General features: G+C 63.7%; 48 protein-coding genes and 1 pseudogene (2 of these 49 cut by a window edge). 21 read left to right on the forward strand and 28 right to left on the reverse strand.

Features of this window, described 5'->3' with window-relative positions:
• Both waaA and E5221_RS25600 read right to left on the reverse strand, forming a co-directional pair.
• On the reverse strand, positions 1-78 hold the beginning of the coding sequence (gene waaA, locus E5221_RS25595) for a lipid IV(A) 3-deoxy-D-manno-octulosonic acid transferase (RefSeq protein WP_247846631.1). It extends 1,194 nt beyond the left edge of the window; 78 of the gene's 1,272 nt are visible here — the first part of the coding sequence; the start codon lies at positions 76-78; its stop codon lies beyond the left edge, outside the window.
• An 11-nt stretch (positions 79-89) separates the two neighbouring features.
• The gene (locus E5221_RS25600; protein ID WP_247846632.1) at positions 90-980 is read right to left on the reverse strand and encodes a LysR family transcriptional regulator; all 891 of its coding nucleotides are present in this window, start codon (positions 978-980) and stop codon (positions 90-92) included.
• Between the two features lie 87 nt (positions 981-1,067).
• Between E5221_RS25600 and E5221_RS25605 the strand changes: the two genes are divergently transcribed.
• The 4 genes from E5221_RS25605 (at position 1,068) to E5221_RS25620 (ending at position 4,564) form a co-directional block, all read left to right on the forward strand.
• On the forward strand, positions 1,068-1,400 hold the full coding sequence (locus tag E5221_RS25605) for a multidrug efflux SMR transporter (protein ID WP_013974468.1): 333 nt from the start codon (positions 1,068-1,070) through the stop codon (positions 1,398-1,400).
• A 160-nt stretch (positions 1,401-1,560) separates the two neighbouring features.
• Positions 1,561-2,736 (forward strand): FAD-dependent oxidoreductase, encoded by a 1,176-nt coding sequence (locus E5221_RS25610; RefSeq protein ID WP_061550407.1) that lies wholly within the window; start codon positions 1,561-1,563, stop codon positions 2,734-2,736.
• Positions 2,733-3,545: an aldo/keto reductase gene (locus E5221_RS25615; RefSeq protein ID WP_247846633.1), complete on the forward strand. Its 813-nt coding sequence runs from the start codon at positions 2,733-2,735 to the stop codon at positions 3,543-3,545. Before E5221_RS25610 ends, E5221_RS25615 begins: the two co-directional genes overlap by 4 nt.
• A 50-nt stretch (positions 3,546-3,595) precedes the next feature.
• Positions 3,596-4,564 carry a metal ABC transporter ATPase gene (locus E5221_RS25620; protein WP_247846634.1) on the forward strand — a complete coding sequence of 323 codons (969 nt, stop codon included), beginning with the start codon at positions 3,596-3,598 and terminating at the stop codon, positions 4,562-4,564.
• 135 nt (positions 4,565-4,699) lie between these two features.
• On the opposite strand, the gene hldE is transcribed toward E5221_RS25620, so the two are convergent.
• The 3 genes from hldE to E5221_RS25635 form a co-directional block, all read right to left on the reverse strand.
• Positions 4,700-6,121, reverse strand: coding sequence for a bifunctional D-glycero-beta-D-manno-heptose-7-phosphate kinase/D-glycero-beta-D-manno-heptose 1-phosphate adenylyltransferase HldE (gene hldE / locus E5221_RS25625; protein ID WP_247846635.1), 1,422 nt, complete (start codon positions 6,119-6,121; stop codon positions 4,700-4,702).
• Between the two features lie 130 nt (positions 6,122-6,251).
• Positions 6,252-8,060 (reverse strand): lipid A export permease/ATP-binding protein MsbA, encoded by a 1,809-nt coding sequence (gene msbA / locus E5221_RS25630; RefSeq protein WP_061550411.1) that lies wholly within the window; start codon positions 8,058-8,060, stop codon positions 6,252-6,254.
• A 15-nt stretch (positions 8,061-8,075) separates the two neighbouring features.
• A complete protein-coding gene (locus tag E5221_RS25635) occupies positions 8,076-9,251 on the reverse strand; it encodes an O-antigen ligase family protein (protein WP_247846636.1) in 1,176 nt (391 codons plus the stop codon).
• A 101-nt stretch (positions 9,252-9,352) separates the two neighbouring features.
• Between E5221_RS25635 and E5221_RS25640 the strand changes: the two genes are divergently transcribed.
• Complete coding sequence (locus E5221_RS25640; protein ID WP_015272032.1) at positions 9,353-9,958, forward strand: toluene tolerance protein Ttg8; 606 nt, start codon at positions 9,353-9,355, stop codon at positions 9,956-9,958.
• Positions 9,959-9,961: 3 nt separating this feature from the next.
• On the opposite strand, the gene E5221_RS25645 is transcribed toward E5221_RS25640, so the two are convergent.
• From E5221_RS25645 to putP, 9 genes are all read right to left on the reverse strand, one after another.
• The gene (locus tag E5221_RS25645; protein ID WP_039612456.1) at positions 9,962-11,053 is read right to left on the reverse strand and encodes a glycosyltransferase; all 1,092 of its coding nucleotides are present in this window, start codon (positions 11,051-11,053) and stop codon (positions 9,962-9,964) included.
• A gap of 37 nt (positions 11,054-11,090) precedes the next feature.
• A complete protein-coding gene (locus E5221_RS25650; protein ID WP_039612457.1) occupies positions 11,091-11,864 on the reverse strand; it encodes a hypothetical protein in 774 nt (257 codons plus the stop codon).
• A 65-nt stretch (positions 11,865-11,929) separates the two neighbouring features.
• Complete coding sequence (locus tag E5221_RS25655) at positions 11,930-12,886, reverse strand: glycosyltransferase (RefSeq protein WP_061550414.1); 957 nt, start codon at positions 12,884-12,886, stop codon at positions 11,930-11,932.
• A 48-nt stretch (positions 12,887-12,934) separates the two neighbouring features.
• Positions 12,935-14,338 (reverse strand): PIG-L family deacetylase, encoded by a 1,404-nt coding sequence (locus E5221_RS25660; RefSeq protein WP_189121407.1) that lies wholly within the window; start codon positions 14,336-14,338, stop codon positions 12,935-12,937.
• A complete protein-coding gene (locus tag E5221_RS25665) occupies positions 14,335-15,231 on the reverse strand; it encodes an antimicrobial resistance protein Mig-14 (RefSeq protein ID WP_189121408.1) in 897 nt (298 codons plus the stop codon). The genes E5221_RS25660 and E5221_RS25665 overlap by 4 nt, the downstream gene beginning before the upstream one ends.
• Complete coding sequence (locus tag E5221_RS25670; RefSeq protein WP_247846637.1) at positions 15,231-16,361, reverse strand: glycosyltransferase; 1,131 nt, start codon at positions 16,359-16,361, stop codon at positions 15,231-15,233. The genes E5221_RS25665 and E5221_RS25670 overlap by 1 nt, the downstream gene beginning before the upstream one ends.
• Complete coding sequence (locus E5221_RS25675; protein ID WP_247846638.1) at positions 16,345-18,102, reverse strand: carbamoyltransferase; 1,758 nt, start codon at positions 18,100-18,102, stop codon at positions 16,345-16,347. The genes E5221_RS25670 and E5221_RS25675 overlap by 17 nt, the downstream gene beginning before the upstream one ends.
• 220 nt (positions 18,103-18,322) lie before the next feature.
• On the reverse strand, positions 18,323-19,159 hold the full coding sequence (rlmJ, locus tag E5221_RS25680) for a 23S rRNA (adenine(2030)-N(6))-methyltransferase RlmJ (protein WP_025340863.1): 837 nt from the start codon (positions 19,157-19,159) through the stop codon (positions 18,323-18,325).
• Between the two features lie 185 nt (positions 19,160-19,344).
• A complete protein-coding gene (gene putP, locus E5221_RS25685; protein ID WP_247846639.1) occupies positions 19,345-20,823 on the reverse strand; it encodes a sodium/proline symporter PutP in 1,479 nt (492 codons plus the stop codon).
• Positions 20,824-20,897: 74 nt separating this feature from the next.
• Here putP and E5221_RS25690 point away from each other — a divergent pair, with 74 nt between their 5' ends.
• Both E5221_RS25690 and putA read left to right on the forward strand, forming a co-directional pair.
• Positions 20,898-21,086 (forward strand): hypothetical protein, encoded by a 189-nt coding sequence (locus E5221_RS25690; RefSeq protein ID WP_247846640.1) that lies wholly within the window; start codon positions 20,898-20,900, stop codon positions 21,084-21,086.
• A 94-nt stretch (positions 21,087-21,180) separates the two neighbouring features.
• A complete protein-coding gene (putA, locus tag E5221_RS25695; protein WP_044047166.1) occupies positions 21,181-25,134 on the forward strand; it encodes a trifunctional transcriptional regulator/proline dehydrogenase/L-glutamate gamma-semialdehyde dehydrogenase in 3,954 nt (1,317 codons plus the stop codon).
• Between the two features lie 199 nt (positions 25,135-25,333).
• Here putA and E5221_RS25700 read toward each other — a convergent pair whose 3' ends face one another.
• Positions 25,334-25,597: a DUF3077 domain-containing protein gene (locus tag E5221_RS25700; protein WP_085663520.1), complete on the reverse strand. Its 264-nt coding sequence runs from the start codon at positions 25,595-25,597 to the stop codon at positions 25,334-25,336.
• 994 nt (positions 25,598-26,591) lie between these two features.
• Here E5221_RS25700 and E5221_RS25705 point away from each other — a divergent pair.
• From E5221_RS25705 to yccS, 7 genes and pseudogenes are all read left to right on the forward strand, one after another.
• A complete protein-coding gene (locus E5221_RS25705; RefSeq protein ID WP_247846641.1) occupies positions 26,592-28,394 on the forward strand; it encodes an acyl-CoA dehydrogenase in 1,803 nt (600 codons plus the stop codon).
• Positions 28,395-28,426: 32 nt separating this feature from the next.
• Positions 28,427-29,869: a TldD/PmbA family protein gene (locus E5221_RS25710; RefSeq protein ID WP_061550421.1), complete on the forward strand. Its 1,443-nt coding sequence runs from the start codon at positions 28,427-28,429 to the stop codon at positions 29,867-29,869.
• Positions 29,869-30,935, forward strand: a pseudogene (locus E5221_RS25715) (metallopeptidase TldD-related protein). Before E5221_RS25710 ends, E5221_RS25715 begins: the two are co-directional and overlap by 1 nt.
• 127 nt (positions 30,936-31,062) lie before the next feature.
• Complete coding sequence (gene mdtD, locus E5221_RS25720) at positions 31,063-32,490, forward strand: multidrug transporter subunit MdtD (RefSeq protein ID WP_015272048.1); 1,428 nt, start codon at positions 31,063-31,065, stop codon at positions 32,488-32,490.
• A gap of 112 nt (positions 32,491-32,602) precedes the next feature.
• Positions 32,603-33,940 carry an ATP-dependent RNA helicase DbpA gene (gene dbpA, locus E5221_RS25725; protein ID WP_233687397.1) on the forward strand — a complete coding sequence of 446 codons (1,338 nt, stop codon included), beginning with the start codon at positions 32,603-32,605 and terminating at the stop codon, positions 33,938-33,940.
• A gap of 122 nt (positions 33,941-34,062) precedes the next feature.
• The gene (locus E5221_RS25730) at positions 34,063-35,244 is read left to right on the forward strand and encodes an NAD(P)/FAD-dependent oxidoreductase (RefSeq protein ID WP_247846642.1); all 1,182 of its coding nucleotides are present in this window, start codon (positions 34,063-34,065) and stop codon (positions 35,242-35,244) included.
• Between the two features lie 221 nt (positions 35,245-35,465).
• Positions 35,466-37,649: a YccS family putative transporter gene (gene yccS, locus E5221_RS25735; RefSeq protein WP_247846643.1), complete on the forward strand. Its 2,184-nt coding sequence runs from the start codon at positions 35,466-35,468 to the stop codon at positions 37,647-37,649.
• 130 nt (positions 37,650-37,779) lie between these two features.
• Here yccS and E5221_RS25740 read toward each other — a convergent pair whose 3' ends face one another.
• Complete coding sequence (locus tag E5221_RS25740; RefSeq protein ID WP_039612471.1) at positions 37,780-38,517, reverse strand: transporter substrate-binding domain-containing protein; 738 nt, start codon at positions 38,515-38,517, stop codon at positions 37,780-37,782.
• A gap of 155 nt (positions 38,518-38,672) precedes the next feature.
• Here E5221_RS25740 and E5221_RS25745 point away from each other — a divergent pair, with 155 nt between their 5' ends.
• Positions 38,673-39,125, forward strand: coding sequence for a GNAT family N-acetyltransferase (locus tag E5221_RS25745; RefSeq protein WP_039612472.1), 453 nt, complete (start codon positions 38,673-38,675; stop codon positions 39,123-39,125).
• Between the two features lie 32 nt (positions 39,126-39,157).
• Here E5221_RS25745 and E5221_RS25750 read toward each other — a convergent pair whose 3' ends face one another.
• From E5221_RS25750 to tkt, 9 genes are all read right to left on the reverse strand, one after another.
• Entirely contained in the window at positions 39,158-39,454 is a 297-nt protein-coding gene (locus E5221_RS25750) for a winged helix-turn-helix domain-containing protein (protein ID WP_013974495.1), read from the reverse strand.
• 12 nt (positions 39,455-39,466) lie between these two features.
• Positions 39,467-39,967, reverse strand: coding sequence for a M48 family metallopeptidase (locus E5221_RS25755; RefSeq protein WP_003259625.1), 501 nt, complete (start codon positions 39,965-39,967; stop codon positions 39,467-39,469).
• 39 nt (positions 39,968-40,006) lie between these two features.
• Positions 40,007-42,133, reverse strand: a complete 2,127-nt coding sequence (locus E5221_RS25760; RefSeq protein ID WP_061550427.1) for an EAL domain-containing protein — start codon at positions 42,131-42,133, stop codon at positions 40,007-40,009.
• Positions 42,134-42,356: 223 nt separating this feature from the next.
• Positions 42,357-43,421, reverse strand: coding sequence for a class II fructose-bisphosphate aldolase (gene fba, locus E5221_RS25765; RefSeq protein WP_003259623.1), 1,065 nt, complete (start codon positions 43,419-43,421; stop codon positions 42,357-42,359).
• Positions 43,422-43,521: 100 nt separating this feature from the next.
• Positions 43,522-43,851: an MliC family protein gene (locus tag E5221_RS25770; protein ID WP_061550428.1), complete on the reverse strand. Its 330-nt coding sequence runs from the start codon at positions 43,849-43,851 to the stop codon at positions 43,522-43,524.
• Between the two features lie 63 nt (positions 43,852-43,914).
• Positions 43,915-44,166, reverse strand: coding sequence for a hypothetical protein (locus E5221_RS25775; RefSeq protein WP_003257743.1), 252 nt, complete (start codon positions 44,164-44,166; stop codon positions 43,915-43,917).
• On the reverse strand, positions 44,166-45,329 hold the full coding sequence (locus tag E5221_RS25780) for a phosphoglycerate kinase (RefSeq protein WP_003257744.1): 1,164 nt from the start codon (positions 45,327-45,329) through the stop codon (positions 44,166-44,168). The genes E5221_RS25775 and E5221_RS25780 overlap by 1 nt, the downstream gene beginning before the upstream one ends.
• Positions 45,330-45,341: 12 nt before the next feature.
• On the reverse strand, positions 45,342-46,403 hold the full coding sequence (epd, locus tag E5221_RS25785) for an erythrose-4-phosphate dehydrogenase (RefSeq protein WP_015272057.1): 1,062 nt from the start codon (positions 46,401-46,403) through the stop codon (positions 45,342-45,344).
• 150 nt (positions 46,404-46,553) lie between these two features.
• Positions 46,554-48,551 (reverse strand): transketolase, encoded by a 1,998-nt coding sequence (tkt, locus tag E5221_RS25790; protein ID WP_061550429.1) that lies wholly within the window; start codon positions 48,549-48,551, stop codon positions 46,554-46,556.
• Between the two features lie 229 nt (positions 48,552-48,780).
• Here tkt and E5221_RS25795 point away from each other — a divergent pair, with 229 nt between their 5' ends.
• From E5221_RS25795 to E5221_RS25810, 4 genes are all read left to right on the forward strand, one after another.
• Positions 48,781-49,773 carry a metalloregulator ArsR/SmtB family transcription factor gene (locus E5221_RS25795; RefSeq protein WP_061550430.1) on the forward strand — a complete coding sequence of 331 codons (993 nt, stop codon included), beginning with the start codon at positions 48,781-48,783 and terminating at the stop codon, positions 49,771-49,773.
• An 18-nt stretch (positions 49,774-49,791) separates the two neighbouring features.
• Positions 49,792-50,982, forward strand: coding sequence for a methionine adenosyltransferase (gene metK / locus E5221_RS25800; RefSeq protein ID WP_247846644.1), 1,191 nt, complete (start codon positions 49,792-49,794; stop codon positions 50,980-50,982).
• A gap of 145 nt (positions 50,983-51,127) precedes the next feature.
• Positions 51,128-52,828, forward strand: coding sequence for an NAD-dependent DNA ligase LigB (ligB, locus tag E5221_RS25805; RefSeq protein ID WP_247846645.1), 1,701 nt, complete (start codon positions 51,128-51,130; stop codon positions 52,826-52,828).
• A gap of 132 nt (positions 52,829-52,960) precedes the next feature.
• Positions 52,961-53,353: a DUF1090 domain-containing protein gene (locus tag E5221_RS25810; RefSeq protein WP_061550432.1), complete on the forward strand. Its 393-nt coding sequence runs from the start codon at positions 52,961-52,963 to the stop codon at positions 53,351-53,353.
• 135 nt (positions 53,354-53,488) lie between these two features.
• On the opposite strand, the gene E5221_RS25815 is transcribed toward E5221_RS25810, so the two are convergent.
• Positions 53,489-53,935 carry a cytochrome c gene (locus tag E5221_RS25815; RefSeq protein ID WP_061550433.1) on the reverse strand — a complete coding sequence of 149 codons (447 nt, stop codon included), beginning with the start codon at positions 53,933-53,935 and terminating at the stop codon, positions 53,489-53,491.
• Between the two features lie 119 nt (positions 53,936-54,054).
• Here E5221_RS25815 and E5221_RS25820 point away from each other — a divergent pair, with 119 nt between their 5' ends.
• Positions 54,055-55,206 carry a murein transglycosylase A gene (locus E5221_RS25820; protein WP_061550434.1) on the forward strand — a complete coding sequence of 384 codons (1,152 nt, stop codon included), beginning with the start codon at positions 54,055-54,057 and terminating at the stop codon, positions 55,204-55,206.
• A gap of 49 nt (positions 55,207-55,255) precedes the next feature.
• Here E5221_RS25820 and E5221_RS25825 read toward each other — a convergent pair whose 3' ends face one another.
• Positions 55,256-55,642 carry an MAPEG family protein gene (locus E5221_RS25825; protein WP_024087834.1) on the reverse strand — a complete coding sequence of 129 codons (387 nt, stop codon included), beginning with the start codon at positions 55,640-55,642 and terminating at the stop codon, positions 55,256-55,258.
• Between the two features lie 28 nt (positions 55,643-55,670).
• Positions 55,671-56,504 carry an EamA family transporter gene (locus E5221_RS25830; RefSeq protein WP_061550435.1) on the reverse strand — a complete coding sequence of 278 codons (834 nt, stop codon included), beginning with the start codon at positions 56,502-56,504 and terminating at the stop codon, positions 55,671-55,673.
• Between the two features lie 291 nt (positions 56,505-56,795).
• On the opposite strand from E5221_RS25830, the gene E5221_RS25835 reads away from it, so the two are divergent.
• Positions 56,796-57,671: the 5' portion of a sodium:proton antiporter gene (locus E5221_RS25835; protein WP_247846646.1), read on the forward strand. It continues 360 nt past the right edge of the window; 876 of the gene's 1,236 nt are visible here — the first part of the coding sequence; its start codon is at positions 56,796-56,798; the stop codon falls past the right edge of the window.

A 57,671-nucleotide genomic window follows, 5' to 3' on the forward strand; every position in this document is an offset into this window, starting at 1 on the left:
GCGCGCGCGCAGGTACAGGCGCAGCGCAACCAGCGGCAGGCCCAGGTGAAACAACAAGGTATAGAGAGTTCTGTTCATGGCCGCGGAGTTTACCCGATCGCGCACAGGTGCACCGCAAAGCGCTCGGCCAGCCACTGCGCGGCAGGCCCCAGTGGCTCGTCGCGGCGCCAGGCCAGCTCCACCACCAAGGCCGGTGGCCGCCACTCGCTGTCCAGTTCGACCATGTGCGCCTGATAGGTCGGGTACTGCACCACGTGCCGCGGCAGCCAGGCCCAGCCCAGGCCGCGCATCAGCAGTTCGGCCATGGCGTAGAAGCTGTCGGCGCGCCACACCTGCGGGCTGATCGCTTCGCCGCCGGGGTAGCCGCTTTGCTGCGGGGCAATCAGCAATTGTCGGTGGCGCGCCAGTTGCTGCCGGGTAACCCGGCCTTCGCCGGCGAGCGGGTGGCCGACCGCGCATACCGTGACCATTTCCACACTGCCCAAGGCGCGTCGCTCCAGCGAGGCCGGGATGCTCTCGTGGTGGAAGAACAGTCCAAGATCGGCGCGCCGCTCCACCAGCTTGCGCGCCACATCGCCCTGGGCACCGCTGGCCAGCTGCACCTCCAGGAACGGGTAGCGGCTGGCCAGCTCGTCGAGGCTGTCAATGACCGGCTGGTATGGCATGGCTTCGTCCTGGGCGACCCGCAACAAGGCCTCCTGCCCGCGCATCAGCGCCAACGCACGGCCATCCAGGCGCTCGCACTGGCGCAACAGTTCGCGGGTATCTTCCAACAGGGCGCTGCCGTTCTCGGTCAGCTTGGGTTGCCGGCCACTGCTGCGCTCGAACAAGGTTACCCCCAGGTCGGTCTCGAGCAGGGCGATCGCGCTGCTGATTGCCGACTGGGCCTTGCGCTGCTCGCGGGCCACGGCAGAGAACGAGCGCAGTTCTGCAACGCGCAGGAAAGTACGCAACTGTTCAAGGTTCCAGTGCTCGGCCATCAACCTATCTCGCATAGTGATAGGCAATGACTTTACCCCATTCGGGGTGGGACTAGAATCTGCGGTCAGCTAACGGAGGATCTCGCCATGAATGCCTACACCTACCTCGCCATCGCCATCTGCGCCGAAGTCATCGCCACCGCTTCCATGAAAGCGGTGAAAGGCTTGAACACGCCCGTGCCGTTGCTGCTGATGGTGGTTGGTTACGGCATTGCTTTCTGGATGCTGACCCTGGTGGTGCGCAGCATTCCGGTGGGGATCGCCTATGCCATCTGGTCGGGGCTGGGGATTGTGCTGATCAGTGTGGCAGCGCTGGTGATCTATGGGCAGAAGCTGGATGTGCCAGCGATGCTGGGGATGGCCATGATTGTGGGTGGGGTGGTGGTGATTCAGCTGTTTTCGAAGACTGCTGGGCATTGAGGCAGCCTGTACGGGCCTCATCGCCGGCAAGCCAACTCCCACAGAGTTGATACAGCCGCAGGGTCAACACCATCCCTGTGGGAGCTGGCTTGCCGGCGATAGGGCCATCACAGGTATACCCTGTATACTTGCCAGCTGTCCCAGTCTTCGAGGTACCGCCATGCCATCTGCCATTTCCACTGACGTGCTGATCGTCGGCGCCGGGGTCGCAGGCCTCTGGCTCAATGCCCGCCTGCGCCGGCTGGGCTACTCGACAGTACTGGTGGAACGCGCCAGCCTTGGCGGCGAGCAGACCATCAAGTCTCAGGGCATCATCCATGGCGGCACCAAGTACGCCCTGCATGGCGCCCTCACCGGCGCTTCGGAAGCCATCGCCGACATGCCGCGACGCTGGCGCGAAGCGCTGAGCGGCAGCGGCGAGCTGGACCTGACCCGCACTCGCCTGCTGTCCGACGCGCATTACCTGTGGTCGCCTGGCACCCTGGCCGGCAATCTCACCAGTTTCTTCGCCAGCAAGGCCGTGCGTGGCAGGGTCGACCAGGTGAAAGGCGAGCAACTTCCGCCCGCGCTGCAGGACCGCGCCTTCAAAGGCAAGGTCTATCGCCTGGCCGAACTGGTCATCGACGTACCCAGCCTGCTGGCCAACCTGGCCGAGCTGGCAGGCGACAGCCTGCTGGCCGGTGAGCACATCGAGCCGCTGCGCGAGGGCGAAGACCTGGTTGGCCTGCGCGTCGACGAGCGCGACATCCGCGCCCAGCGTATCGTGCTCAGCGCCGGCGCCGGCACCGAGCAGCTGCTGCATGCCCTGGGCCTCAACCAGCCAGCCATGCAGACACGCCCGCTGCATATGGTGATGGCCAAGGGTGCCAACCTTAAACCGCTTTACGCCCATTGCCTGGGCGGCGGGCCGAAGCCACGGGTGACGGTGACCACCCACCCGGCCGCCGATGGCCAGTGGGTCTGGTACCTGGGTGGCGACCTGGCCGAAGCCGACGGCGTTGCCCGCGAGCCGGCTGCGCAAATCGCCGCGGCACAGAAAGAAATCGCCAGCCTGCTGCCATGGGTCGACCAGAGCCAGGTGCGCTGGGCCACCCTGCGGGTCGACCGAGCGGAACCGGCGCAATCGGGCCTGGTACGCCCGGACAACGCCTTCCTCGCCGACCAGCAACGCCTGCTGGTGGGCTGGCCAACCAAGCTGGCCCTGGCACCGGACTTCAGCGACCGGGTCATCAGCCACCTGGAGCGCGACGGTATCCGCCCACAGGCGCAGGCCGACCTGGCTGACCTGCCACGCCCACCGCTGGGCGTACCGGCCTGGGAGCAACTGCTGCCATGAGCCTGCCGACCCTGCACGACTTCCATCGCCCCTTGGGCAGCACCGGCTTCAAGGTTTCGCCGCTCGGCCTGGGCACGGTCAAGCTGGGCCGCGACCAGGGCGTGAAGTACCCCACCGGCTTCACCATCCCCGGCGATGACGAAGCCAGCCTGCTGCTGGCCCAGGCCCGCGAGCTGGGCATCAACCTGATCGACACCGCCCCGGCCTACGGCCGCAGCGAAGAGCGCCTGGGCCCGCTGCTGCGCGGCCAGCGCGATGAATGGGTGATCGTCAGCAAGGTTGGCGAAGAATTCGACAATGGCCAATCGCACTTCGATTTCAGCGCCGCCCACACCCGCCGCTCGGTGGAGCGCAGCCTGCGGCGCCTGGAAACCGATCGCATCGAGCTGGTGCTGGTGCATTCCGACGGCAACGACCTAGCGATCCTCGAACAGCAGGAGGTCTACCAGACCCTTGCCGAGCTCAAGCAGGAGGGCAAGATCCTCGGCTTCGGCCTGTCCGGCAAGACCGTCGCCGGCGGCCTGAAGGCGCTGGAGCAAGGCGACTGCGCCATGGTCACCTACAACCTCAACGAACAGGCAGAACGCCCGGTGCTGGACTACGCTGCCGAACACGGCAAGGCCATCCTGGTGAAGAAGGCCCTGGCCAGCGGGCATATCTGCCTGGCCCCGGGCGTTGACCCGGTGCAGGCCAGCTTCGAGCTGCTGTTCGCCCACCCCGGCGTCAGCAGTGCTATCGTCGGCACCATCAATCCGTTGCACCTGGCCCACAACGTGGCCACCGTCGCCCGTATCCTGGGCCAGCATTGAGTTGCCCCAGGCCCGCGGGCCTGGACTGACCCGACGCAAGGAGGAGCCTCGTGGCGCGAACGCTGATCCGCAAGAACCCGAGCAACTTCAAGACACTGCCGCTGCATGTCGAGGCCACGCCCGAAGGGCTGATCTATCAGAGCATCGGCATGCCGCTGAACTTTGCCCAGATCCAACAACGGCGCAAGGCTATCCAGCTGCCCGACGTGCAGCGCTTCGTGATCGAACTGGCCAACCTTGGCGTGTCGGTACGGCTGACCCTGCATTGGCAGAACCGCGATTACTGGGTGCTGGTACGTCAGCGCCGGCAAGACCGTGGCGATGTGGTGCTGAAACTGATTTCCGGCTATGTGCCGGCGCAGGAGCTGAACCTGCCATTGCACACGGCCGTGCAGGAAGTGGCCGAGGAATGCTTGCTGGAAACCCCGGAAGGCTGGCTGGGCGGGCGCTTCAACGACACCTGGTTGCCGGTGCCCTACGCTGCCGCCCTGCACTACCGCGAAACGCCGCACTTCGTGCTGGCCCCGGAGTCGGGTGCCGCGCGCCCGGTGCACTGCGGCAAGCTGATGCTGCTGGAACGGCCGCGGGCGTATGTGCACTTGCCCACCGCCTCGCTGCAACTGATCTACGACATGCGCCTGCAAGTACCCCGGGACGCCAAGAAGCTCAGCCTGTTCCACGTTGATGAGCGGCTGGAGGGCGACCAACTGGTGGCGCGGCTAAATCGCAAACGACCAGACCTGTACCTGATGCCATTGAAGGACGGCCAGCCACTGGCTGAGCTGTATACCGTGAAGAAGGACGAACTGGTGCCGGCAAGCACGCGCGGGCTGTACCTGGCCGAAAGTTTTGCCCGGCAGGATGGCTGGGTGGTCACGGACGAGCGGGTGCGCTGGAAGGATTGGGTGAAGCAGCAGGGATTGATGGAGAACAAGCCGGTGCGGGCATCGCACCTGCAGCGGTTTGGCGACAAGGCGCGAGCGCTGCTGGAGCGGGCGCGGACCTCATTGCACAAGTAAGACTCTGGGGCTGCTTCGCAGCCCATCGCGACACAAGGCCGCTCCTACAGGGGATCGCGCAAGCCTTGAAGTTGCGTGACCTGCTGTAGGAGCGGCCTTGTGTCGCGATGGGCCGCAAAGCGGCCCCGGGATCGATCAGTTCTTGCGAATCTTCTCGACAATCGCCGTGGTCGAGCTGTTCTCGACCAGCCCCAGCACCTTCACGGTACCGCCATAGGCCTTGACGATATCGGCACCCACCACCTGGTCGATGCCATAGTCGCCACCCTTGACCAGCACGTCCGGCTTGACCTGGCTCAGCAGGTTCTCCGGCGTACCCTCGGGGAAGCTGATGACCCAGTCCACCGCCCCCAGCCCGGCCAGTACGGCCATGCGCCGGTCGACGCTGTTGATCGGCCGACCCGGCCCTTTCAAGCGGCTGACCGAGGCATCGTCGTTGATCGCGACGATCAGGCGATCGCCCTGGGCCCGCGCCTGCTCCAGGTAGGTGACATGCCCGGCATGCAGGATGTCGAAGCAGCCGTTGGTGAAGACGATCTTCTCTTTGTGCGCCCGCGCGTCATCAATGGCCAGCAGCAGTTGCTCCAGGCCCAGCACGCCGCGCTCGGAGCCTTCCTCACGCTGGATCGCCCGGCGCAGCTCGGGGGCGCTGATCGCAGCCGTACCCAGCTTTCCGACCACGATGCCCGCTGCCAGATTGGCCAGGGCCACCGCGTGGGGCAGGTCCTCGCCGGCAGCGATGGCCGCGGCGAGTGTGGAGATGACGGTATCACCGGCACCGGTCACATCGAACACTTCACGCGCCCGCGCCGGCAGGTGCAGCGCCGGCTGGCCGACGCGCAGCAGGGTCATGCCGTGCTCGCCACGGGTCACCAGCAAGGCGCCAAGGTCCAGGTCCTGCAGCAGTTGCAGGCCCTTGGCGACCAGCTCGGCCTCATCGGCGCAACGGCCAACGATGGTCTCGAACTCGCTGAGGTTGGGAGTGATCAGGCTGGCGCCACGGTAGATGGAAAAATCCTTGCCCTTGGGGTCGGCCAGCACCGGAATGCCCTTGGCCCGCGCGGCCTGGATCAGGCTCTGGTGGTTTTTCAGTGCGCCCTTGCCGTAGTCGGACAGGACCAGCACCTTGACGCCCTCGAGCAGGCTGTCGACCTCCGCACCCAGCGACAGCGGGTCGGTAGCGAATGGCTCTTCGAAATCGATGCGCAGCAACTGCTGGTGACGGCTCATTACCCGCAGCTTGACGATGGTCGGCTGGTGCGCGATGCGCTGGAACACCGAGCGCACGCCTGCAGCTTGCAGGCTGTTGGCCAGGCTGTCGGCGGCCTCATCCTGGCCGGTGACGCCAATCAGCGAAGCCGGTGCACCCAGGGCGGCGATGTTCAAGGCAACGTTGGCCGCGCCGCCGGGGCGATCCTCGATCTGATCGACCTTGACCACCGGGACTGGCGCTTCAGGCGAGATACGTGAAGTACCGCCATGCCAGTAGCGGTCGAGCATGACATCGCCGACCACCAGTACCGGGGCTTGATCGAAACGCGGCATGGACAACTTCATGGGCAACCCATATGGAAATAATGAACAGGGACAGGATATTAGCACAGGGTAGACGACGGCTTTATGGCCAGATCACCCCAGGAAAATTCCCGTGACAATCGGGGCCGCGATGGCCCCGATCAGCGAGGGGTCAGGTGATATCGGCCTTGGCCGGCTCATCCAGGCCCATGGCATGCAGGCGGGCATAATGGCCATTGGCCGCAAGCAGCTCGGCATGGGTGCCGCGCTCGACCAGGCGCCCCTGGTCCATGACCAGGATCTGGTCAGCTTTCTCGATGGTCGACAGACGGTGGGCGATCACTAGCGTGGTACGGCCCTGCATCACATGGTCCAGGGCAGCCTGGATATGCCGCTCGGACTCGGTATCCAGCGCCGAGGTGGCTTCGTCGAGGATCAGCAGCGGCGCATTCTTCAGCAGTGCCCGGGCAATCGCCAGGCGCTGGCGCTGGCCGCCGGAGAGCAGCACGCCGTTCTCACCCACTTCGGTATCGAAGCCTTTCGGCAGCCGGTCGACGAACTCCTTGGCATAGGCATCGGCCGCAGCGGCTTCGATGTCGGCGCGCGGGGCGCCGGCCAAGTCGCCATAGGCGATGTTGTTGGCCACGGTATCGTTGAACAGGGTGACATGCTGGGTCACCTGCGAAACGTGGCGACGCAGGTTGCGCAGGCGATAGTTCTCGATGTCCACGCCATCGAGCAGGATCTGCCCCTGGTCGTGGTGATAGAAGCGCGGTATCAGCGCTGCAAGCGTAGACTTGCCACTGCCGGAGCGGCCGACCAGTGCAATCATCTGCCCTGGCTCGGCTACGAAGCTGATATCGCTCAGCACCTCACGCTCGGTACCCGGGTAGGTGAAGCTGAGGTTGCGCACTTCCAGGCGCCCTTCCACCCGCTCCTTCTCGACGGTACCGGTATCCACTTCAGGCTCTTCGTCCAGTTGCTCGAAGATGCTTTCGGCGCCGGCCAGGCCCTTCTGGATGGTCGAGCTGACTTCCGAAAGCTGACGTATCGGCTTGGGCAACAGGCCGGCGGCGGTGATGTAGGCCACCAGATCACCGGCAGTGGAATCACCGCGCAGGAACAGCACCAGGAACATCAGCGCGGCCATGGCGGTGTAGATCACCAGCTGCAGCATCGGCGTGTACAGCGAGCCGGTCTTGGTCATGTGCAACTGCTTGTCGGTATTGCTCTGGCTGGCCTTGCCGAAACGCTGCTCCTCGTAGGCCTCGCCGCCGAAGCTGCGCACCACGCGGTAGCCCTGGATAGTTTCCGAGGCGACATGGGTGACGTCGCCCATGGCTACCTGGATTTTTTTGCTCTGCTTGCGGAATTTCTTGCTGGCGACGCTGACCATCACCGCGATTACCGGCAGGATGGCGACCATAACGAGGGTCAGGTGCCAGTTCATCCACAGCAGGTAACCAAACAGGAACACCACGGTCAGGCCTTCGCGGATCACCACCTTGATCGCATCGGTCGCAGCACCAGTGACCATGGTCACGTTGAAGGTGATGCGCGAGATCAGGTGCCCGGAGTTGTGGTTGTCGAAGTAGCGGTTAGGCAGCACCAGCAGCTTGTTGAACAGTTCCACACGCAGGTCGTGCACCAGGCACAGGGAAACCTTGGCCAGGAAGTAGTTGCCGAGGAACGAGCCCAGCCCCTGCCACGCGGCGATCAGGATAATCAGCAGCGGCACCGCCTGCAGCAGTTGCAGGTCGCGCAGGTAGGGAACGTTTGGGAACAACACCGCTTCGGGGTTGCTCAGCCCATCTACGAAATACTTCAGGATCCCGGCCAGCATCGGCTGGGTCGAGGCAAAGATCACGAAACCGATGATGCTCAGCAGGAAAATGCCGACATAGGGTTTCACATAGCTCAGCAGCCGGAAGTAGATCTTCAGGCTGGAGGTGTGTTCCGCCGGTCGCGGTGTTTCGGCCATTATCAAGCTCGCTGTTCAGGTTGAACCGGAAATTTTACCACAGGCATCATTTTCGGCACTCCCCCATGGCAGCAACATGGCCAGGCCCACGGGCAGCCAGCTGATGAACCATTCGGCACGTGGCGTACCAGTGAGGCTGGCGGCATCGAACTGCATGGCCAGGGTGGAGTACACCCAGAAACCGAGCAGGATCTTGCCGAACAACGTGCCACGTGCGCGGACGATTTCGCCCAGGGTGTACAGCCACACCATGACCCACAGCAGCATGCCGGGCAGGCCCAACTCCACTGCGATGTGGGTGAACATGTTGTGGGTATGGTCGAAGTGCTTGCCCACTGCACTGACGTCGTAGGCAGCGCCCAGGCCAAGGCCGGTCCAGGGATGTGCGGCGATCATGTCGACCACGGCGTGGAAGATTTCCGGCCGGTAGGACGAACCGCGCTGGGCGATCAGGTCGTACACGAGATAGAAGGCCAGGCAGGTGGAAATGGCCGCCAGCACGGCAAACACCCGGCTGTGGCGGTCACGGAACCACAACGGGGCCAGGATCACGGTGAGCACCAGGGCCAGGATTGCCCCACGGCTCTGGCTGAGCATGGCAAACAAACCCAGACACACCAGCGCCACCAGCCACAACAACTGCAGGCCACGTTGCCGCGGCGGCTCGTAAAGCAGGAAGAGCACGGCCGAACCGATGACATAGGCGCCCAGGATCGGGTGCGATATCTCGCCGATGCCCTCCAGCCGGGCCAGCAATGGCATGCCCAGCACGCCGTAGAAATGGATTACCGAGATCAATGCGGCAACGGCCAGCAAGGCGCTGCCGGCCAGCAACAGTTGACGAATGCGGGCCTGGCCAAGCTGGCCCAGCAGCGGGAACGCCAGCAGGAATACCAGGATGTAGAGCAGGCGCTTGGCCTCGCGCCCCGGGTTTTCTGCGGCCGACCAGACCAGGCTGAGCCCGCTCCACGCCAGCAGCAGCAACACACTCCCCCACAAGGCCGGCTGACGCCGCCAGGCCTGCACTATTACCTGCCTTGCGGACCACGCCATTACCAGCGTCGGCAACCACAGGAACAGCACCAGGCCTTGCTGATAGACCTTGTTGCTCGGTGCCAGGGCAATCGCTGCCAGGAACCAGACCAGACCAAACCCCAACCAGGCTTGCGCCCAGTTATTTTGATACAACATCCTTTCCCCCGATGAATCAAAGACACCATCCAATGGTGCTACAACATTATTTTCGGCATTATTGCCGGTCATTCTGTTCGCCCGACGACAAGGCTCTATTCATGCAATGCTCCCGGCTCCCCCAGGTCGACTTCGATCAGCTGACACAAGGCGCACAGGTGCTTGAGGCAGATAGCCATGGCGCCAAAGTCTACCTGCTCGCGGATGGTAATTTCCTCAAGGTTTTTCGTAGGAAGCGGCTGATTTCATCTGCACTGCTGCGCCCGTACTCGCAGCGCTTCGTCGACAACGCCGCACGCCTTGCACAGCTGGGCATCCCCACCCTGGAGGTGATCAGCCAGCACAAGCTCGACCTGCCAGGGCGTACCGCCGTGCTGTACCGCCCGCTGCCAGGGCGAACCTTGCTGCAGATGTCGCGCGATGAGGGTTTCAGCTGGGACACCTACCTGCCGCGCCTGATCGAACTGATTCGCCAGTTGCATCGCAGCGGCGTGTACTTCCGCTCGTTGCACCTGGGTAATGTGGTGGTCACCCCCGACCAGCAACTGGGCCTGATCGACGTTGCCGACATGCGCTTCCTGCGCCCGCCGCTGTCGGCGCGCATGATTCGGCGCAATGTGCAGCATATGGTGCGTTATATCGAGCGGGAGAACCTGGGTGACCGGTTCCCCCTTGCCGCCTTCGAGGCAGCCCTGCTGGCACGCTGAGCATCAACTGCGCAGCAGGCTTTGCGAGCCATTGCAGAATGCTTGCCAGGCCCGCTCCGGGGCCAGCGCCTGGCGCTGCCGGGCAGCTACCGCCGGGGCACCGAGCACCGAGCAACGCTCGATCGCCTCGGCCCAGGCATTTTCATTGGCAACGGGCAGGTAGCCACCGGTGTCCTGCAACTGCTCGCGGAACACCTGCAGGTCGCTGCATACCACCGGCACGTCGGCCATGACCGCCTCCTGCACCACCAGCCCCAGGCCTTCGGAGCGCGAAGGCACCAATAGCCAGTCGAATGCCCGGTACAGCTGCTGCAGGTCGTCTCGGTGACCACTCAGGTGAACACGACCAGCCAGGCCAAGCGCGTCGATACGAGCCTGCAGCACCGCACGCAGAGGGCCTTCGCCGATGATTGCCAATTGCAGGTCCGACTGGCGCGCACTGGCCTTGGCGAACGCCTCGATCAGCATCTCGAAACCTTTGCTCTCCACCAGCCGCCCGACCGCGCCCAGCATTACCCCTGCTACCTGTGGCAACTGCAGGGCCTGCCTGGCTGCGTCCCGACTCAACAACGGTTCGGCGAAAGCCAGCGGGTCAAGGGCCATGCGCAAGGTCCGCACTGGCCTGCCCAGGTCGTGTTCGAGTGACGTGGCAAGTGTCTGTGAAACGGCGGCGATGCTCAGACGCTCGGCCGGAAACATGCGCAGCAGGCGAACATCGCTGGCACTCAGGCGCGTCTTGCCGTGGAACAGCACCTTGGCACGCACCTGCGGAACCTGCTGCAACAACGGCAACACCAACCGCGCCACACCGACACCGTCGAGCAGCACGACTTCAGCCTGGGCCTCGTTCAGCGCCTTGCGCAAGCGCATGCGCAACCATGGGCGCAACAGGCGCCAGAAGTGCCGCCCTTTCAGCGCCCGTGACGGCATATGCCACTCCCGGGTCGAGCCAAGCCCACAGCAAAGCCCGCTACCCAGCAGCAGCCAGTTACTGATCCGGGCATCGGCACCCGCGTGTGACAGCACCTGCCGATGCACCTTGTGGATGGACATGTACGGCGTTCCACCCGCCCACATCACATTGACGATGTTCATGGGCCCTCTCCCGCTCATGTCAGGTGGGACAGCGACTTCACTGAACAAAAATGGTGATTCCCATGCCAATCACGGCACCCGCCACCAGCGTCAATGCCAACTTTATCCGATCACGTTTACGACGTTTGGCCTTGCGTTCCACTTCGATGGGCAAGGTCACGTGATTACCAAATCCAGTGTGCAATACTGCATCACCCTCCAAGGTGACCGCTGTCAGGTTTAACTCAGAATAACGCCGGGAAAGTGCCTTCTCTCCAGCATAGGCGGCAAATGGCGCGCAACGCTGGTAATCGCTCAAACGGCGCAATCCGGGGTTGAGCGAAAACGCCTGCCACTCGGCCTTATCGGACAGCAGTGGGTAGCAAGGCACCCCGGCGATCACCCGGCGATCACCCAGGTGAATGTAAGGGCTGTGGATGGCCAGGTCATGGGCATGGCTGCGCAGCCACACCTGCAACAGATCAGGGCTGACCTCCAGAATGGCCCGGGAGTCTTCGACGAAGCCCTGGCGATAGAAGTGCCAGTCGTCCTCGCAGTGAAAGATGTAGGGCGTCTTGACGTGGCTGTAGGCCAGGTCGATAGACGGCAACTGGCCCAACTTGGGCCGGTTTACGAACACCTTGCAGTGCGGTTTCCAGTGCTCAGGCACAGCGGCATGCACTGCATCGTCACCGGAATCTTCGGTGATGAACACTTCGCGAATGGGCGCGGTATTGTAGCGATCGAAACTCTCAAGGGTATCTTTGAGCAGATCGAACCGCCCACAACTGGTCACGACGAGCGTGACATCACTCTCATTTGAAAAGCGCACCGGACTCCCTCCGCATTGCGACTTCGACTTCCAACGCCCGTTCCACAGGCGCGAAAGTTCTTATGTTAGATGCCCAGCTTCAGGCGCAGCCGCTGCCATGCAGACAACGGCGGATGGGGCCTGAGCGCCGGGCGCATGTGGTCGACGATGCTACGTCCAACAGCCCCGAAACTGAAACGGGAAACCGCCAGGTGGCGACCATTTTCTGCAATCTGCCGGGCCAGTTCAGGGTCCGCGCGCAAACGGCGGAGCTTTTCCTGAAGGGTCGGGATGCTGTCATAGAACACCACGTTGTGCATGTCCTGCAGGCCCAGTGCGTGGTTCTCTTCCTCGCCCTGGTCATACGCCAGCAACACACAGCCACAGGCCATGGCTTCGAAGTTCTTGATCATGTATTCGCCCATGCCGACGTCGGCACTGACGAAGAAGCGGATCCGGTTGAGTGTGTTGCAGTAGTCTTCACCCGATTTGGTACGAGTCACCACCAGGTTCTCGACGCGGCCCAGTTCGTCCAGCAATGCCTTGCGGCCGCTGTAGGCCACGCTGTTGGTGCTGCCGACGAAGGCCAGTTCGATGTCGCGCTCACGCCCCTGGTCGGCCAGCAACTGCTCGTCGTAGCCCTTGGGCACGAACACGGCGTCGAAACCTTCCTGACGCAGGCGCTCGCTAACCATGTAGCCTGAGCTGATCACCCGCGCCCAGGGCAGCTTGCGGTAATGGGCGCTGAACTTGCCGGTGTACTTGCACGGGATGTAGTTCTGGTAGGCATCGTGCTCGAGGATGACCAGGTTCGGCACCGTACGGATGAATGCCGCCTGACGGATTTCCTGTTTGAAACGCAGGAAGAAAACAATGCGGTCATAACGCTCGACCTGCACTTCACGCTTGAAATAGCGGCGCAGGTTGCGCTGGTCTTCGCTGGTCAACCAGCGCAGGTCGCACTCGCAGTTGGCCGCGACGCCATCGTACAGGCGGTCGAGAATCGCCCGCTGTTCCTTCTGCACCAGAAATAGGACTTTCATTGGGTTCCTTGGGCGCTCTGCGCCATCGCGGTCAACCATGGGGCGCGGCTACAGCTCACGCCGCCAGAACAGTTCATGTCGGCGCACGGCCTTGCGGAAGAATTCGTTCTCGCCGTAAGGCGACGACCGCCGCCCGGCCAACCAGCGCTGCAACAAGCGGCGCAGGCGGCGTTTGAACGGTGCTGGCGGCTGCAGGTCGTGCATCATGCCCAGGGCCATGGCCTTGTCGCGCTGGGTCGCCAGGTCCAGTACCAGGCTGCAAGGAGCCCAGGCCTGGACAGCGTCCTGCTGTGGCGGCAGGGCCACGCCATCACCACTGTCGCCCATCGGCCAGCGGTCGTTGTCATGCAGGTGGTTGGCGTAGCACAGCAGGGTTTGCGGCTGCCAGGCCAGGCCTTGCAAGGCTTCCAGCACCGCTGCCTGGGCACAGATGTGGTCGGGGTGCGGGTCGAGCTGCGGGTGCGGCATCACCAGCACCTCTGGCCTGGCCATTTCCAGCAAGGCCCGCAGGTCGGCGAGCAGGTTGCGCCAGGTCGGCGCGCCATCGACATCGGCCGGCAGCGGGAAAGGGTTGAATCGGCGGAATACGCGAATGTCGGCGAGGTCGGCCTCGCGAGAAGCGGCCGGCTGGTCTGGCGCAGCCTGCATGGCAGGCAGTTGCAGGCAGAAGTAGCCCAGCTGCACGCAACGCGATTCCGCCACACCGGCCCAGCGTGGCACGGCAACACTATCCCAGGCCCTCAGGCGGCCCTTCAGACGCGCGGCCTCGGCCTTTGCCAAGCCCATCTGCTGATAGTGCTCGGCCTCGATTTCACCAGCGGTCAGGGTCACTAGCCAGGCTTCGTCGGCCTGGCTGTAAAGGCCGTAAGCGGCCAGCTCGGCATCATCAGCATGCGGCGCGATCACCATCACCCGGCGCCGTTGCAGTTCGACCGCCGGGGTTATCCACAAGCGCGGCTGGCCCGCCAGCCGGCAATGCCGGCCACGCAGGCGCAACGCGCCAGCCTGCAGAGGTGCGGCGAGGCCGGTGAGGTTGAGGAAGCGCACGCCATCGACGCCGCGCTCGAAGGTTTGCCGGTCGGCCTGCTCGCCAGCCACCAGCTCGACCTGCGGGTCCAGGAAGCGCCCCAGCCAGCTGCTTTTTACCCGCAACTCGAGGACCAGGGTTTCGTTGCCCTGCAGCACGCACTCAGCCTTGAGCAAGCCGCCGCTCAGGCTGGCAGGAGCCTCCCGGGTCTGCTCGCCGAAGTCGTAGGCGTAGTCCTCGCCTGGCGCGTAGAACAGGTGGTCGGCAAACCAGGCCTCGTGGGCCGCCCACAACAGCGGCAACAGCAGCAGTGGCAACCACCACCAGCTGAACGCACCTATGGCCACCAGCGCGACCAGGCCCGCCAACAGGCCCAGGCGCTTGTTGCGCCGGTGGCGCTTGAGCAACTGCTGCTTGCGACTCACGCCTGATACACCGGTACGGGGTTGCACCAGCGATCCTTGTACTCGCGGTCGGCACGGCCGAACGAGAACCGCAGCGGCTTGTTGCGCGCACGGGCGTCTTCCCAGGCGGCCTGGGTATTGAGGAAGCTCAGCACGCTGCCGGGGCTGAAGGCCTTGGTTTCAGGGTCGACACCACCATTGATGTACTCGACGCTGATCCATTCCGGCGCTTCGACACGGTAAACCAGCTGGATGGCAATCGGCTTGCCGTCCAACAGCAGCACCGAGCCGATCAGCAGCTCGCGCAGGCGTTCCAGCACCTCGGCCATGCGCTCGGCACCGGTGGCAGGGAAGCCCCAGCGGCGCTGGAACAGGTCGCAGTACATGCTGGCGATTTCCTGCGCGCTGAAGTCGCCGATCGGGCGCACCACACCGCCCGCCTCTTCCAGCAGGCGCAGTTCGCGGCGCTGGTTGTAGCGGAACTTCTTCGACAGGTCTTCGTGGGCGCGGGCCATGGCCAGCTGTTCCTTCTGCGCCTTGAGGCCGCTGAAGCGGCCCTGGTTCAGTTCGGACAGGTAGCGCGCGGCATGGCGCAACGGTGCAGCGGCATCGGCCGCCGCCGGCAGGATGATCTCGGCGTTGCCCAGGTCGAACAGGGCCTTTTTGCCGGCACGCTTGAGCACGTCCTTGGACAGCGCAAGGTGGCGCCCCCAGGTAGGAATGGCGGCTTTCAGCTCGCCGGCCTGGTGCCAGCCCAGATAACGCACAGGGATCTGCGCCAGGTCCGCCAGCTGCTCGACCACCTGGGGATGGGTGGCGACACTGCCACCAAACCGGGCCCATGCCTCGGCATAGGCCTTGGCGTCGATAACTTGCCAACCGCGTTCGCGGAAGGCCTGGATACGGTTGAGCATCAGGCCTGCCCCACCAACGCGCGGACTTGCGGCAGTTGCCAGAATGCTTCGCGCACCGCCTGGTCGGAAAAGCGTTCACGCAGGCGCTGCAGCATGTGCTCGGCACAGGCCTGGCGTTGCTGCCCATCGAGCACAGCCATGTGTTTCAGGCCCTGGGCCAATTGCCCCGCATCGCCCAGAGGGAACAGCACGCCAACACCCTCCACCACTTCGCGGGCACCACCACAGGCCGTGGCCAGTACCGGCACACCGGCGACCATGGCTTCGAGCAGGACCATGCCGAACGGCTCATGGTCGGAGCTCAGGGCGAATACGTCGAATGCCTGGAAGTAACGGCGCGCATCCGGCACCTGGCCAAGGAAGTCCACTTGCCCGGCAATGCCCAGCTCGGCGGCCAGGGCCTTGAGCCTGGCTTCCAGGCGCCCCTTGCCAAGGATTGCCAGGCGGGCGCCAGCCGGCAGCCCCGGTAGCGCTTCGGCAAAGCCACGCAGCAGGGTGGCCTGGTCCTTGTCCGGGTGCAGGCGCCCGACGTTACCGACAATCCACGCCTGTGCGTCCAGCCCCAAGGCCTGACGGGCCTCGGCGCGTGGAACCAGGGCTGCTTGCAGGGCGTCGATGTCGATGCGGTTATACAAGGTCTGGATACGATCTGCCGGCCACTGCGACAGACAGCGGCGCATATCGTCACGCACTGCGTCCGACACGCCCAGCAAGCTCAGACGCTTGCTGAACAGGTTGGCGAAGATGCGTCGCCCCTTGCGCTCGTAGTCACCGAAAGCATGGTGCACGCCGATCACCGGCAAGCCGGTGCCCAGCAACGCCACGTAGATCGGTTTGAAGCGATGGGCAATGCAAAAGGCAAAATTGCGCTCGGCCGCGATCCGCCGCAATGCACGGATGGCGCCGAGTTTCAGGCCGCGCACGGCCTTGGAGCTGAACTCCAGGAACAGCACCTCGTCCGAGGCGCAGCCGGCCGCTACCAGCGGGTCGGCGGCGCCGGTGAGGAACACCGTGGTGACCTGGTAGCCACGCCCCTGGAACAGGCTGGCGTACTGACGGGCGCAGTCCAGGAACGGCCCGTCATAGCCATGGCAGAACTGCAGGATGCGCGGTTCAGAGCGGCTGGTCATACGGGGCCGCGCCGTCCTTCACAACCAGGATGTCTTCCATGATCAGGTACTGCAGGTCCGAGCCGAAGAACATGTTCAGGGCGTCGGTCGGCGAGCAGATCATCGGTTCACCACGGCGGTTCAGCGAGGTGTTCAGCGACACGCCGTTGCCGGTCAGTTCTTCCAGCGCCTTCATCATGTCGTAGTAGCGCGGGTTGTACTCGCGCTTGAGCACCTGGGCACGCGAAGTGCCGTCCTCGTGGACCACTTCCGGCACGCGGGTCTTCCACTCTTCAGCCACTTCGAAGGTGAAGGTCATGAATGGCGCCGGGTGGTCGACCTTGATCATTTGCGGGGCGACGGTGTCGAGCATCGACGGGCAGAAAGGTCTCCAGCGTTCGCGGAACTTGATCTGCTCGTTGATGCGGTCGGCTACGCCCGGCACGCTCGGGCAACCAATGATCGAACGGCCGCCCAGGGCACGGGGGCCGAATTCCATGCGGCCCTGGAACCAGGCCACCGGGTTGCCATCGACCATGATTTTGGCGATGCGCTGCGGCATGTCGTCGAGCTTGCGCCACTTCGGTGCGTTCGGGTGACGGGCACAGGCAGCGATCACGTCTTCGTTGGAGTACGAAGGGCCGAGGTAGACGTGTTCCATCTTCTCGACCGGTACGCCACGGGCGTGGGAAACGTAGGCGGCAGCACCCACGGCGGTACCGGCGTCACCGGAAGCCGGCTGAACGAACAGCTCTTTCAGGTCTGGGCGGGCAATGATCTTCTGGTTGAGTTTGACGTTCAGCGCGCAACCGCCGGCAAAGGCCAGCTTGCCGGTTTCACGCAGCACGTCGCCCAGGTAGTGGTCGATCATCTGCAGGGCGATCTTTTCGAACAGCGCCTGCATGCTGGCCGCGTAATGGATGTACGGCTCGTCGGCGATGTCGCCTTCGCGCTTGGGGCCCAGCCACTCGATCAGCTTCGGCGAGAAGTAGAAGCCCTTGCCCTTCTCTTTATAGCGACGCAGGCCAATGACGTTGGCGTATTCGGTGTTGATCACCAGTTCGCCGTTTTCGAAGCTGGCCAGGCGCGAGAAGTCGTACTTGCTGGCGTCGCCATACGGCGCCATGCCCATGACCTTGAACTCGCCATCGAGCATCTCGAAGCCGAGGAACTCGGTGATCGCGCCGTACAAGCCGCCCAGCGAGTCCGGGTCGAAGAACTCCTTGATCTTGTGGATCTTGCCGTTTTCGCCGTAGCCAAAGAAGGTGGTGGCGTATTCGCCTTTACCGTCGATGCCGAGGATTGCGGTTTTTTCCTTGAAGCCCGAGCAGTGGTAGGCACTGGAGGCGTGGGCCAGGTGGTGCTCGACCGGCTCGATCTTGACCTTTTTCGGGTCGAAGCCCAGTTGCTCCAGGCACCAGACAATCTTCTTGCGGTAGCGCTTGTAGCGACGGTTGCCCATCAGGATGGCGTCGAGGGCGCGGTCCGGGGCGTACCAGTAGCGCTTGGCATAGTGCCAGCGCGCCTTGCCGAACAGGCTGATCGGGGCGAACGGGATGGCTACCACGTCGACGTCGGATGGCTTGATGCCTGCCTGTTCCAGGCAGAACTTCGCCGACTCGTAGGGCATGCGGTTCTTCGCATGCTTGTCACGCACGAAGCGCTCTTCTTCGGCGGCGGCAATCAGTTTGCCGTCAATGTACAAGGCCGCGGAAGGGTCATGGCTAAGGGCGCCGGACAGGCCAAGAATCGTCAATGCCAAGGGATTAGCCTCTTCATTCGGTAGAAATGCGCCAGCGGCCTCTTGGGCGGGTGGCGGCTAAAGGGCGGGATTATAACGCAAACATGTGCGCAACGCGGCAACCTGTACTGGCCTCATCGCCGGCAAGCCAGCTCCCACAGGTACACTGCCGACCTTGAGGCCCGCGCTGTACCTGTGGGAGCTGGCTTGCCGGCGATGGGGCCGGTACAGGCAAGCAATATTATTCAGCGATCAGCCAGTCCATGCGGAAGCTGCCGGCGGTTTGCGCCAGCTCTTTGGCCAGCCATGGCAGCAGCTCCTTGAGCTCTTCTTCCAACCCCCACGGCGGGTTGGCGATGGCCAGACCGGAGCCATTGAGCCCCTGCGGGCTGTCCTGGTGGTGCACATACAACTCGACCCGCAGCAGTTTCGGTGCGCCGGTGCTGGTCAGGTCCTGGTAGAAGCGGGTCAGCGAACGCTGGTCCTTGATCGGATACCAGATGGCCGCGACGGTCTGGCGCATGCGACTGATCGCCTCTTTCATGGCGGTAGTGCAGCGCTTGAGCTCGTCAGCCTGTTCGAACGGCGGGTCGATCAGCATGATCGCGCGCTTTTCCTGCACGGGCAGCAAGGCCCGCGGCACATGCCAGCCTTCGCCCAGGTGCACGACCACGCGCGGGTCTTTCTTCATGTTCTCTTTGAGCAGCGGCCCGTCCTCGGGATGCTTCTCGTTGAGCAGGGCGCGGTCCTGCTGGCGCATCAGGCGGCGAGCCAGCTCGGGTGAACCGGGGTAGTAGCGCAGCTCGCCATCGGCATTCAGACGCTTGATGATTCGCAAATAGTCGTCGGCCATGGCCGGCAGGTCATCGCGATTCCACAGGCGAGCGACACCTTCCAGGTACTCGCCGGTGCGGGTTGCCTGGTCGCCCTGCAGGTCGTAAAGGCCGAGCCCTGCATGGGTATCGATATAGGCGAACGGCTGCTCCTTGCGCGACATCAGGGCGATGAGGCGAGTCAGCACGATATGTTTGAGGACGTCGGCGTGGTTGCCGGCGTGGAAGGCGTGACGATAGTTCATGGCAACTCCTGCGGGGGTGGCAAGTTTACCTTGCCTTGCAGGCGGAGTCAGGCCTGGCTGCTGATCGGCGGTGACCTCTTCGCGGGTAAACCCGCTCCCACAGGCACCTCACAGAATTTGAGTTCTGTGCAATCCCTGTAGGAGCGGGTTCACCCGCGAAGCAGGCGCCGCCGACTCAACGGGTATTACTTGTCAGCGTGATACGCCGCATCAGCAGTCTCGAAGCGCTTGACCATTGCCTGCGACGGGCTGCCCAGCTTGCTCACCACGACGATGGCGATGCTGGCGAACAGGAAGCCCGGGATGATTTCGTACAGCCCGAGGGTGTCGAAGTTCTTCCACAGGATCACGGTAAGTGCGCCCACCACGATACCGGCCAGTGCGCCGTTACGGGTCATGCCTTTCCACAGTACCGAAATCAGCACCACCGGACCAAAGGCAGCACCGAAGCCGGCCCAGGCGTAAGCCACCAGGCCCAGCACGCGGTTTTCCGGGTTGGAGGCCATGGCGATGGCGATCAGGGCGACAGCCAGCACCATCAGGCGGCCGACCCACACCAGTTCGACCTGCGAAGCGTTCTTGCGCAGGAACGCCTTGTAGAAGTCTTCGGTCAGGGCGCTGGAGCACACCAGCAGCTGGCAGCTCAGGGTACTCATCACCGCCGCCAGGATGGCCGACAGCAGCACACCGGCGACCCATGGGTTGAACAGGATCTTGGCCAGCTCGATGAATACACGCTCGTGGTTCTCGCTGACCGGGCCTGCCAGCTCAGGATGCGCCGAGAAGTAGGCAATGCCGAAGAAGCCCACGGCGCAGGTACCGACCAGGCAAAGGATCATCCAGGTCATGGAGATACGACGAGCGTTGGCGATCGACTTCACCGAGTCGGCAGCCATGAAACGCGCCAGGATGTGCGGCTGACCGAAGTAGCCCAGCCCCCAGCCCATCAGCGAGATGATGCCGATGAAGGTGGCGCCCTTGAACATGTCGAAGTGGGCCGGGTTGACCGCATCGATGGCAGCGAAGGTGGTATCGAAGCCGCCAGTGGAGATCAGCACGATCACCGGAGTGAGGATCAGCGCAAAGATCATCAGCGAAGCCTGCACGGTATCGGTCCAGCTCACCGCCAGGAAACCACCGATGAAGGTGTAGGCGATGGTCGCAGCAGCACCGGCCCACAGGGCGGTTTCGTACGACATGCCGAAGGTGCTCTCGAACAGACGGGCACCGGCAACGATACCGGAGGCGCAGTAGATGGTGAAGAACACCAGGATCACGATGGCCGAGATGATCCGCAGCAGGCCGCTGTTGTCTTCGAAGCGGCTGGAGAAGTAGTCCGGCAGGGTCAGTGCATCGCCGTTGTGCTCGGTCTGCACGCGCAGACGGCCAGCGACGAACAACCAGTTCAGGTAGGCGCCGACGGTCAGGCCGATGGCAATCCAGGCCTCGGACAAACCGGAGAAGTAGATGGCGCCCGGCAGGCCCATCAGCAGCCAGCCGCTCATGTCGGAAGCGCCGGCGGAAAGCGCGGTGACCACGCTACCCAGGCTGCGACCGCCGAGGATGTAGTCGGAAAGGTTATTGGTGGAGCGATAGGCGGCGAAGCCGATCAGCACCATTGCGGCGATATAGACCACGAAAGTGATCGTTAGTGGATTGCCCATGCGTGTGCCCTGGCGTTTGTTTTTATGTCATGCACAACCGCGGCAATGGCGGTTGCACCCAGGCGGCGAATCGTATGCAACAACGCAAAGCGGGTGCAACCATTTTTCCTTTGCAAGTTGCACCTCCCCGTACATTTTCCGACAAATCTGATTTTTTGCTCCCTTTTGGAGCAAAAAACCCGCTTTTCAGAATAAAACACACCAAAAACCACCCTTTTCAGGACATGGAAATGGCTGTCGGACGAGTTGCACCTTTTCCATGAAAAATTCGGGTTGCACCTGGTTGCACCCGAATTGTCCTACAGCTACTCTTGGCGTCAGCTTAGGCCACAACCGTGGCAATAACGAGGATAAGAAATGGCGACGACCACCCTTGGGGTCAAACTCGATGACCCGACCCGTGAGCGACTCAAGGCAGCTGCGCAGTCGATTGACCGCACCCCGCACTGGTTGATCAAGCAAGCGATCTTCAACTACCTGGAGAAGCTCGAGGGTGGTGCCACCCTGACCGAACTCAACGGCCATGCCAGCAACCTGGCCGACGACGCCGGTGAGGTCCAACCCGACCACAGCCATCAGTGCTTCCTTGAGTTCGCCGAGAGCATCCTGCCGCAGTCGGTATTGCGCTCGGCGATCACCGCCGCCTACCGCCGCCCCGAACAGGAAGTGGTACCGATGCTGCTGGAGCAGGCGCGCCTGAGCGCCCCGCTGGCAGAAGCGACCAACAAGATGGCCGCCGGCATCGCCGAAAAACTGCGTAACCAGAAGAGCGCTGGCGGTCGTGCCGGCATCGTTCAGGGCCTGCTGCAGGAATTCTCGCTGTCGTCCCAGGAAGGCGTGGCACTGATGTGCCTGGCCGAAGCCTTGCTGCGCATCCCCGACAAGGGCACCCGTGATGCGCTGATCCGCGACAAGATCAGCACCGGCAACTGGCAACCGCACCTGGGCAACAGCCCGTCGCTGTTCGTCAACGCCGCCACCTGGGGCCTGCTGCTGACCGGCAAGCTGGTATCTACCCACAACGAATCCGGCCTCACCTCCTCGCTCACCCGCATTATTGGCAAGAGCGGCGAGCCGATGATCCGCAAGGGCGTCGATATGGCCATGCGCCTGATGGGCGAGCAGTTCGTCACTGGCGAAACCATCGCCGAAGCCCTGGCCAATGCCAGCCGCTTCGAGTCCAAGGGCTTCCGCTATTCCTACGACATGCTCGGCGAAGCCGCACTGACCGAGCACGACGCACAGAAGTACCTGGCGTCCTACGAGCAGGCCATCCACTCGATCGGCAAGGCCTCCCATGGCCGTGGCATCTATGAAGGCCCGGGCATCTCGATCAAGCTGTCGGCGCTGCACCCGCGCTACAGCCGCGCCCAGTACGAGCGCGTGATGGAAGAGCTGTACCCGCGCCTGCTGTCGCTGACCCTGCTGGCCAAGCAGTACGACATCGGCCTGAACATCGACGCCGAAGAAGCCGACCGCCTGGAACTGTCGCTCGACCTGCTCGAGCGCCTGTGCTTCGAGCCTTCGCTGGCCGGCTGGAACGGTATCGGCTTCGTTATCCAGGCCTACCAGAAGCGCTGCCCGTATGTGATCGACTATGTCATCGACCTGGCCAAGCGCAGCCGCCACCGCCTGATGATCCGCCTGGTGAAAGGCGCCTACTGGGACAGCGAAATCAAGCGCGCCCAGGTCGAAGGCCTGGAAGGCTACCCGGTCTACACCCGCAAGGTGTACACCGACGTGTCCTACGTCGCCTGCGCCCGCAAGCTGCTGGCCGTGCCAGAAGCCATCTACCCGCAGTTCGCCACCCACAACGCCCACACCCTGTCGGCCATCTACCACATTGCCGGTCAGAACTACTACCCGGGCCAGTACGAGTTCCAGTGCCTGCACGGCATGGGCGAGCCACTGTACGAGCAGGTGGTCGGCAAGATTTCCGAAGGCAAGCTGAACCGTCCGTGCCGCGTCTATGCACCGGTCGGCACCCACGAAACGCTGCTGGCCTACCTAGTGCGTCGCCTGCTGGAAAACGGCGCCAACACCTCGTTCGTCAACCGCATCGCCGACCACTCGATCTCCATCCAGGAACTGGTCGCCGACCCGGTCGCCAGCATCGAGCGCATGGGCACCCAGGAAGGCAGCATCGGCCTGCCGCACCCACGCATCCCGCTGCCGCGTGAGCTGTATGGCAGCGAGCGGGCCAACTCGGCCGGCATCGACATGGCCAACGAACACCGCCTGGCATCGCTGTCCTGCGCCATGCTGGCCACCGCGCACAACGACTGGAAAGCCACGCCACTGCTGGCCTGTGCTGCCAGCGAAGGCACCGCCGCACCGGTCCTGAACCCGGCGGACCACCGCGACGTGGTCGGCCATGTTCAGGAAGCCACGGTCGCCGACGTCGACAACGCCATCCAGTGCGCACTGAATGCCGCTCCGATCTGGCAGGCCACCCCGCCGGCCGAACGCGCCGCCATTCTGGAGCGCACCGCCGACCTGATGGAGGCCGAAATCCAGCCGCTGATGGGCCTGCTCATCCGCGAAGCCGGCAAGACCTTCGCCAACGCCATCGCCGAAGTGCGTGAAGCCGTGGACTTCCTGCGCTACTACGCGGTGCAGGCACGCAACGACTTCAGCAACGACGCCCACCGCCCGCTGGGCCCGGTGGTGTGCATCAGCCCGTGGAACTTCCCGCTGGCGATCTTCACCGGCCAGGTAGCCGCAGCGCTCGCCGCCGGCAACCCCGTACTGGCCAAGCCGGCCGAGCAAACCCCGCTGATCGCTGCCCAGGCCGTGCGCCTGCTGCTGGAAGCCGGCATCCCTGAAGGCGTGCTGCAGCTGCTGCCTGGCCGCGGTGAAACCGTCGGTGCCGGCCTGGTGGGTGACGAGCGCGTCAAGGGCGTGATGTTCACCGGTTCCACTGAAGTGGCCCGCCTGCTGCAGCGCAACGTCGCCGGCCGCCTGGACAACCAGGGCCGCCCGATCCCGCTGATCGCCGAAACCGGCGGCCAGAACGCGATGATCGTCGACTCCTCGGCACTGACCGAGCAGGTGGTGATCGATGTGGTGTCCTCGGCCTTCGACAGCGCCGGCCAGCGTTGCTCGGCACTGCGCGTGCTGTGCCTGCAGGAAGACTCCGCCGACCGCGTGATCGAAATGCTCAAGGGCGCAATGGCAGAAAGTCGCCTGGGCTGCCCGGACCGCCTGGCCGTGGACATTGGCCCGGTGATCGACGCCGAAGCCAAGGCCGGCATCGAGAAGCACATCCAGGGCATGCGCGAGAAAGGTCGCTCGGTCTACCAGGTGGCCATTGCCGATGCTGCCGAGCTCAAGCGCGGCACCTTCGTCATGCCGACCCTGATCGAGCTGGAAAGCTTTGACGAGCTCAAGCGTGAAATCTTCGGCCCGGTGCTACACGTGGTGCGCTACAACCGTCGCAACCTGGACCAGCTGATCGAGCAGATCAACAACTCCGGCTACGGCCTGACCCTCGGCGTGCACACCCGCATCGACGAGACCATCGCCAAGGTGGTGGAAACCGCCAACGCCGGCAACATGTACGTCAACCGCAACATCGTCGGTGCAGTGGTGGGTGTGCAGCCGTTCGGTGGTGAAGGCCTGTCCGGCACCGGCCCGAAAGCCGGCGGCCCGCTGTACCTGTACCGCCTGCTGTCGACCCGCCCGGCCGACGCGATTGGCCGCCACTTCCAGCAGCAGGACGGCGAAGGCAAGCCTGACCGCGCCCTGCACGAACAGCTGATCAAGCCACTGCATGGCCTGAAGGCCTGGGCCGAGAGCAACCAGCTGGCCGACCTGGCCGCGCTGTGCAGCCAGTTCGCCAGCCAGTCGCAGAGCGGCATCGCCCGCCTGTTGCCAGGCCCGACCGGCGAGCGCAACAGCTACACCATCCTGCCGCGTGAGCACGTGCTGTGCCTGGCCGACAACGAAGCCGACCTGCTGGCGCAGTTCGCCGCAGTGCTGGCCGTTGGCAGCTCGGCGGTATGGGCGGACGGCGAGCCGGGCAAAGCCCTGCGTGCCCGCCTGCCGCGAGAGCTGCAGGCCAAGGTCAAACTGGTGGCGGACTGGAACAAGGATGAAGTGGCGTTCGACGCCGTGATCCACCATGGCGACTCGGACCAGCTGCGCGGCGTGTGCCAGCAGGTGGCCAAGCGTGCCGGGGCGATCGTGGGTGTGCACGGGCTGTCCAGCGGCGACCACCAGATTGCGCTGGAGCGCCTGGTGATCGAGCGGGCAGTGAGTGTGAACACTGCTGCTGCCGGTGGTAATGCCAGCCTGATGACCATTGGCTGAGGTTGAGGGTTGTTAACGAAAAAAGGAGAGCTTCGGCTCTCTTTTTTTTATGGGGGCTGGGGTTGGGCTGACAGGTGTTCGCCACAACATTTTCTGCGCCTGTGATATCGAGCGCCGCGCGGGCGGCGCTCGATCTCATAGGCGCAGGAATTGTTGTGGCGAACACATGGCGGCCTTCACCCCATCTGAAGCCAAACCCTCACTGCTTCATCCCCAACTCAGCATCATCCATAAGTGCCTTGGCCATCGCACTCAGGTAATGGGCAGCCCAGATCATCATCGGTTTCTCATCCATCAGCCCGGTGATAGTAAGTTCGCGTACATAACCCATCAACTCCGAAGACTGCTCGCGGGCGTCCCGGCACGGGATGCCAGGCTCGATGCGGAACAGCGGGTGGGTGCCGTTTTCACCTTGGTAGAAGGTGGTCTTGCCGACGGTGACTTGGGTGTCTTCTGTTGTCATTTTTCGATCCACTTGAAATTTCTCGACTGCCTGGGCCGGCCTCTTCGCGGGTAAACCCGCTCCCACAGGTACCGTGCAAATCTTGAAGACTGTAACGATCCTGTGAGAGCGGGTTCACCCGCGAAAGGGCCCGTTCAGGCGACATATCAATGAAGCCTTGTAGAGGGCATCTGCCCCAGCATTGGGTTGTCTTCAGACAAAGGAGGATCGTGGGGTGGATCGGAGACAATTTTCAGCATTATGGTTCACCTAGTAATAAGGGCCACCACACACCTGCTGTCAAACAGAGGGTGGCAGCTGTACATGGGTTGACAGACCGGTAGGCAAACCAAAACCCGGCGCACACGAAGTGCCCCATGCACAGCCGCCATAAAAGGCAGAACCATGCGGTTTGACCTGGTCGGCCTGTCAAAGCCGGTCACTGACTTGGCAGCGACCACCCGAGACTAGGGCCCGACCCAGAGCACCGCAATGGCTAGGAGGGGGTTAGGAGTATGTTTGGGAAATGGACTACATGGAATAGGCGAAAACCTAAAAAGGTCCAGCGAGGCTGACCGCAATGCGGTGGGGCTGGCAGGTGTTCGCCTCACCATTTGCTGCGCCTGTGAGATCGAGCGCCGCCCGCGCGGCGCATCGCCGGCAAGCCGGCTCCCACATCTGTTTCGAGCCAGTCTCTCCTGTGATTTCACCGCTGCCCGCCTTGTTTGTCCCCTTCGATATTGAAGGTGTCGCCTGTGCTTTTCTGCAATCTCCAGCCATGCACCCAAAGTGCGAGTGCGCAGGAAGCAGGAGTAACTGGCCCGAAACAGATGTGGGAGCCGGCTTGCCGGCGATGCGCCGCGCGGGCGGCGCTCGATCTCATAGGCGCAAAAAGAATCGAGGCAAGCACCTGTATGCCCCACCCCTTCTCAACCCATATCACTCAAACCTATTAACCTGTCCCCCACCCCACCACCCTCCTACACTCGCAGCATCCCGCCTCAGGACCGCGACCATGCCCGAGACCCTGCTCAGCCCCCGCAACCTCGCCTTCGAACTCTACGAAGTCCTCGACGCCGAGGCCCTGACCCAGCGCCCGCGCTTCGCCGAGCACAGCCGCGAAACCTTCGATGCGGCGCTTTCAACTGCCCGCACCATCGCCGAAAAGTTCTTCGCCCCGCACAACCGCAAGGCCGACGAAAACGAGCCGCGCTACGTGGACGGCCGAGCCGAACTGATCCCTGAAGTGCAACCCGCCGTCGACGCCTTTCTCGAAGCCGGCTTCCTCAACGCCAACCGCGACTTCGAAGTCGGCGGCATGCAGCTGCCGAGCCTGGTTTCGCAGGCCTGCTTCGCCCACTTCCAGGCGGCCAACGCTGGCACCACGGCCTACCCGTTCCTGACCATGGGCGCGGCCAACCTGATCGAGAGCTTCGGCAGCGATGAACAGAAGCGCCTGTTCCTGCAGCCGATGATCGAAGGCCGCTACTTCGGCACCATGGCCCTGACCGAACCCCATGCGGGCTCTTCACTGGCCGATATCCGTACCCGCGCCGAACCTGCCGGTGACGGCAGCTACCGGCTCAAGGGCAACAAGATTTTCATCTCCGGCGGAGATCACGAGCTGTCGGAGAACATCGTGCACATGGTTCTGGCCAAGCTTCCGGATGCGCCGCCCGGCGTGAAGGGCATCTCGCTGTTCATCGTACCCAAGTACCTGGTCAACGAAGATGGCAGCCGTGGCCCGCGCAACGATGTGCTGCTGGCCGGGTTGTTCCACAAGATGGGCTGGCGCGGTACCACCTCCACCGCGCTGAACTTCGGCGACAACGGCCAGTGCGTCGGCTACCTGGTCGGCCAGCCGCACCAGGGCCTGGCCTGCATGTTCCAGATGATGAACGAGGCACGCATCGGTGTCGGCATGGGCGCAGTGATGCTCGGTTACGCCGGCTACCTGTATTCGCTGGAATACGCCCGTCAGCGCCCGCAGGGTCGGTTGCCGGACAACAAAGACCCGCACAGCCCCGGGGTGCCGATCATCGAGCACAGCGATGTGAAACGCATGCTGCTGGCACAGAAGGCCTACGTGGAGGGCGCCTTCGACCTGGGCCTGTATGCCGCGCGCCTGTTCGACGACACCCAGACTGCCAGCGACGACAACGCCCGCAAGCAGGCGCAGGAGCTGCTCGACCTGCTGACCCCGATCGTCAAATCCTGGCCCTCGACGTTCTGCCTCAAGGCCAATGAACTGGCGATCCAGATCCTCGGGGGCCACGGCTACACCCGCGAATACCCGGTTGAACAGTACTACCGCGACAACCGCCTGAACCCGATCCATGAAGGCACCGAGGGCATCCAGTCGCTCGACCTGCTGGGCCGCAAGCTGGCGCAGAACAATGGCGCCGGCCTCAAGCAGTTGATCCGGTCGATCGCCGCCACCGGCGAGCGCGCCAGCCACCATCCGAACCTCGACCCGCTGCGCCAGCCGCTGGAGCAACTGGTCAACCGCCTACAAGGTGTGACCCTGGCCTTGCTGGGTGACCTGGCCCAGGGCAAAGTCGCCGGAGCCCTGGCCAACTCGGCCCTGTACCTCAAGGCCTTCGGCCACTGCGTGATCGGCTGGCGCTGGCTGGAACAGGCGATCCATGCCGAACTCGGCCTGCTCAAGGGCAAACCCGCCGACCGGGACTTCTACCTCGGCAAGCTGCAGGCCGCGCGTTATTTCCTGACCTGGGAGGTACCTGGCTGCCATAATGAGCTGGCATTGCTCGAGGCGCGCGACGACACTTGCCTCGCCATGCAGGACGAGTGGTTCTAAGGGGGAGCCACCGTGTACACGGAGGCTTCCACATGTTCGATACCAGCGCCCTGCTGCGCCAGCGCTTTGCCGCGCTGCGCAGTACGGCCGAGCTGTTTTCCCTGCGCCATGTGAAACAGTCGCACCAGGCGCTGTCGGTTCGCCGCAACGTCGCGGAACCACCCTTCTTCAGCCAGGACGAGGGCGCCATGCTCACCGTGCGGGTGAATGGCGTGGAAGCCTATGCCGCCACCGCCGACCTGTCCCAGGCTGGCCTGCAGCGCGCGCTGGAGCAGGCCGAGGCGCTGGCCCGGCAGATCGCCCGGTACAACCTGCTGGACCTGCGCGAGCAACCGGTGACCAGCGCACGCCACGACCACATTTCGCCCAACTTCGACCAACCCGTGCCCAACCTTGCCGACTGCCTTGGCCTGCTCGCTGCCGAATCGGCCAGCGTGCCCAAGGACAGCCGCCTGGTGGACTGGCAGGCCAGCCTGGGCCTGAGCCTGGTCGAGCAGACCTACCTGAACTCGGCCGGCGCCGAGCTGCGCCACGCCCAGCGCTTCCTGTTCCCGGGCCTGGGCGTGACCGCCAGCGATGGCCAGGACAGCCAGAGCCGCAGCCTGGGCCGCGACAACTTTGGCCAACAGGGCGGCTTCGAGGTCATCGAGCGCTGCGGCCTGGTCGGCGCTGCCCGCCGGGTGGCCGACGAGGCGCTGCAGCTGCTGCAGGCACCGAATACCCCCAGCGGCCCGCGCGACCTGCTGTTGATGCCGGACCAGATGATGCTGCAGATTCACGAATCCATCGGCCACCCGCTGGAGATGGACCGCATTCTCGGCGACGAACGCAACTACGCAGGCACCAGCTTCGTCAAAGCCGATGACTTCGGCCACCTGCAGTACGGCTCCACGCTGCTCAACGTGACCTTCGACCCGACCATCGGCGAAGAGCTGGCCAGCTACAGCTTCGATGATGACGGCACCCAGGCCAGCAAGCAGTTCCTGATCCGCGATGGCCTGCTGCTGCGCCCGCTGGGTGGTGCGCTGTCGCAGTTCCGCTCCGGCCTCGACGGCGTGGCCAACAGCCGCGCCTGCGGCTGGAACCGCGCGCCGATCGACCGCATGGCCAACCTCAACATCGAGCCGGGCGACCAGAGCCTGGATCAGCTGGTGAAGGGCATCGAGCACGGCATCCTGATGCGCACCAACCGTTCCTGGTCCATTGATGATGCTCGCAACAAGTTCCAGTTCGGCTGTGAATGGGGCCAACTGATCGAAAACGGTGAGCTCAAGGGCATCGTCAAGAACCCCAACTACCGTGGCATCTCCGCGCAGTTCTGGCGCAACCTGGCGGCGGTCGGCGACAGCAGTACCTTCCAGGTGCTGGGCACGCCCAACTGCGGCAAGGGCGAACCCAATCAGGTGGTACGGGTGGGGCATGCCTCGCCGGCCTGCGTGTTCCGCCAGATCGACGTATTCGGAGGAGACGCCTGATGAAACACGCTTTCGAAACCCTGGTCGGGGATGTGCGCAAAGCCCTGCAGACGGGCGAACAGTTCACCCTCGGCTACAGCGCCGAACAGTCGCAATTCGTGCGTTTCAACCATGCCAAGGTGCGCCAGGCCGTGAAGCCGGCGACCTGGACCTTGTCGGCATCTACGCCGCCGGCCCCATCTGCCGGGGCTTCGCCAGCTCGTTCGGGGCCTTCGGCTGGCACCAGGCCAACAGCTTCAACTTCGACTGGAGCCTGTTCCACGAAAACGGCGAGGCGGTGAAGGCCAATTATGCCGGGCAAGTGTGGAGCGCCGACGACTTCACCGCACGCCTGCGCCAGGCGCGGGAACAGCTGGGTTTCCTTGGCCGCCCTGCCGTCACGCTGAAGCCTGGCAGCTACCGCGCCTACCTGGCCCCGGCGGCCATGGACGAAATAGCCGGCATGCTGTGCTGGGGCGGTTTTTCCGCACAGGCCCTGGCCACTGGCAACAGTGCCCTGCAGCGCCTGTACAACGACGATGCGCGGCTGAGCCCGCTGGTGAGTTTCACCGAGCAGGTCAGCGGTTCGCTGAGCCCTGCGTTTTCCGATGAAGGCTCGCCGCGCCTGGATGTGCCGTTGATCCAGCAAGGCGAGGCCCGGCAGCGATTGATCAGTGCGCGCAGTGCGGCCGAGTTCGAGCTGCTGGCCAATGGCTCCGATAGTTACGAGTCGCCGTGTGCGCTGAGCCTGGCAGCAGGTAGCCTGCCGAGCGAGCAAATCCTGGAGCGGCTCGGTACCGGGCTGTACATCAGCAACCTGTGGTACCTGAACTATTCCGACCTGCCGGCGGCACGCATGACCGGACTGACCCGCTTCGCCACCTTCTGGGTGGAGAACGGGCAGATCCAGGGCCCGGTGAGCACCATGCGCTTCGATGACAGCCTGTACAGCTTGCTCGGCAGCCAGCTGGAGGACCTGACAAGCGAGCGCGAGATGATCCTGTCGACCAGTACCTATGGACAGCGCAGTACCGGGTCGAGTCATTTGCCGGGGGCACTGGTCAAAGGCCTGACCCTGACATTGTGACTGGACTTACCGGCCCTTTCGCGGCTAAAGCCGCTCCCACAGGATCTCCACTGCCATTGAATGTGGTGATATCCCTGTGGGAGCGGGTTCACCCGCGAAGAGGCCGCCACTGACAAACGAGGAAGTCATGCCCGAACGCACCCCGCTGGACCCTGTCACCGCCCGCTGGATCCCTTGGGTGGTGGCCATCGCCTTTTTCATGCAGTCCCTGGACGGCACCATCCTCAACACCGCACTGCCAGCCATGGCCCGGTCGCTGGCCGAAGACCCGCTGCGCATGCAGGGCGTGATCATCGCCTACATGCTCACCGTGGCCCTGCTGATCCCCGCCTCAGGCTGGATCGCCGACCGCTTCGGCACCAAGCGCATCTTCTTCAGCGCCATCCTGCTGTTCAGCTTCGGCTCGCTGCTGTGCGCCGCCGCCAACAGCCTCGGTTTCCTGATCTTTGCCCGTGTCGTGCAAGGGCTGGGCGGTGCGCTGATGCTGCCGGTCGGGCGGCTAGTGGTCCTACGTGCCTACCCGCGCACCGAGCTGGTGCGCATCATGAGCTTCATCACCATCCCCGGCCTGCTCGGGCCGCTACTGGGCCCTACGGTTGGCGGTTGGTTGGTGGAAATACTGAGCTGGCACTGGATCTTCCTGCTCAACCTGCCGGTCGGCCTGATCGGCTGCTACGCCGTTTGGAAGTTCATCCCCGACCTGCGCGGCGCCGAGCGCACCACGTTCGACGGCCCCGGGTTCCTGCTGTTTGGCGCAGCGATGGTATTGATCACCATCGCCATGGAAGGCCTGGGCGAACTGCACCTGCCGCACCTGCGGGTGATGTTGCTGCTGTTCGCCGGCATGGCCTGCCTGGCGGCCTACTGGCTGCGCGCCGGGCGCGACCCGGAGCCGTTGTTCTCACCCAGCCTGTTCCGCGTGCGCACCTTTGCCATCGGTATTCTCGGTAACCTGTTCGCCCGCCTGGGCAGCGGCGCGCTGCCGTTCCTTGTGCCGTTGCTGCTGCAAGTGGCGCTGGGCTACTCGCCGGCCCAGGCCGGCATGAGCATGATCCCGCTGGCGGCTGCGGCGATGCTGGCCAAGTCCATTGCCCGACCACTGATCGAACGCTTTGGCTACCGCATCATCCTCACCGGCAACACCCTGCTGCTGGGCCTGCTGCTGGCCAGCCTCGGGCTGGTCGACGAGCAGACGCCCTATGCCGTGCTGCTGATTCAGCTGGGCCTGCTCGGGGCAGTCAACTCGATGCAGTTCACCGCGATGAACACGGTGACCCTGATCGACCTCGACGACGCCAGCGCCAGCAGCGGCAACAGCCTGCTGTCGGTGGTCGCGCAGCTGGCCCTGAGCCTGGGCGTGGCATGTGCGGGGGCATTGCTCGGCGGCTTTACCGCAGCCGGAAACGCCGACGGTGTGGAAACCACCTTGGGTGCATTCCAGCTGACCTTCGTCACCATTGGCGTGATGGCCATGCTGGCGGCGGCGATCTTCCTGCAGCTGTCGCCGACGGACGGAAGGCGTGCCCGTCGTCCGGAACAACACATGGAGTCGTAGGGCGAATGGCCATGAGGCTGGTAGACTATGCGGCATTTTTCGCTTCGCACCGCAGGCCCGCCTCGTGACCACCGAATCCACCGCCTTTGCCACCTTGCCGCTGTCCACTGCCATGCTGGCCAACCTGGACGCCCTCGGCTATGCCTCGATGACACCGATCCAGGCCCAGAGCCTGCCGGTCATCCTCAAGGGGCAGGACCTGATCGCCCAGGCCAAGACCGGCAGCGGCAAGACCGCCGCCTTCGGCATCGGCCTGCTCAACCCGATCAACCCGCGCTACTTCGGTTGCCAGGCGCTGGTCCTGTGCCCTACCCGGGAGCTCGCTGACCAAGTGGCCAAGGAGCTGCGCCGCCTGGCCCGCGCCGAGGACAACATCAAGATCCTGACCCTGTGCGGCGGCGTTTCGCTGGGCCCGCAGATCGCTTCGCTGGAGCACGGCGCACACATCATCGTCGGCACCCCAGGGCGCATCCAGCAGCACCTGGACAAGGGCACCCTGGTGCTCGACGGGCTGAACACCCTGGTGCTGGACGAGGCCGACCGCATGCTCGACATGGGCTTCTTCGATGCCATCGCCAGCATCATCGGCAAGACCCCGTCGCGCCGCCAGACCCTGCTGTTCTCGGCCACCTACCCGGCCGGCATCAAGCAACTGGCCGCCGACTTCATGCGCAACCCGCAACAGGTCAAGGTCGAGAGCCTGCATGCCGACAATCAGATCGAGCAGCGCTTCATCGAGATCGACCCGCAACAGCGCCTCGAGGCGGTCACCCGCGTGCTCGGCCACTACCGCCCGCAGTCCTGCGTGGCGTTCTGCTTCACCAAGCAGCAGTGCGAGGATGTGGTCGCCCACCTGACCGCCAAGGGCATCGTTGCCCAGGCCCTGCATGGCGACCTGGAGCAGCGCGACCGCGACCAGGTGCTGACCATGTTCGCCAACCGCAGCAGTTCGGTGCTGGTGGCTACCGATGTGGCCGCCCGCGGCCTGGACATCGATGGCCTGGATATGGTCATCAACGTCGAACTGGCACGTGATGCGGAAATCCATGTGCACCGTGTCGGCCGCACCGGCCGTGCTGGCGAGAAAGGCATTGCGGTCAGCCTGGTGGCACCGGCCGAAGGCCACCGCGCCCAGGCCATCGAAGACCTGCAGAAGAGCCCGCTGCGCTGGGACCAGCTGGACAGCCTGAAGCACAAGGGCGGCGAGCCGCTGCTGCCGCTGATGAGCACCCTGTGCATCGCCGCCGGGCGCAAGGACAAGCTGCGCCCGGGTGACATCCTCGGGGCGCTGACCGGTGACGCCGGCATCCCCGGCAAGCAGGTGGGCAAAATTGCGATCTTCGATTTCCAGGCGTTCGTGGCCGTCGAACGGCCGCTCGCCAAGCAGGCGATGCAGCGCCTGAACAGCGGCAAGATCAAGGGGCGCTCCCTGAAAGTCCGCATTATCTAAAGCCATGCAAGGTCCCTGTGGGAGCGGGTTTACCCGCGAATGCGATAGTGGGCTCACTGCCGCCTTCGCGGGTGAACCCGCTCCCACAGGGTTCTGTGTTTCTTTCTTATAAGGTTTACACCGTGCACTCCACCGACGTGATCATCCTCGGCGCCGGCGCCGCCGGCCTGATGTGCGCACAGCTCAGCGCCCGCCGTGGCCGCCGGGTACTGGTGCTCGACCACGCCAACAAACCGGGCAAGAAGATCCTCATGTCCGGCGGCGGCCGCTGCAACTTCACGAACATGTATACCGAGCCAGGCAACTTCCTCTCGCAGAACGCACACTTCTGCAAATCGGCCCTGGCCCGCTACACCCAGTGGGACTTCATCGAGCTGGTGTGCAAGCACGGCGTGGCCTACCACGAGAAGAAGCTCGGCCAACTGTTCTGCGACAACAAGGCCAGCGACATCCTCGACATGCTGCTGGCCGAATGCGACGAGGCCGGCGCCGAGATCCGCATGCACACCAGCATCGAGCAGATCGAGAAGACCGAAAGCGGCTACCTGCTGCAGACCAGCGGCGGCCAGTTCGCCTGCCAGTCGCTGGTGATCGCCACCGGCGGCCTGTCGATCCCGACCCTGGGTGCCACCGGCTTCGGCTACCAGGTGGCCCGCCAGTTCGGCCACACCCTGCTGCCGACCCGCGCCGGGCTGGTGCCGTTCACCATCACCGAGCCCCAACTGAAAGCAGTGTGCACCGAGCTTTCGGGCACCTCGCTGGATTGCACCGCCAGCTGCAACGGCACCAGCTTCCGCGAGAACCTGCTGTTTACCCACCGCGGCCTCAGCGGCCCGGCGATTTTGCAGATTTCCTCGTTCTGGGAAGCAGGCGACACGGTCGAGATCAACCTGCTGCCCGACCGTGATGCACTGACCTGGCTGCAACAGATGCAGGCCGAACGCGCCAACGCCGAGCTGAAAACAGTGCTGGGCGAGGTATTTACCCGCAAGCTGGCCAACCTGCTGGCCGAGCAGTGGTTCGAGTCCCGGCCCATGAAGCAGTACACACCGGCGGAACTGGCACAGATCGCCGAGAAGCTGGCGAACTGGCAAGTGGTACCGGCCGGCACCGAGGGCTATCGCACTGCCGAAGTGACCCTGGGTGGCGTGGATACCCGCGAGGTGTCGTCCAAGACCATGGAATCGCTGAAGAGCCCTGGGTTGTATTTCATTGGTGAAGTGCTGGATGTGACTGGCCATTTGGGCGGTTTCAATTTCCAGTGGGCCTGGGCCTCCGCCAACGCCGCGGCGCAGTTCGTGTAGAGTAGAATCCATTCAGCAGCACGGAATGCTTCTTGCTGGCCCGTGCTGGGAGTGCCGAAATTCGCATGGGGCTGCCATGCAGCCCATTCGCGGCACAAGGCCGCTCCTACAGGGTACGCGATCGACTGTAGGAGCGGCCTTGTGCCGCGAATGGGCCGCACAGCGGCCCCAATGACACGGCCTCGAACGGTATTTCTCTGATCACTGCCTAGCAGGCCATCATGTCATCGAGCTCGTTCCGTCAGTCACTGCGTCGCCTGTGGGGTCAAGACAAGTTCAGCTACAGCATCCGGGTCACCATCGCCCTCACCGGCAGCCTCGCCCTGTGCTGGTACCAGAACGAAATGGCCCTGCTGATTCCGCTGTTCCTCGGCATTATCGCCAGCGCCCTGGCCGAAACCGATGACAGCTGGCAGGGCCGCCTCAGCGCCCTGGCCGTCACCCTGGTGTGTTTTGCCATCGCCGCACTGGCGATCGAACTGCTGTTCCCCTACCCGTGGGTATTCGTCATTGCCCTGGCCTTGGCGGCCTTTTGCCTGACGATGCTCGGTGCCCTGGGCGAACGCTATGGCGCCATCGCTTCAGCGACCCTGATCACAGCGGTGTACACCATGATCGGCGTGGACCAGCGCGGCGGCCAAGTCACCGATTTCTGGCACGAACCGCTACTGCTGGTGGCGGGCGCAGCCTGGTATGGGCTGCTGTCGGTGCTGTGGCAGGCGCTGTTTTCCAACCAGCCGGTGCAGCAGAGCCTGGCCAAGCTGTTTTTCGAGCTGGGCAGCTACCTCAAGCTCAAGGCCAGCCTGTTCGAACCCGTCCGCACCCTAGACGTCGAAGCCCGGCGCCTGGAGCTGGCCCAGCAGAACGGCAAGGTGGTGGCGGCGCTCAACGCGGCCAAGGAAATCATCCTGCACCGGGTGGGCAACAGCCAGCCGAACTCCAAGGTCAGCCGCTACCTCAAGCTGTACTTCCTGGCCCAGGACATCCATGAACGGGTCAGTGCTTCGCATTATCCCTACAACGCCCTGACCGAGGCTTTTTTCCACAGCGACGTGATGTTCCGCTGCCAGCGCCTGCTGCGCAAGCAGGGCTCGTCCTGCCAGGAGCTGGCCCGCTCTATCCGCCTGCGCCAGCCGTTCGTGCTGGCCAGCGGTTACCCCGAAGCCCTCGAAGACCTCAACGCCTCGCTGGAACACCTGCGCACGCAGAACAACCCGGCCTGGCGTGGCCTGCTTCGCTCGCTGCGGGCGCTGGCGGCCAACCTGGCGACGCTCGACCGCCTGCTCAGCGCCGCCAGCAACCCGGACAGCCTGGCCGACACCAGCGATAGCAGCCTGCTCGACCGCTCTCCACGCTCGCTGAAGGACGTGTGGACCCGCCTGCGCACCCAATTGACGCCGACCTCGCTGCTGTTCCGCCATGCCCTGCGCCTACCCCTGGCGTTGTCGATCGGCTATGGCATGGTGCACCTGATCCACCCCACCCAGGGCTACTGGATCATCCTCACCACGCTGTTCGTGTGCCAGCCCAACTACGGTGCGACCCGACGCAAGCTGGTGCAGCGGATAGCCGGCACCGCCGTCGGCCTGACGGTTGGCTGGGCATTGTTCGACCTGTTCCCCAACCCGGTCATCCAGTCGTTGTTCGCCGTGGTCGCCGGGGTGGTGTTCTTCGTCAACCGCACCACCCGCTACACCTTGGCCACGGCCGCGATCACCCTGATGGTGCTGTTCTGCTTCAACCAGATCGGCGATGGCTATGGCCTGTTCCTGCCGCGCCTGTTCGATACCCTGGTCGGCAGCCTGATCGCCATCCTCGCGGTGTTCCTGTTCCTCCCCGACTGGCAGGGGCGGCGGCTGAACAAGGCGCTGGCCAATACGCTGGCCTGCGCCAGCGTGTACCTGCGGCAGATCATGCAGCAGTATGCCCATGGCAAGCGCGATGATTTGGCATACCGCCTGGCCCGGCGCAACGCCCACAACGCCGACGCGGCGCTGTCCACCACCCTGGCCAACATGCTGATGGAGCCGGGGCATTTCCGGAAGGAGGCCGACGTCGGCTTCCGCTTCCTGGTGCTGTCGCATACCTTGCTCAGCTACCTCTCGGGGCTGGGCGCGCACCGCGACACGGCCCTGCCGGCGGAGGTGCAGGAGCAATTGATCGAAGGTGCCGGGCAAAGCCTGGCCAGCAGCCTGGACGAGATTGCCAACGGCCTGGCCGCGCGGCTACCAGTGGCGATTCACAGTGATGCCGAAGAGGCGCTGGCCAATGCCCTGGAGCAGATGCCGGAAGAGCTGGACGAGCACCAGCGGCTGGTACAGACGCAGTTGGCGTTGATCTGCCGGCAGTTGGGGCCGCTGCGGACCTTGGCAGCGCATTTGATCAAGGAAGGTGCACCGGCCTGAGTTGTATATCGCCTGTGCGGGCCTCTTCGCGGGTAAACCCGCTCCCACAGGAACATCACAAATCTCAAGTCCTGTGAGATACCTGTGGGAGCGGGTTTACCCGCGAAGAGGCCGGCACAGGCGATATAGATCAGAAGCCATGCTGGCGCATGAGCCGCGCATAGCTGCCATCCGCCTTCATCGCCGCAATCGCCTGCTCGAACCGCTCGACGATCCGCGCATGCTCCGGGTTTTTCAGGCTGACCAGGATATGCAGGGTGTTCTCTCCCAACGGCGGCTCCACCAGCATCACCCCATCGCGTACCTCCGGCAGCTCGCGCTGCAAGTTGTAACGAGCCACGTACTCGTCTTCCACCGCCAGGTCCACCCGCCCCGCCGCCAGCATGCGTACCGCAGAGGGAAAGTTGCGCACCGCCACCTTGTGCAGGCGAGTGTCGCGGTCGAACGCGGGGGAATAGGCGTAATCACGCACCACAGCGATGCTGTAGGGGTACAAATCTGACTGGCGCTTGTAGCGAAACGCCTCGCCCTTGCGTTGCAACAGGCGAATGCGGTTGACCAGGTAGGCTTCGGAAAACTGCCCGATGCTGGCGCGCGAGTCGTTGTACCAGGCGTTGATCAGCACGTCGTAACGCCCCTCGCTCACCCCCAGCAGAGCCCGCGCCCAAGGTGCCTCTTCGACCCCACTGGTGTAGCCGGCCCGGGCCAGCGCCGTGGTGACGATGCTGGTCGCCAGGCCACCGCCCGGCATGCTGGCATCGGTGAACGGCGGCCAATTGTCGGCCACCAGCCGCAGCTTTTCGCGCCCCAGGGCGGGTGTTGCAAGCATCATTGCCAGCAATCCCAACACACAAAACAGTGGCCGCATGCTCACGTCCTTTCGCAATGGAGGGCACACACTGCCGATGAGATTACACAAAGGCGTCGCCGAGGGCAGCGGCCAATAGTGTCATTTAGCCTCTATTTTGGCCGTGGCACGTGCATCATGCGATGATCGACGGTCCACTCAAGGAGTTCGCACCAATGTCCATCGACTGGCTTTGCAAGCACCACACCGATCTCAGCAAGGACCAGCTCTACGCCATTCTGCAGTTACGCACGGAAGTGTTCGTGGTCGAGCAACGCTGCGCCTACCAGGAAGTCGATGGCCAAGACCTGACCGGCGATACCCTGCACCTGATGGGCTGGCAGGATGACAAGCTGGTGGCCTACCTGCGCCTGCTCGACCCGCAATCCCAAGGAGGGGATGTGGTGATCGGGCGGGTAGTGACTGCACCTGCGGCGCGCGAGCTGAAGCTGGGGCATACCTTGCTGCTCAAGGGGTTGGAGGCAGCGGAGCATTGCTGGCCGGGGGTGCCGGTTTATCTGTCGGCGCAGGCGCATTTGCAGGCGTTCTATGCCCGGCATGGGTTCGCTGTGGTGGGCGAGGAATATCTTGAGGACGACATTCCGCATATCGGGATGCGCAAGGGATGAGATCGCCGGGCTGCAAAGCAGCCCGCAGTGGATCAGGGATACCCCAGCACTTCGCGAACCTGCCGCAGGTGCTGGATGATCCACTGTTTGTCGATCGCCCCCCAGTCATGAATGCGGTAATGCCCGGCGTGGTTGCGCGCGCCTTCCTGCTGTTCGAACTCGCAGACGATATCCAGGTCGGCTAGTGCCGCAATGGTGTCCTGGGCGGTGCGCCGGGGCATGCCGGTGGCTTCCATCAGGGCCGGAACGCTGGTCGCGGTCTGGCTGTCGATCAGCCAGGCCACGTACAGGCGGCGGTAGAAGCTACTCTTGGTCTTGCTCACTTCCATGCTGCGTGGTCCTTAACAGTTGCCCGGCAGCTCCCGATAGGTCAGGTAGACGCGCAGGTCGAATTCCAGTTGGTGGTAGTCCGGCTCCATGTGCTGGCAGAGCTGGTAGAACGCCTTGTTGTGGTCGCGCTCGCGCAGGTGTGCCAGTTCGTGCACCACGATCATGCGCAAGAACTGCGGCGCGGCCTCCTTGAACAGCGAGGCAATGCGGATTTCCTTCTTCGCCTTGAGCTTGCCGCCCTGCACCCTTGATATCGCCGTATTCAGGCCCAGGGCCCTATGGGTCAGGTCGAGACGATTGTCGAACAGCACCTTGTCCAGGTTCGGCGCGCTGCGCAGGTATTGCTGGCGCAAATCCTGGGCATAGCCGTACAACGCCTTGTCGTTCTGCACGTCATGGCGGTCGGGGTAGCGTCGCTGCAGGTACTCGCCGAGACGGTCGCTGTCGATCATCTGCCGCACCTGCTGCTGCAGGTGCGGTGGGTAGGCTTGCAAGTATCGTAATACGGTCATGGGGCTGCATTCGGTGTAACGAAAGCCGATTCTAGCCAATCATGGCCCCGGCCAGGAGAAAATTGCCGGGAAGCTGCTGGCATCCGTGGCGGTCATCGGGTATGCCACCAGGAACCCCTGCACGTACTCACAGCCATTGGCCTTGAGCCAGGCCGCCTGGGCCGGGGTTTCCACCCCCTCGGCGATTACCGTGATGCTGTAGTCGGCGCACAGGCCGATGACGCTGCGCACCAGCGCGGCATCCTCCGCCGAGTCGGGCAGGCGCGCCACCAGGTGGCGGTCGAGCTTGAGGGTATCGATCGGCAGGTCGCGCAACATGCGCAACGAACAGTCGCCGGCACCAAAGTCATCCAGCGCCACCCGCACCCCCAGCTCGCGCAAACGATGTATCTGCTTCACCGCCGCATCGATGTTGTACATCAGCGAGGTTTCCGCCACCTCTACTTCCAACTGCGCCGGGTCCAGCTGGTAAAGCTGGATGACCCGGTGCAGTTCGTCGACCAGGCTGGGCATGGCGAACTGCGCGCGGCTCAGGCTGATACCCAGCACCAGGTCTGCCGGGAAACGCTGGCACCAGGCCTGGCGCTGAGCCGCGCCCTGGCGGTAGATCCAGCTGGCCAGGCGGTTGATCAGGCGCGCCTCTTCCAGCAACGGGATGAACAGCCCCGGCGGAACGTCGCCGACACTGGGATGCTGCCAACGCAGCAAGGCCTCGAAGCCACGCAGGCGGCCATCGTTGAAGCCAACCTGCGGCTGGTAAACCAGAGTGAAGTCTTGTTGCTCCACGGCCGTGCGTACACTGTCCTCGAGCATCAGCCGCGAACGCGCCCGGCCATTGAGCTCCTGATCGTAGAAGCGATACTGCTGGCGCCCGGCTTGCTTGGCCGCGTACATAGCCGCATCGGCCGCACGCAAGAGGCCTTCGACATTGGCGCCGCAATCCGGATAGGTGGCGATGCCGATGCTCACACCAAGGCTCACATCCAGCCCTTCCACCTGGTGGCTGATGGAAATGCGCTCCAGCAACCGCTCGGCATAGCGCCCGGCCTGCTCCGGGTAAGGCAGGCTGTCGAACAGCGCGGTGAACTCGTCGCCGCCCATGCGCGCCAACAACGCTTCACTGCCCAGGCAATCCTTGAGCTGTTCGGCCACCCAGTGCAGCACCCGGTCGCCAGCGTCGTGGCCGAGCGAGTCGTTGATGCGCTTGAATCCATCCAGGTCCATGTACATCAGTGCCTGCGCCTTGTCCGAGCGCTCGTTGCGCAGCAGTGCACCTTCGGCGGCCTGATAGAACCCGCGGCGGTTGAGCAAGCCGGTAAGCGGGTCGGTGACGGCCTGGTATTCCAGCTGCTGGTGCAGGTTGCGCACCACCGACATGTCCAGCACGGTAACCACCATGGCTTGCTGTTCTGTCGGCAGCGGTGCACAAGACAACGCGACCGGCACCAGCTCGCCGCCAAGGGTGCGCAACTGGGCATCGTGCACGCGGAAGATGCGCCGCCCAAGGTAGGCCTGGTAGAACTCCGATTCGCTCCACAAGCAGGCACTGGCCAGTTGCACCAAATCGAGCAGATGGGCGCCCTGCAACTGCTGGACTGGCGCTGACAACAAACGGGAAATGGCCGGGTTGGCAAAGCTGATGATGCCTTGGGCATCCACCACCAGAATGCCCTCGGCAGCGTTCTCCAGGATCGACGCGTTGAACGCCCTGGCCGTTTCCAGTTCACGGGTCAGGCGCTGCAGCATGCGCCGATTGCGCTGCTGGTCGAGCAGGGCCTGGACCTTGGGCTTGAGAATTTGCGGGTCGAACGGTTTGAACATGTAGTCCACGGCGCCACTGGCGTAACCCTTGAGCACGGCCGCTTCGGACTGTTCATTGGCGGTGAGGAAAATGATCGGGGTCAGCCGGGTGCGCTGGCTGCCGCGCATCAGTCGGGCGACTTCGAAGCCGTCCATCTCCGGCATCTGTACATCCAGCAGCACCAGGTCGACATCGTGTTCAAGCAAAGCACCCAGGGCTTCCATCCCCGAGTTTGCCGTCAACACCTGCCAATCCTGACGGGCCAGCAATGCCCGCATGCTGATGAGGTTTTCGGGGTAATCGTCTACCACCAGAAGAACCGAGTTGCCATCCAGTGGCTGAGGGTGAGGTTGAGCGCCATCCATGCTGCTTCTCTATTATGTGACCGACTTCAAGATACGGTTGGATCCACTAGTACTCTAGACCTGAGCGGATAACACGCAATGCAATCAGAACGCTATCAGTGCCTCAACTATACGGTAGCCGACTAACGGTCGCTTTGCCGGGAATATGTGCCCGCGCAAAGTTCTAACACCCAAAAATGAAAAAACCCGCATCGCTGCGGGCTTTTTCATCAATACCAGAAGATCAGTTGATCTTGGCGGCCAGCTCACCTTTCAGGTAGCGCTGGTACATGCCTTCCAGGGAGATCGGCTTGATCTTCGAGGCATTGCCAGCGGTGCCGAAGGCTTCGTAACGAGCGATACACACGTCACGCATGGCCTTGATGGTTTCACCGAAGAACTTGCGCGGGTCGAACTCGCTCGGGTTCTGCGCCATCAGGCGGCGCATGGCACCAGTGGAAGCCAGACGCAGGTCGGTGTCGATGTTGACCTTGCGCACGCCGTACTTGATACCTTCGACGATTTCCTCGACCGGTACACCGTAGGTTTCCTTGATGTCGCCGCCGTACTGGTTGATGATCGCCAGCCACTCTTGCGGCACCGAGGACGAACCGTGCATCACCAGGTGGGTGTTGGGGATGCGCTTGTGGATTTCCTTGATGCGGTCGATGGCCAGCACATCACCGGTTGGTGGCTTGGTGAACTTGTAGGCACCGTGGCTGGTACCGATGGCGATGGCCAGGGCGTCGACCTGGGTCTTCTTGACGAAGTCGGCAGCCTCTTCCGGGTCGGTCAGCATCTGGCTGTGGTCCAGCACGCCTTCGGCGCCGATGCCGTCTTCTTCACCGGCCATGCCGGTTTCCAGCGAACCCAGGCAGCCCAGCTCGCCCTCTACCGAAACACCGCAGGCGTGCGCCATGGCAACGGTCTGCTGGGTAACGCGAACGTTGTACTCGTAGTCGGTCGGGGTCTTGCCATCTTCACCCAGCGAGCCGTCCATCATCACCGAGCTGAAGCCCAGCTGGATCGAGCGCTGGCAGACGTCAGGGCTGGTGCCGTGGTCCTGGTGCATGCACACCGGGATATGCGGGAATTCTTCGATGGCCGCCAGGATCAGGTGACGCAGGAACGGGGCACCGGCGTATTTGCGGGCACCGGCCGAAGCCTGGACGATCACCGGGGAGTCGGTCTTGTCGGCCGCTTCCATGATGGCGCGCATCTGCTCGAGGTTGTTGACGTTGAAAGCTGGTACGCCGTAACCGAACTCGGCGGCGTGGTCCAGCATCTGGCGCATGCTAATGAGTGCCATTGTGTATCTCTCTCCCGACAAGCGTCGTTTGTTTCGTGCAAGCCTGCCGCAGGGGCGGTTGCTGTTCAAGTAGTGTGGGCCACCCTCGCGGCCCGGCCAGTCACGGTGCCTTGCAGCCCCGCCCAATCAGATCGTTGGTTGCCACCCAGTACACCAGGCCTTCTTCGCCCTTGGTATGGAAGGCCAGCATGCCATCGCTGTACAGCGCACCCGAGGCACCCGGCTCGGCCTTGAGCCGGTAGACCTGGTCGCCGCCACCAAGGCGCACATCGACCTGATCGCGCTGCGCATCAGCGAAGCGCCACAGCACTTCAGCCTGAGTGTCGCAGACCCAGCGGGTCCAGTCGTCTGCCGGAGCGGGTTGCGCCGGCCTCAGCAGCGAGCATCCTGCCAGTGTCGCCAGGGCCGTCACGGCCAAAAGCGCTTTCATTACATATCCTCTAGATGACCATGCAGCGGCCGCTTGGTTGCCCGACCCGACGAAATGCCGGGTTCAAGGGCAACCAGGCGCCTTGCGCTGGTGGTCTTCGTCGTACTTTTCCAGGCCTTCCGGGCCCACGCGCTTGCTGATTACCGGCACGGTCTCGGCCTGCCACTCGGACTGGTAGCAACCGCCCTTTGGCGGCTGGGCCGGGTCGGTATCCGAGGCCGGGCTGCCGGCGCATGCGCTCAGCAGGCCGGCCAGCATCATCACAGGCAATTGCTTGACCATCAGGCCGCTCCCTTTGCCAAGCGCCGACGTCATCAGGCCTTGGCCCGCTCTTCCAGGATCGCCACGGCCGGCAGTACCTTGCCCTCGACGAACTCGAGGAAGGCGCCACCGCCGGTAGAAATGTAGGAGATATCGGCGCCAACGCCATATTTGTCGATGGCAGCCAGGGTGTCACCGCCACCTGCGATGGAGAACGCGGCGCTGTCGGCGATGGCCTTGGCCAGCACCTTGGTGCCGTTACCGAACTGGTCGAACTCGAACACGCCGACCGGGCCATTCCACAGGATGGTCTTCGACGACTTCAGCAGCTCCGCGAAGTGGGCTGCGGTTTGCGGGCCGATGTCCAGGATCATGTCGTCAGCGGCAACGTCAGCAATGGCCTTGACGGTGGCTTCGGCGCTCTCGGCGAACTCCTTGGCAACCACCACGTCGACCGGCAGAGGCACGCTGACCTTGGCAGCGATGGCCTTGGCGGTATCGACCAGGTCAGGCTCGTACAGCGACTTGCCTACCGGGTGGCCGGCTGCGGCCAGGAAGGTGTTGGCGATGCCACCACCGACGATCAGCTGGTCGCACACCGAGCTCAGGCTGTTCAGCACATCCAGCTTGGTGGAGACCTTGGAACCGGCAACGATGGCCGCCATCGGCTTGGCCGGGGCCTTCAAGGCCTTGCCCAGGGCATCCAGCTCGGCTGCCAGCAGAGGGCCAGCAGCAGCGACCTTGGCAAACTTGGCAACACCATGGGTCGAACCTTCGGCACGGTGGGCAGTACCGAAAGCGTCCATGACGAACACGTCGCACAGGGCGGCGTATTTCTGCGCCAGCTCGTCGGCGTTCTTCTTCTCGCCCTTGTTGAAGCGCACGTTCTCGAACAGCACCAGGTCACCAGCCTTGACCTCGACACCGTCCAGGTAGTCGGCAACCAGCGGCACGTCGCGGCCCAAGGCATTGCTCAGGTAGTCGGCGACCGGCTTGAGGCTGTTCTCGGCGGAGAATTCACCCTCGGTCGGGCGGCCCAGGTGCGAGCAGACCATTACCGCTGCACCCTTCTCCAGGGCCAGCTTGATGGTCGGCAGCGCTGCCAGGATACGCGCGTCGCTGGCTACCACACCGTCCTTCACAGGCACGTTGAGGTCTTCGCGGATCAGTACGCGCTTACCTTGCAGGTCGAGGTCGGTCATCTTCAACACGGTCATGAATGCAGTCCTTCAGGGCTGTTTGTTGCGGGTTGGGTGGACGACGTGCAGATAGTGTTCGGCAACGTCGAGCATACGGTTGGCGAACCCCCATTCGTTGTCGAACCAGGCCAGCAGGTTCACCAGGCGAGGGCCGGAAACACGGGTCTGGCTGGCATCGACGATCGCCGAATGCGGGTCATGGTTGAAATCACAGCTGGCGTGGGGCAACTCGGTGTAGGCCAGCAAGCCTTTGAGCGGGCCTTCCAGCGCCGCCTCGCGCAGCACCCGGTTGACTTCGGCCGCGCTGGTATCGCGAGCGGTCTGCAGGGTGATATCCAGGCACGAGACGTTGACGGTCGGTACGCGTACCGCTTTGGCCTGGATTCGCCCGGCAAGTTCCGGAAGCAGGCGTTCGATGCCACGCGCCAGACCAGTGGACACCGGGATCACCGACTGGAAGGCCGAGCGCGTGCGGCGCAGGTCTTCGTGGTGGTAGGCGTCGATCACCGGCTGGTCGTTCATCGCCGAGTGGATAGTGGTGATCTGCACGTACTCGATGCCGAATGCCTGGTCCAGCACACGCAGCAGCGGCACGCCGCAGTTGGTGGTGCAAGAGGCGTTGGACACCAGGCGCTCGCTGCCGGTCAGGCAGGCCTGGTTGACGCCGTAGACCACCGTGGCATCGACATCGGCCTCGCTGGCCATCGGCTGCGAGAACAGCACCCGAGGCGCGCCGGCGTCGAGGAAGCGCTGGCCATCGGCGCGGGTGTGGTAGGCGCCGGAGCACTCCAGTACCAGGTCGATGTCCAGGGCGGCCCAGTCGATGCCCTCGGGGGTGGCACTGCGCATCACCTTCACGCAGTCGCCATTGATATGCAGACAGTCGCCATCGACCTTCACCTCACCGGGGAAGCGCCCGTGGGTGGAGTCGAAGCGTGTCAGGTATTCAAGGCTGGCCTGGTCGGCCAGGTCGTTCAGCGCGACGATCTCGAAACCGGCCTTTGCCCCCCGCTCGAACAGCGCGCGCAGGACACAGCGGCCGATACGGCCATAACCGTTGAGTGCAACTTTGTAGGGACGCAGGTGGGGCATAGGTAGCTCTTGAACTCCGGCAGTTGAACGGGGCCGCTGCGCAGCCCATTCGCGGCACAAGGCCGCTCCTACAGGGGACGGCGTACGCAATACCCTGTAGGAGCGGCCTTGTGCCGCGAACGAGGGCCAGAGGCCCTCGCCTTCCTTGTATCAGTCTTCCAGCAGCTCTTCGGCAGTACCGAGGATGTTCTCCAGGGTGAAGCCGAACTCTTCGAACAGTGCCGAAGCCGGCGCCGACTCACCGTAGGTGGTCATGCCGATGATACGACCTTCCAGGCCGACGTACTTGTACCAGAAGTCGGCGTGAGCGGCTTCGATGGCGATACGCGCACCCACTTCCAGCGGCAGCACGGACTGCTTGTAGGCAGCGTCCTGGGCATCGAACACGCTGGTGCACGGCATGGAAACCACGCGCACCTTGCGGCCTTGTTCGGTCAGCTTGGCGTGCGCCTGAACAGCTAGGCCAACTTCGGAACCGGTGGCGATCAGGATCAGCTCAGGCTCGCCGGCGCAGTCCTTGAGCACGTAGCCGCCGCGACTGATGTCGGCGATCTGCTGGGCGTCGCGGTCCTGGTGCTGCAGGTTCTGGCGCGAGAAGATCAGCGCCGAAGGGCCGTCCTTGCGCTCCAGGGCGCTTTTCCAGGACACGGCGGATTCCACCGCGTCGGCTGGGCGCCAGGTGTCCAGGTTCGGCGTGCTGCGCAGGCTGGTCAGCTGCTCGATCGGCTGGTGAGTCGGGCCGTCTTCGCCCAGGCCGATGGAGTCGTGGGTGTAGACGTGGATCACGCGCTGCTTCATCAGTGCCGACATGCGCACGGCGTTGCGGGCGTATTCCATGAACATCAGGAAGGTCGCGCCGTAAGGTACCAGGCCACCGTGCAGGGCAACGCCGTTCATGATGGCGGTCATGCCGAACTCGCGAACGCCGTAGAACACGTAGTTGCCGCTGGCGTCGTTGGCTTCGACACCCTTGCAACCCTTCCACAGGGTCAGGTTGGAACCGGCCAGGTCTGCCGAACCGCCGAGGAACTCCGGCAGCAGCGGGCCGAAGGCGTTCAGGGCGTTCTGGCTGGCCTTGCGGCTGGCGATGGTTTCGCCCTTGGCGGCCACTTCGTTGATGTAGGCCTGGGCCTTCTCGCTGAAGTCGGCCGGCAGCTCGCCGCTGTCACGGCGCTTGAACTCGGCAGCCAGCTCCGGGTAGGCCTTGGCGTAGGCGTCGAAGCGCTGGTTCCAGTCGGCTTCAACCTTGGCACCGGCGGCCTTGGCGTCCCACTCGGCATAGATGTCGGCCGGGATTTCGAACGGGCCGTGGTTCCAGTTCAGTTCCTTGCGAGCCAGGGCGATTTCGTCGTTGCCCAGCGGTGCGCCGTGGCAGTCTTCCTTGCCCTGCTTGTTCGGCGAGCCGAAACCAATGATGGTCTTGCAGCAGATCAGGGTCGGGCGATCGCTCTTGCGGGCGGTCTCGATGGCGGTCTTGATCTCGTCGGCGTCATGGCCGTCGACGTTGCGGATCACCTGCCAGTTGTACGCTTCGAAGCGCGCCGGGGTGTTGTCGGTGAACCAGCCGTGCACTTCGCCGTCGATGGAAATGCCGTTGTCGTCGTAGAAGGCGATCAGCTTGTTCAGGCCCAGGGTGCCGGCCAGCGAGGCGACTTCGTGGGAGATACCTTCCATCATGCAGCCGTCGCCGAGGAACACGTAGGTGTTGTGGTCGACGATGTTGTGGCCGTCACGGTTGAACTGGGCAGCGAGCACTTTTTCGGCCAGGGCGAAGCCCACGGCGTTGGCGATACCCTGGCCGAGCGGGCCGGTGGTGGTCTCGACGCCTGGGGTGTAGCCGTATTCCGGGTGGCCCGGGGTGCGGCTGTGCAGCTGGCGGAAGCCTTTGATGTCATCGATGGTGACGTCGTAGCCGGTCAGGTGCAGCAGCGAGTAGATCAGCATCGAACCGTGGCCGTTGGACAGTACGAAGCGGTCACGGTCGGCGAAACTCGGGTTGCTCGGGTTGTGCTTCAGATAGTCGCGCCAAAGCACTTCGGCGATATCCGCCATGCCCATGGGGGCACCTGGGTGGCCGCTGTTGGCCTTTTGCACGGCATCCATGCTGAGGGCACGAATGGCGTTGGCACGTTCACGACGGCTGGGCATCGCTGATCTCCTGGGGGGCTTGAATAGGTGGTGTCACGAAAAAAGGCGGCCATTTTCGCCCACTGGGGGGGCTTGGGGCAATGACGTATGGTCGCAGTCGGGGGATTTTCCTGCGATTGGCATTCAATTCGGGGTAAAACCGGGAGAACCACCCCACTCATCACTCAATATCAAAACTTTTTGATATTGCCCTTGCTAGGGCAACGATGCCTGTCTAGACTGCCGCACCATGAACCTCCGTGCGCAATCGATCCCCGAGCAACGCGAAGCATTGGCTGCCCTGTGCAAAGCCAGTGGCGACGAGTTGCGCCTGAACGTATTGCGCGCCCTGGCCAACGACTCGTTCGGCGTGCTGGAGCTGGCGCAGATCTTCGACGTGGGCCAGTCGGGCATGAGCCACCACCTTAAAGTACTGGCCCAGGCCGAGCTGGTGGCGACCCGCCGCGAGGGCAATGCCATCTTCTACCGCCGCGCCCTGCCCGACAGCTTGCGCCTGGGAGGTCGACTGCACGCGGCGCTGCTCGAAGAGGTGGACAACCTGACTCTTCCGCCTGACGTGCAGGCGCGCATTGCCCAGGTGCAGCAACGCCGCGCAGCCACCAGCCAGGACTTCTTCCTGCGCGTGGAAGAGAAGTTCCGCGCCCAGCAAGACCTGATCGCCGGCCTGCCGCAGTACCGCGAAAGCCTGCTGGCGCTGCTCGACAAACTGAATTTCGACCCGGCCGCCAGCGCCCTGGAGGTCGGCCCCGGTGACGGTGGCTTCCTGCCCGACCTGGCCCGGCGCTTCGCCCAGGTCACCGCCCTGGACAACAGCCCGACCATGCTCGAACTGGCGCGCCAGGTGTGCCAGCGCGAAGGGCTCGACAACGTGAACCTGCAGTTGGCCGATGCACTGGGTGCAACGGATGTGGCCGCCGACTGCGTTGTGCTGAACATGGTGCTGCACCATTTCAGCGACCCGGCCCTGGCCTTGCGCCAGCTGGCCAAACGGGTGAAGGCAGGCGGCAGCCTGCTGGTAACCGAACTGTGCAGCCATGACCAGGGGTGGGCGCGCGAAGCCTGCGGCGACCTGTGGCTTGGCTTCGAACAGGACGACCTGGCCCGTTGGGCCAACGACGCCGGGCTGGCCCCCGGGGACAGCCTGTACGTGGGCTTGCGTAACGGTTTCCAGATCCAGGTCCGCCATTTCCAGCGGACGGCTGGCGACATACACCATCGGTAAATTTCAGGAACCTTCGAGATGAGCGAATACTCCCTTTTCACCTCCGAGTCCGTGTCCGAAGGGCATCCGGACAAGATCGCCGACCAGATTTCGGACGCCGTCCTTGATGCCATCATCGCCCAGGACAAATACGCCCGCGTAGCCTGCGAAACCCTGGTCAAGACCGGCGTCGCCATCATCGCCGGCGAAGTCACCACCTCCGCCTGGGTCGACCTGGAAGAGCTGGTGCGCAAGGTCATCATCGACATCGGCTACAACAGCTCCGACGTCGGTTTCGACGGCGCCACCTGCGCCGTGATGAACATCATCGGCAAACAGTCGGTGGACATCGCCCAGGGCGTCGACCGTTCCCGCCCGGAAGACCAGGGCGCCGGTGACCAGGGCCTGATGTTCGGCTACGCCAGCAACGAAACCGATGTGCTGATGCCGGCACCGATCTGCTTCTCGCACCGTCTGGTCGAGCGCCAGGCCGAGGCGCGCAAATCGAAACTGCTGCCATGGCTGCGTCCGGACGCCAAGTCGCAGGTCACCTGCCGTTACGAAAATGGCAAGGTGGTCGGCGTCGACGCCGTGGTGCTGTCGACCCAGCACAACCCTGAGGTTTCGCAGAAAGACCTGCAGGAAGCCGTGATGGAGCTGATCGTCAAGCACACCCTGCCTGCCGAACTGCTGCACAAGGGTACCCAGTACCACATCAACCCGACCGGCAACTTCATCATCGGTGGCCCGGTGGGTGACTGCGGCCTGACCGGGCGCAAGATCATCGTCGACTCCTACGGCGGCATGGCCCGCCATGGTGGTGGCGCGTTCTCCGGCAAGGACCCATCCAAGGTCGACCGTTCCGCCGCCTACGCCGGCCGCTACGTGGCCAAGAACATCGTCGCCGCCGGCCTGGCCGAGCGTTGCGAGATCCAGGTGTCGTACGCCATCGGCGTGGCCCAGCCGACCTCCATCTCGATCAACACCTTCGGTACCGGCAAGGTCTCCGACGACAAGATCATCCAGCTGGTGCGCGAGTGCTTCGACCTGCGTCCTTACGCCATCACCACCATGCTCGACCTGCTGCACCCGATGTACCAGGAAACCGCTGCCTACGGTCACTTCGGCCGTACCCCGCAGCAGAAGACGGTCGGCGACGACACCTTCACCACCTTCACCTGGGAGCGTACCGACCGCGCCCAGTCGCTGCGTGACGCTGCCGGCCTGTAAGTTTCCTACAGCGCCAGGCGAAAGCCCCTGCCGAGCAATCGGCAGGGGCTTTTTTGTGACATATGGGCTGACAAACGCTGCATGGCGACGCGCACGCTACCTGCCTAGGCTGAGGGCTCCCACCTGCCATGCAAGGATGCTGGCCATGCCGCTCATGCTGCTGTTCGCCCTGATGTTGACGTTGAATGCTCCCCTTGTCCGTGCCGCCACATGCCCCACCTGGAACCCGCAACAAGTCGAGGCTGAAGTGAGCCGACTGCGCGCCGCGCTTGCCCGCTGGGACGACCATTATCATCGTCAGGGCATCGCATTGGTGGCCGATGAAATATACGACCAGAGCCGCCAGCACCTGGCGCACCTGCAGCAATGCTTTGGCATCACGACTACCCCGTCCCCGCTGGCCAGCGCTGGCGGGCCAATTCCGCATCCGGTGCCGCACACCGGCGTCGACAAGCTGACCGACCGTCAGGCTGTAGAACGCTGGCTGGCCGGCAAGGCAGATGTTTGGGTGCAACCAAAGGTCGATGGCGTAGCAGTCTCCCTCATCTACCGAAAGGGCCGGCTGGTGCAGTTGATCAGCCGGGGGGACGGCGTGCAGGGGCACGACTGGAGCCGCCACATCCCCCTGCTCGACGCAATCAACCGGCAGCTGCCCCAGACCATTGACCTGCAACTCCAGGGCGAACTGTACCTGCGCCTGGACGCGCATGTGCAAGCCCGGGCAGGCAGCGCCAACGCCCGAGGGACGGTAGCCGGGCTGCTGGCTCGCAAGCAGCTGGGTCGTGAGCAAGGTGAGCGCATCGGCCTGTTCGTGTGGGACTGGCCGCAAGGCCCCGAGCAGCAGGCCGAACGCCTCGCGAAGCTGGCGGAACTGGGCTTTGCGCACAGCCAGGATTACAGCGTCGCCATAAAAACAGCGGACGATGCAGCGCACTGGCGTGAGTACTGGTACCGCTCACCCCTGCCTTTCGCCACCGATGGCGTGGTGTTGCGCCTAGGCGTCCGGCCTCCGTCCGAACGCTGGCAGGCCAAGGCGCCCTACTGGATCGCGGCGTGGAAGCACCCGTACACGCAGGCCTTGGCCGAAGTGCGCGACGTACGCTTCCGCGTCGGCCGTACCGGCAGGGTTACGCCAGTCTTGCATATACTGCCGGTTACCCTGGATGACCGGCGAATCACCCAGGTGAGCCTGGGATCGCTGGCACGTTGGCTCAAGCTCGACATCCGCCCCGGTGACCAGGTGGCCGTCAGCCTTGCCGGGCTGACCATCCCACGCCTGGAGCAAGTGGTGCACCGCGCCGCCGAGCGCCAACCGGTGATCGCACCAGCGCCCGGCCAGCATCATGCCCACAGCTGCTGGCAGATCAGCGAAGGCTGCGAAGAGCAGTTCATTGCTCGTCTCACCTGGCTCAGCGGCAAGCAGGGGCTGGCCCTGCCGCGCACCGGCCCTGGTACCTGGCGCCGACTGGTGGCTGCAGGGCTGGTGACCTCGATGACCGACTGGCTGCATCTGGATGCCGAGCGCCTGGCCCAGGTAGCGGGTATCAGTGACACAACGGCTTCGCAGTTGCTGGGCAGTTTCGACCAAGCCCGCTCACGGCCTTTTGCGCAATGGCTTCGCGGACTCGGCGCGCCTACACCCACCGGCATGCAGGTAACAGGCGACTGGCTGGAGCTGGCTGCCCGCACGAATCTTGAATGGCAAGCCATGCCCGGTATCGGCGAAAAGCGCGGGCAACAGCTTGCTGGATTTTTTGCAACCACCGAGGTTCAAGCCATTGCAACGCAACTGGCCACGGCAGGGATCGATGGATTCCGGATCGACAGGCAAAGCATCGAGCAATGATTATTTACCAATTTACCTGTAGGAAAACCCCGAGATTAAGCCGGAAAACCCCAACAAGGGTTTCTAAATGAGCAAAACCAAGGCAGGATTTCCCCCAACTTTTGCTGCCCCGCCCCCTCAAGGAGGCTTTTCATGAAACGTATTTCGACCCTTTTCCTGATCGCGACACTGGGCCTGCCCGCTGGTGCCGTACAAGCCGCCCAGCCGGACGCCGGCCTGACCGGTTGCGCCGCCAAGCGTAGCGCCATCGAGAACCAGTTGAAGATTGCCCGTGACCACGGCAACAACGAACAGGCCGCAGGGCTTGAAGAGGCACTGCGAGGGGTCGACAACTGCACCGATGCCAGCCTGCGCAAGGAACGTGAGCAGAAGGTGCTCGACGCACGTCACGAAGTGGCGCAGCGGGAAAAGGACTTGAAGAAAGCCGAGAAGAAAGGCGATTCGGAGAAGATCAACAAGCGCAAGGACAAGCTGGCCGAGTCGCGCAAGGAACTGCAGGAAGCGGTGGAGGATCTGGATCGCTGACAGAGATTCGAATACTGCGTTGCCTTTACTGGCCTCATCGCCGGCAAGCCGGCTCCCACAGGTACTGCATTGCACTTGAGGGCAGCGTGATACTTGTGAGAGCTGGCTTGCCGGCGATGAGGCCGCAACAGGCCATCAATGATTACGAAACTCGATATGACAGGCCTTGCAAGCCGCTTCGACCTTGTCCATCGGTGCCTTCAACTGTGCAGCGTCCAGCGGCTGGTCGCGGGTGACGTCGACCAGTTCGCCAGTAACGCCTTCCAGCTGGCGGGCCAGGTCATGAAAGCGCGTCTGCCGCTCCCATACCTCGGCACGCGCACTACTGTCGCCACTATCACGCGCCTGTGGGAAGTGCTGCCAGGGCTGGTGCGAAAGGTTGTCCAGCTTCAGCGCACCGTCGGCAAACTTCACCCCGTCGAACGGCAACCGTCCACGCAACATGCCGCCCAGGTCTTCGCTGGTCTTGAGCATGTCCTTGAAGATCACCTTGCGCTTGCCCAGCGGGGAGTTCGGGTCAACCCGGTCACAACCACCCAGGGCCAGTGCTGCCAGCAGAACAACGGTCAATCGCTTCAACATCACGGTCACTTCGGCCTACGCAAATGGGCGGCCAGTATCGCTGCCAAGCGGCGAAAGACCAATAGCCACATAAAAAACAGGGGCGAATATCCGTGTTCACCCATGACAGGAACGTACTCATGAAATCTGCCCTGCGCCATCTGGCCTGGACACTCCCGGCACTGGCCCTGCTGGCCGGCTGCAACGGTGGCGAAAGCGCCAAACCCGAGCCCCATGCCATCGCCACCTACGCCAATGCCACATGGCAGGACCTGCCTGCCGTCAACGACAGCGACCTGGTGGCTGGCTTCCAGGCCTGGCGCAACGGCTGTGAAAAGCTAAAGCGCGACACCGTCTGGGCCAGCACCTGCGAAGCAGCCACCAGCGTGCCCGACAATGCCTTGCAGGTGCGTGCCTTCCTGCAACAGAACCTGCAGGTATACGGCCTGCGTTCGGCCGAGAATAACGCCAACGGCCTGATCACCGGTTACTACGAACCGGTCTACCCTGGCAGCCTGAGCCAATCGGCAACCAACCACGTGGCGGTCTACGGCATCCCCGACGACATGATCGTGGTCGACCTAGCCAGCGTGTACCCCGAACTCAAGGGCAAGCGCCTGCGCGGTCGCCTCGATGGCCGGGTGCTCAAGCCCTACGACACCGCCGAGGTGATCAACCGTGACGGCGTCAAGGCGCCGGTGCTGGCCTGGCTGACCGACCCGATGGACCTGCAGTTTCTGCAGATTCAGGGTTCCGGCCGGGTACAACTGGAGGACGGGCGCCAGCTGCGCCTGGGTTACGCCGACCAGAACGGCCACCCCTATCGGCCGATCGGGCGCTGGCTGGTGGAACAGGGCCAGTTGAAGAAGGAAGAAGTGAGCATGGGCGCCATTCATGCCTGGGCCCAGGCCAACCCACAACGGGTGCCGGAACTGCTCGCCAGCAACCCCAGCTACGTGTTCTTCAGCACCCGCCCGGACAGCAACGAAGGGCCACGCGGTTCGTTGAACGTACCGCTGACCGCTGGCTACAGCGTGGCCATCGACCGCAAGGTGATTCCGCTGGGCAGCTTGCTGTGGTTGTCCACCACTCGCCCGGACGGTACGCCGGTGGTACGCCCGGTGGGGGCCCAGGATACCGGCGGGGCAATTACTGGCGAGGTGCGCGCCGACCTGTTCTGGGGCACTGGGCCGGAAGCTGGAGAACTGGCCGGGAACATGAAGCAGCAGGGGCAGATCTGGATGCTGTGGCCCAAGGGCAAGCCGCTGCCCGAGGTGCCGAAAGTACCTTGATCGGCGGTGGATTCTTCGCGGGCGAGCCCGCGAAGAAGGCGACGCGGTATCAGATGGAAACCACGAAGAAAGCCACAATGATCGCCAACCCGGCAAACCACACAAGCGATCGCAGCATGGCCCAGTCGGCCAGGTAACAGATGATGTACAGCAGCCGGCTGGTGATGTACATCACCCCCAGCACATCCTGGGTCACCTGCTCGGCATTGCCGACGATATCCGCCACCAGCACCGCCGCGGCAAATGCCGGGAAGGCCTCGAAACTGTTCTGTTGGGCAGCATGCGCGCGCCGCGGCAGCCCGGACAGGGTATCCAGGAAGGCACGCGGGTCGTGGTTGTCGCGCAGTCGGAAGCGGCCACTACCGGCCTTGGCTATCAACGCGCACAGTGGCGGCAAGAGCAGCGCGATCAGGATGCACCACAGGGCAACAGTCATGGACAGGACTCCTTGTTCAGTCTTCGGGTCAAAGCTTCATTACCAGCATGCCGGCCAACACCAGCCCGCAAGCTAGGAGTCTCGGCCCGCCAAAAGGTTCTTTCAGGTAGCGCATGCCCAGCAGCACCACCAGAATCACACTCAACTCGCGCAACGCCGCCGCTTCGGCCACCGACCCCAGGTGCATGGCCCACAGCACCAGCGCGTAACTGAGCAGTACACACAGCCCCACCGCCAGCCCCAGGCGCCACTGAAGGCGCCAGAACAAGATGAATGGCGCACGTCGGGCCACGCTGGCCAGCAACGGGAAGGGCCAGGCACTGAGCAAGGTCAGCCATACCAGGTAATCCCAAGGCTTGCCCCACAAGCGCACGGCCTGGCCGTCGAACCAGGTGTAGCAACCAATACACAGGCCAATCAGGACAACCACCGGCAGCATCGACCAGGGCAGCCGGTCACCGCCACCGCCCTGCCACAACAGGCAGGCCATGCCACAGGGGATCAGCAGGATGCCGATGATCTGCTGCTGGCTCAGCGATTCGCCGGCAAAGGCCAGGGTCAGCCCCAGCACCACCAACGGCGACAGCCCGCGCATCAGAGGATAGACCAGCCCCAGGTCGCCCACGCGGTAGGCCTGGATCAACAGGAAGCGGTACAACTGCTCGGCCAGCGCCGAAGCCAGCAGCCAGGGCCAGATGTTGGCCGGCGGTACCTCGACGAAGGGCACCGCCAGCACCGCGAAGGCCAACGCCACCGTATCCATGCTGGCGATCACCAGCAGGCGCTCGCCGCTGAATTTGATCAGGGTATTCCAGGTCGCATGCAGCAGGGCAGCGACCAACACCAGGGAAGTTGCCAGCACGCCTTCTTATCCTTGTGGCTTTTTATGGCTGGGACTATATAGCGTTCGAGGGCCACTGTGCGGCCCAATCGCCGGCAAGCCAGCTCCCACCTCGACCGCGTCGCTTTCAAGGTTGATGCAGTACATGTGGGAGCTAGCTTGCCGGCGATTGGGCTGCGTAGCAGCCCCTTGGATGGGAACGTTTCAAACGAATCCGGTCAAACCCTGTGTCCCGAACCCCGCGCCAGGTCATCAAAGAACTGCCCGAGCCATTCGGGTTACGACTTGGAAGCCACTGTTACAGGATTCGGGATGCTTGAACTAGTTGCCGCGTTTATCTGCCTCACCACCCTCCTTACCTATGTAAATTACCGTTTCATCGGCCTGCCCCCTGCCATCGGTGTGATGGTCACGGCGCTGCTGTTTTCCCTGATGCTGCAGGGCTTGAGCCTGATCGGCTTCCCTGGCCTGGAAGCTCGCGTCGAAGGTCTGATGAACCAGATCGACTTCAATGACCTGCTGATGCACTGGATGCTGGCGTTTTTGCTGTTCGCCGGCGCCTTGCACGTGAACCTCTCCGACCTGCGCAGCTACCGCTGGCCCATCGGCCTGCTGGCCACCGTCGGCGTACTGATTGCCACCGTCGTCATCGGCTACCTGTCGCACTGGGTGTTCGCCCTGTTCGGCTGGCAAGTGCCGCTGATCTACTGCCTGCTGTTCGGTGCGCTGATCTCGCCCACCGACCCGATCGCCGTGCTTGGCGCGCTACGTACCGCCAACGCCTCCAAACCACTGAAAACCACCATCGTCGGCGAGTCGCTGTTCAATGACGGCACCGCGGTAGTGGTGTTTACCGTGTTGCTGGGCATCATCCAGTTGGGCGAGACGCCGAGCATGACCGACACGGCGCTCCTGTTCGCCCGCGAGGCCATCGGCGGGGTGCTGTTCGGCGGCCTGATCGGCTATGCTACCTACCGCATGATCAAGAGCGTCGAGCAATACCAGGTGGAAGTGATGCTGACCCTGGCGCTGGTCATCGGCGGCTCGGCAATGTGCTACGAACTGCACGTTTCGGCGCCGACCGCCATGGTGGTGGCCGGGCTGATAATCGGCAACCTGGGGCGCAACCTGGCGATGAACGACATGACCCGTCGCTACATGGACGGCTTCTGGGAGCTGATCGACGAC

Origin of the sequence: Pseudomonas sp. A2 (genome assembly GCF_023100865.1) — a bacterium.
In the GTDB taxonomy this organism is placed as follows: domain Bacteria; phylum Pseudomonadota; class Gammaproteobacteria; order Pseudomonadales; family Pseudomonadaceae; genus Aquipseudomonas; species Aquipseudomonas asiatica.

What these genes read in the sequence shown, in the direction of transcription:
- E5221_RS25600 (WP_247846632.1), bottom strand. Translation starts at nt 980, where the DNA reads ATGGCCGAGCACTGGAACCTTGAACAGTTGCGTACTTTCCTGCGCGTT.
- E5221_RS25605 (WP_013974468.1), top strand. Translation starts at nt 1,068, where the DNA reads ATGAATGCCTACACCTACCTCGCCATCGCCATCTGCGCCGAAGTCATC.
- E5221_RS25610 (WP_061550407.1), top strand. Translation starts at nt 1,561, where the DNA reads ATGCCATCTGCCATTTCCACTGACGTGCTGATCGTCGGCGCCGGGGTC.
- E5221_RS25615 (WP_247846633.1), top strand. Translation starts at nt 2,733, where the DNA reads ATGAGCCTGCCGACCCTGCACGACTTCCATCGCCCCTTGGGCAGCACC.
- hldE (WP_247846635.1), bottom strand. Translation starts at nt 6,121, where the DNA reads ATGAAGTTGTCCATGCCGCGTTTCGATCAAGCCCCGGTACTGGTGGTC.
- msbA (WP_061550411.1), bottom strand. Translation starts at nt 8,060, where the DNA reads ATGGCCGAAACACCGCGACCGGCGGAACACACCTCCAGCCTGAAGATC.
- E5221_RS25635 (WP_247846636.1), bottom strand. Translation starts at nt 9,251, where the DNA reads ATGTTGTATCAAAATAACTGGGCGCAAGCCTGGTTGGGGTTTGGTCTG.
- E5221_RS25640 (WP_015272032.1), top strand. Translation starts at nt 9,353, where the DNA reads ATGCAATGCTCCCGGCTCCCCCAGGTCGACTTCGATCAGCTGACACAA.
- E5221_RS25645 (WP_039612456.1), bottom strand. Translation starts at nt 11,053, where the DNA reads ATGAACATCGTCAATGTGATGTGGGCGGGTGGAACGCCGTACATGTCC.
- E5221_RS25655 (WP_061550414.1), bottom strand. Translation starts at nt 12,886, where the DNA reads ATGAAAGTCCTATTTCTGGTGCAGAAGGAACAGCGGGCGATTCTCGAC.
- E5221_RS25665 (WP_189121408.1), bottom strand. Translation starts at nt 15,231, where the DNA reads ATGCTCAACCGTATCCAGGCCTTCCGCGAACGCGGTTGGCAAGTTATC.
- E5221_RS25670 (WP_247846637.1), bottom strand. Translation starts at nt 16,361, where the DNA reads ATGACCAGCCGCTCTGAACCGCGCATCCTGCAGTTCTGCCATGGCTAT.
- rlmJ (WP_025340863.1), bottom strand. Translation starts at nt 19,159, where the DNA reads ATGAACTATCGTCACGCCTTCCACGCCGGCAACCACGCCGACGTCCTC.
- putP (WP_247846639.1), bottom strand. Translation starts at nt 20,823, where the DNA reads ATGGGCAATCCACTAACGATCACTTTCGTGGTCTATATCGCCGCAATG.
- E5221_RS25690 (WP_247846640.1), top strand. Translation starts at nt 20,898, where the DNA reads ATGCAACAACGCAAAGCGGGTGCAACCATTTTTCCTTTGCAAGTTGCA.
- putA (WP_044047166.1), top strand. Translation starts at nt 21,181, where the DNA reads ATGGCGACGACCACCCTTGGGGTCAAACTCGATGACCCGACCCGTGAG.
- E5221_RS25700 (WP_085663520.1), bottom strand. Translation starts at nt 25,597, where the DNA reads ATGACAACAGAAGACACCCAAGTCACCGTCGGCAAGACCACCTTCTAC.
- E5221_RS25705 (WP_247846641.1), top strand. Translation starts at nt 26,592, where the DNA reads ATGCCCGAGACCCTGCTCAGCCCCCGCAACCTCGCCTTCGAACTCTAC.
- E5221_RS25710 (WP_061550421.1), top strand. Translation starts at nt 28,427, where the DNA reads ATGTTCGATACCAGCGCCCTGCTGCGCCAGCGCTTTGCCGCGCTGCGC.
- mdtD (WP_015272048.1), top strand. Translation starts at nt 31,063, where the DNA reads ATGCCCGAACGCACCCCGCTGGACCCTGTCACCGCCCGCTGGATCCCT.
- dbpA (WP_233687397.1), top strand. Translation starts at nt 32,603, where the DNA reads ATGCTGGCCAACCTGGACGCCCTCGGCTATGCCTCGATGACACCGATC.
- yccS (WP_247846643.1), top strand. Translation starts at nt 35,466, where the DNA reads ATGTCATCGAGCTCGTTCCGTCAGTCACTGCGTCGCCTGTGGGGTCAA.
- E5221_RS25740 (WP_039612471.1), bottom strand. Translation starts at nt 38,517, where the DNA reads ATGCGGCCACTGTTTTGTGTGTTGGGATTGCTGGCAATGATGCTTGCA.
- E5221_RS25745 (WP_039612472.1), top strand. Translation starts at nt 38,673, where the DNA reads ATGTCCATCGACTGGCTTTGCAAGCACCACACCGATCTCAGCAAGGAC.
- E5221_RS25750 (WP_013974495.1), bottom strand. Translation starts at nt 39,454, where the DNA reads ATGGAAGTGAGCAAGACCAAGAGTAGCTTCTACCGCCGCCTGTACGTG.
- E5221_RS25755 (WP_003259625.1), bottom strand. Translation starts at nt 39,967, where the DNA reads ATGACCGTATTACGATACTTGCAAGCCTACCCACCGCACCTGCAGCAG.
- E5221_RS25760 (WP_061550427.1), bottom strand. Translation starts at nt 42,133, where the DNA reads ATGGATGGCGCTCAACCTCACCCTCAGCCACTGGATGGCAACTCGGTT.
- fba (WP_003259623.1), bottom strand. Translation starts at nt 43,421, where the DNA reads ATGGCACTCATTAGCATGCGCCAGATGCTGGACCACGCCGCCGAGTTC.
- E5221_RS25770 (WP_061550428.1), bottom strand. Translation starts at nt 43,851, where the DNA reads ATGAAAGCGCTTTTGGCCGTGACGGCCCTGGCGACACTGGCAGGATGC.
- E5221_RS25775 (WP_003257743.1), bottom strand. Translation starts at nt 44,166, where the DNA reads ATGACGTCGGCGCTTGGCAAAGGGAGCGGCCTGATGGTCAAGCAATTG.
- E5221_RS25780 (WP_003257744.1), bottom strand. Translation starts at nt 45,329, where the DNA reads ATGACCGTGTTGAAGATGACCGACCTCGACCTGCAAGGTAAGCGCGTA.
- epd (WP_015272057.1), bottom strand. Translation starts at nt 46,403, where the DNA reads ATGCCCCACCTGCGTCCCTACAAAGTTGCACTCAACGGTTATGGCCGT.
- tkt (WP_061550429.1), bottom strand. Translation starts at nt 48,551, where the DNA reads ATGCCCAGCCGTCGTGAACGTGCCAACGCCATTCGTGCCCTCAGCATG.
- E5221_RS25795 (WP_061550430.1), top strand. Translation starts at nt 48,781, where the DNA reads ATGAACCTCCGTGCGCAATCGATCCCCGAGCAACGCGAAGCATTGGCT.
- metK (WP_247846644.1), top strand. Translation starts at nt 49,792, where the DNA reads ATGAGCGAATACTCCCTTTTCACCTCCGAGTCCGTGTCCGAAGGGCAT.
- ligB (WP_247846645.1), top strand. Translation starts at nt 51,128, where the DNA reads ATGCCGCTCATGCTGCTGTTCGCCCTGATGTTGACGTTGAATGCTCCC.
- E5221_RS25810 (WP_061550432.1), top strand. Translation starts at nt 52,961, where the DNA reads ATGAAACGTATTTCGACCCTTTTCCTGATCGCGACACTGGGCCTGCCC.
- E5221_RS25815 (WP_061550433.1), bottom strand. Translation starts at nt 53,935, where the DNA reads ATGTTGAAGCGATTGACCGTTGTTCTGCTGGCAGCACTGGCCCTGGGT.
- E5221_RS25820 (WP_061550434.1), top strand. Translation starts at nt 54,055, where the DNA reads ATGAAATCTGCCCTGCGCCATCTGGCCTGGACACTCCCGGCACTGGCC.
- E5221_RS25825 (WP_024087834.1), bottom strand. Translation starts at nt 55,642, where the DNA reads ATGACTGTTGCCCTGTGGTGCATCCTGATCGCGCTGCTCTTGCCGCCA.